The organism is Thalassospira sp. HJ (genome assembly GCF_000948415.1).
Classification (GTDB): domain Bacteria; phylum Pseudomonadota; class Alphaproteobacteria; order Rhodospirillales; family Thalassospiraceae; genus Thalassospira.
The window spans coordinates 57,672-115,342 of record NZ_JYII01000002.1 but is presented as its reverse complement, the minus strand read 5'-3'; the positions used below and the strand labels follow the sequence as shown (position 1 = coordinate 115,342).

The window sequence follows — 57,671 nt, the reverse complement described above, 5'->3', positions numbered from 1 at the left end:
GCTGCTTTGCAGGCGCCCTCCGCAGTCACATTATCGAACGCCCCAAGGTCATGGCATGGATGGGTAAGGGTTTTGCCGTCGCCTTTATTGCGATGGGTGCCAAACTTGTGTTCTCAAGCCGCTAGAACAACATTGTGCCCCAACCACTGCCTTATGGTATTCTACCCATGACTGAAGGAAGCCTTACCATGCAAACGCCCGATACCATAAAGCCCATCAAGACCGAAGCTGACTATGACGCAGCAATGGAACAGCTCAAAAACCTTTGGGATGTCAAACCCGGCACGCCAGAGGCTGATCAGTTGGAAGTGCTTGGTATACTGATTGACCAGTACGAAGCGCAACAATTCCCGATTGCCGCCCTCGACGCCGTTTAGGCCGCCCTGTTTTACAGGGAGCAAAACGGAAAAGCTTGGAATATTCTAGCGGATATCTTGATTCAGCAGGCTCGACAAAGCGCGTAAGACAGAAAATAAATCTGTCCGTGTCCCCTTTTCCGGTCCATGGGGTTGATTTCAATGTGACTTTTTCCAATATTTTTTTGCCAAACCTCTCCTATCCGCAAAGGCAACTTCACACCAAAAATCATTTGTAGCAAATGTCGTGCTGGTAATTGGCCGCAAAGCTTCGAATATATTTTCCGCGCGGGTTAAGAGATAAGATAATTGACCAAAATCTAGCCAAAAAACATTATGTAAATATGAGTGAAAGTCATACTTATCTTCACGAATTGGCGCCACTAATTTTAGCTTTTTATATAATTTATCTAGCTCTTTATTGAAGTCGTTCACAATATTTTTGTGATTCTTTAATTCATCAATCACTCCAAGCTTCATAGAAACTAGAGCGTTAACAATACCCGTAGTCATTATTCTACTTGTAACTGGACCAAATGACGTTGGATTCACCGCCAGTTTTATAATTTTATTTGGAAATTTTTTCTCATTATCTAGCCAACTTTCTAACCATCCCTCCCGAAGATGCAGTTCCCTGTCGGCCAACTGACCAAGCATTTTGATGTAGGTTTGCCCATAATCCTGATAGAATTTTATCATTTCCAAAGATTTTGCCTTCGAGGTCAACACCTTTGATTTTACTTCTGAAACGAAAACAAAATCATCGACCTTTCCTATGACATCTATGTCATAGGGAGTTTTTCCGACAGAATATCTAACCCCTCGCTCAATACGGGTAACGCCTTTACTAATTAATTGCTCAACCGCTCTTTCATAGATATCAGCTATTAAACGGCTAGAATCTTCGAACATGCTTCTAATTTTTGAAACGATCAACGGACACAACGCTGCGCAACTTATCGTTGTTGGCATGCAGATCAATCTACCCTTTTGCCCCGCATCGAATAGAGGACTTCTTAATTCCCAACCTACCGTGTCTGTTGGCAAACCACGATAGTCCTTTGTTCCAGATGCCTTTAGAATACACATATCTGAAATTATAGGGAAACGTCGCCTAACATCTGTTTCCAAGCAAACAGATACACTTTCCGGATTCAGAGTGTTCGCAAAATCCAATATTTCCTGCAATAGCTGCTCAAGATTAGATGCAATCCTATCTTTTTGAGGAATGATATACTTGATTGCGTCAATTAAATTATCCACAGCAGCTTTCGGGACCTGAGATACACTAAAAGTTGTATCCCACAACATAGATCGCATCATCACGTCGGGTACACTAAACGGGTCAATTTGAATTTGTTCAAATGTGCTGTAGCGCTCACAATCCAAGTGCGCAGCATAATCTGTAGATAATTGAACTAATTGTCTCCAAACAACATCAGGTTTCCTTAACATTACTCCTTTACTCGAATTCCTAACTGCCATCCCAAGCAGCCAACCAAAGGGCAAAGTAGGCTCCTTACTAGGCCAGACCTGTTGTACAAAGTTTCCAAACAACCATATCTGGTCGTGGTAGCGATTAGCATGTCGCATTTCAGAAAAAACTTTTGAAACAACCGCTTCGGTGCCTAACAGGCATAGTAGTGACCTGATCTTGGATATTACTGCAGAACTTGACGAAGGCTGTAATCTTGGTCCAAGCGTTAGGAATTCAAACTTATAGCCGCAATTTCTTAACCGCAAACAGGCCATAGCCACTTGAAAGTTACGCCAGTTAGTCGACTTCTCCTCGCAATGTTTTTCACTCTCCAGCACAGTATGAATCGCTTCAAGCCAAGCCTCTTTATCATCAAACCCCACACACTTTTTGCTATGTAGCTCGCGCGATATCTGTCTAACGACCCCCACTGGGTCTAGGGGAATGTCATGAAAGTGACAATATATCTCTAGCGAGTCAGCTAAACGCCAAAGATCTCCGCCATAGAAATCCTCGCCATGGAGAGTTTCTGCTAAGTCTAAGGGTTCTTTTCGACTTTGGTATTCAGATGCTTGGCCGTATAATTCAAGGAACGTTGCCAGATCGTCATATTTTAACATCCTTTACTCCGCCGCATCACTTCCCAACCGGTTCAGTGCACGCGTCATCAGCGCGCGCAGCTTGGCCGGGCGGAGCGGTTTGTTGAGTAGCGAGTAGCCTTGGGCGGCGATCAGGTCGGCGGTCTCGGACGCGCGGTCGGCGGTGATGATGACGCCGGGCACGTTAACGCCGTGAACATCGCGAAGCCGGATCAAGACATCAAGGCCCGTCTGGCCGGAATCCAAGTGGTAATCGGCAAGGATGATGTCCGGGGAGAACGGCTTTTTGCCATCAACTTCCTGGGTCAGCAGGTTTTCGGCAGCCGTGCCCGATTGGGCAGTCACCACGACGCAATCCCAGTTTTCCAGCATGGCGCGCATACCATCAAGGATATTGGGTTCGTTATCAAGGCACAGCACACGCAAGCCACCCAGCTCGCCCGCCATGCGGCGTTTGGGTTTTGGTGTGACGGTTGTGTCGGCAACACCAAGCGGCACTTCTACCGAGAAGACCGTGCCGCGACCGGGGCGCGAGCGCACCGAAACCGGATGGCCAAGCGACTTGCCAAGGCGATCGACGATGGCAAGGCCAAGGCCAAGCCCCTTCACGTCGGTGGTTTCCGGACCTTCAAGGCGATGGAATTCGCGGAAGATGATTTTCAGTTTGTCTTCGGGGATGCCCGGCCCGCTATCCCAGACTTCGAGTTTCAGCTTATCCCCACGTACACGGCAGCCGACCACCGCCCCGCCGGTGCGGGTATAGCGCATGGCGTTGGAAATGAAGTTCTGCAAGATACGCCTAAGCAAACGACTGTCACTGCGCACCCAAAGATCGCGTTTATGAACCTTGAAGCTAAGCCCCGCATTTTCGGCAATCGGCCCAAATTCGGTTTCAAGCGCGCCCAGCACATCATTGATGGCAAAGTCCCGCACGGTGGGCTGCATCGCGCCAGCATCAAGCTTGCAGATATCAAGGAGTTCATTCAGCAACTCCTCAACGCCCTTAAGCGACAGGTCGACCTTGCCGACCAGATCCAGCACGTCTTCGGCCAGCCCCTGCTTGCCGCCCAGTGCCACGGTAAACAGTCGCGCGGCATTAAGCGGTTGCAGAAGGTCGTGGCTGGCTGCGGCAAAGAAGCGGGTTTTGGTATCGTTGGCGGTTTCGGCCTGTTCCTTGGCGTCCGAGAGTTCGGAGTTCAGGACCTCCAACGCGTGCGTTCGCTCGGTCACGCGGGCTTCAAGGCCCTCGTTGGCTTCCTTGAGGGCCTGTTCAGCGGTCTTGCGTTCGGTAATGTCGTGATAGATGCAGAAATAGCCCAGCACTTCGCCGGTTTCATCAAAGTGCGGGATATAGGTGCCCTCGGCATAGCGGCCTTCGCGCACGCCAAGGGTGGCGCGTTCGTCATTGCGGTTGCGCGTGATGGCGGGGAATTCGATCTCGAAACTTTGGCGATATCCCTGCAGCACAAGCTCGATCATGGGGGCGAGATGGACATAGCGTTCCTCGCCCACGGCTTCACGGACCGACATGCCGTGGGCCTCAACCCGACGCAGGCCAAACATCCGCTCATAGGGCCGGTTGGTAAAGCGCAGGCGCTGATTTTTATCGGCATAGGCAATCATGACCGGAATGTTGTCGGTATAGATCCGGATGTTGCGTTCGCTATCGCGCAGGGCTTCTTCGGTGCGCACGCGGGCGGTGATATCGGCGATGGTAGCAACAAAGCCGCCATCGGGCATCGGGTTGGTGCGGACTTCAAGCACCATGCCGTCCGCGCGCTTACGCTCATAGGTGTGCGGTAAACGGCGCATCTGCGGGGCGGCGTTCCGGCCAAGTAGGATATCAATGTCGACCGCCCGGTTACCGTTATCGCGGCAGATATGAACAAGTTCGGACAGCGGCAGTGTTACCTGAATATCACTGGTCGAAATGCCCAGCAGATCAATGAAACGGTGGTTCCATGTCGCAAGGCGCAAGTTCTGGTCAAACACCCCTACCCCTTGCGAGATGTTTTCAAGCGTGTTGAGCAGAAGATCGCGGTTGAACTTGATGGCCTCGGACGCTTCATCAAGCAGCTCCATCGCATCACGGCGCGAAACGGCCTTATCAGGCAGCAACAACGCCATCACCACGCGCGAGGATGCAGCCCCGACCGCGCCCGACAGCAGATGTTCGGTATAGTTCGCGGCATCGACATCGGCAATGTCGGACCGCTTGGTTTCGCCGTCGCGCGCTTGCAGATAATTGCGAAAGGCACGCTGTGCCCAATGCTTACCCAGGAAGCGCGCAGCCAAGTCTTCGAGATCGCCCAGCGTCACCCGGCCCGGCCAGGTATCATTGCGTGCCCGGGTATCCTTGCGCCAGACATCGACAAAGACCTGTGCCTGACGGCGTTGGGTGACACCCTGCACACCAACAGCAGAGCCGACAAACATCAGAACGAAGTTGACCCCAAGCGACCAGACAACCCCGTGGGTCAGATGGTCTTCAATCCCGACCCCCAGAAGCGCTTGCGGATGCAGGATACCAATACCAAACGGCCCGTCGGTCAGGATCGAGGATGGCAGCAAGCCACCCTGCACAAAGGCCGGCATTAAAAGCGTATAGGCCCAAAGCCCGAAGCCCGACAGAAGCCCCAGCCACACCCCGGTCCGGTTGATGTTTTTAAGATAGATCGCGGCCAGAACCGCCGGGCCGAACTGCGCCATGGCGGCAAAGGACAGGATGCCGATATCGGCCAGTGCGTAGTTTTCCGCCAGGAACCGATAGAAACCATAGGCCAGAAACAGGATGACAATGATGGCCGCACGCCGGATTTTCAGAAGCACCTGACTGACATCGCCAGACATGCGTTTCTGAAGACGTTCGGAACGCAGCAAAAGCGGCATAACCAGATCGTTACAGACCATGGTCGACACCGCGACACAGGACACAATCACCATGCCGGTACTGGCCGAAAGCCCACCGATAAAGGCAAACACCGCCAGCCAGTTCTGCCCGCCCAGCAACGGTAAGGTCAGAACAAAGGTATCGGGATTGACCGCCGGGTTATGGCCAAACATGAACAGACCCGCAATCGCAATCGGCACAACAAAGATGTTGATCGCAATCAGATAGGCCGGAAACAGCCAGCGCGCGCTGGTCAGGTTGCGGCTGTCATCATTTTCAACAAAGGTGACGTGGAACTGGCGCGGCAGACAGAAAATGGCAAAGCCCGCCAGCATGGTGGCGATAAAGAAGTTCGATGTCAGCCAGGTATCGGGCAGGAAGAGTTGCCGTACCGTTGGATCGGCCAACGCCCGTTTATTGATATCGGCAAAGCCATCAAACATCCCGTAGACAACAAAGAAGCCGACCATCAAAAGGGCGGCCAGCTTGATCAGGCTTTCAAACGCCACTGCCAGAATAAGCCCGTCATGATGTTCTGATGCATGGATATAGCGCACGCCAAACAGGATCGCGAAGACCGCCATCAGGATGGTGACATAAAACGCGGTGTCCTTGGAAAAATGGCCTTCGGAATGGCGGACGACCTGTTCGCCCAGATCGCCGATCAGCACATCAAAGGACATCGAAACGGCTTTGAGCTGCAGCGAAATATAGGCAAGCACACCCACAACCGCGATGAGTGCTACAAGGGCGGCCAGGCTCTGGCTTTTGCCATAGCGCGAACCCAGAAAATCGGCGATGGAGGTGATGTTTTGTTTATGACAGACGCGGGCGATCTTGGTCATGATGCCAAAGCCGACAATCATCACCACAATCGGGCCGATATAGATCGGCAAGAACGCCCAACCGTCTGTCGCAGCCGAGCCCACCGACCCAAAAAACGTCCAGCTTGTGCAATAGACCGCCATTGAGAGGGCATAGATCGATGGTTTGAGTTTGGATGAGCGCCACTTATCGGCGTATTTGTCACCATAATGGGCAATGGCAAACAACAACCCGATATAGGTCATGGCAACAATAAAGATCAGTCCGCCCTGGATCATCCGCGCGTAGCCCTGTGTGTCATTCTGTAACCGGCTTCTATTCCGGCCGCCAATTCAGGCGGTTAGGATAAACTCTGATCGGGGACTATACCACGGGGGTGTTATTGTCTAAAACGGCGCAAATCGATTTGAGACCAAAGATCAAGGAAAGCGTGGTTCAGATGGCTTCTGATTATGGCTTTTACGCCGGTATCCTGCGGTTCGTTGCCAAGAAAACCGAAACCGATGACGCCGAAATTCGCATCATGATGGGTCATCTGGCCGGGATTTCCGATGCGATTGAACAGACCGGCCGCTTCATGATGGAGCGCAACAATTGCGAAAGTGCCGCACGCGCCTTTGCCGGTGTCGCCAAATTCCTGCAGGAACGCATTCTGCCAGAGGCGCTTAATGCCGGGAATGAAGGCGCTGTCGAACAGCTAAAATGGGCGATTGAAACATCGCTGGTGCTGGCCGCTGAATTGGTCAAACGTGCGGCCAATGAGGAGCTTAAGGATCAGGACAGGTTCACGTTCGATTTGCCCGCCACCCCGAACGCACCCACCGTGCACTAAGCACAGACGAACGCCGATTTTGACGACTTCAGATCAGGGTGCCTTGGCACCCTTTTCTTTTATCTGCGTTCAGGATGAGGCGGCTTCTTCGGCCACCACGCGCAGATAGGCATCTTGAAGTTCTTCAAGGACTGATTTGGCCGGTTTGGGCGCACCAAGATGGATATGGCGCAGCTCATCCATGAAACACTGCCACATGATTGGTCCGCCCTCTTCGAGCAATTGGGCACGGATCGACAGTTCTTTTGACACCGGCGTATGCCGCCTTCCCCACGCCCCCATTTGAACCAAAAGCGGGACAAGCTCGATTGCCGGTTCACTCAGGCTATAGATCGATTTTTGCGCGTGGCTTGGATCAGGAGATTTGAACAACAAACCTTCTGCGACCAGTCGTTTCAAACGGGTCGAAAGGATGTTTGAGGCAATGCCTTCTTCAGACTGGCCAAGCAGTTCGCGGAAATGGCGGCGATTGCCAAACATCACGTCGCGAATGACGATCAGGCTCCAGCGATCACCAAGAACTTCCAATGTCAGATTAATAGGGCATCCCGAACGGTGCTGATCCATTCCCAAAGCATCCTTTTTCACACTGATTGCAAAATAGGATCGGTTTTGTTAAAAGGCAACTGATTGCATTATGCAATCAGATTTCATCATAACGGGAGGCCACCATGCCCATTACATTCTATGGCCATCACTTTTCTGCCTATTGCCAAAAGGCCTTGATCGCGTTTCACGAACACAGCGTTGACCACGACCTGCGTAAGATTGACTTCGAAGACCCTGAAATCATGGCGGAGTTTGAGGAAATCTGGCGTCTCAAACGCATGCCGGTCATCATCGATAGCGGCCATACCATCATGGAAAGCAGCATCATCATCGAACATATCGACCTGCATCATAACAGCGGGCATGACCTTGTGCCGCGCGATCGGGCCCTGGCGCTTGAAGCACGCTTTATGGATCGGTTCTTTGACAATTACATCTCAACCCCGCAAATGACTGTCGTATTCGACGTTCTGCGTGATGCAAAGGACCGGGATGCTTATGGGGTTAACAAGGCGATTGACCTGCTTGAAACATCCTATGGCTGGCTTAATGACAGGGTGGCTGATCGCACTTGGGCTGCGGGTGAGGATTTCAGTCTTGCCGATTGTGCGGCGGGACCCGCCCTGTTTTATGCGCACTGGACCCATCCGATTGATCGCAAATATCGCCATGTCCACGCGCTGCGTGACCGGCTGATGGAACGCCCATCCTTTGCCCGGTGCATCGCGGATGCCAAGCCCTATCGCCATCTGTTCCCGCTTGAGGTCGAACATATGGACTAGGCCCGCCCAAAATAAAAGGCCGGCATCATGTGACGCCGGCCTTTTTCTTTCAAAACCTGATGGCTTAGTAAGTGCCGTTGGCAAAAACATTGGCGCGCTGGTTAAGCGCGGTTGCCTCGAATTCCTTGCCGTATGGCGCGGCTTTCTTGGCGAAATCCATCACGGACGCATAAATGCGACCGGTGAGTTCATTCTTCGCAGCAATTTCTTCAAGCGCCTCTTTGGAGGCCTTGGCAAAGGCATTGATCAGATCGTCATTGAAGTGACGGATCTCGGTGCCTTTTTCAAGGATCGCCTGATAGGACTGAACGTTGTTAAACGTGAAGTCCGACAGGGTCTGTTCGACATTGGCCTGTGCCGCAACAGCAACGATTTCCTGCAGGTCTTCAGGCAGTTCAGCGAACTTGTCCTTGTTGATGAAGACTTCGATGCCCGAACCCGGTTCGGCGAATGCCGGGGTGTAGTAGTATTTGGCAACCGATGCGAGGCCAAAGGCATAATCGTTCCACGGACCAACCCACTCGGCCGCGTCAATTGCACCTGACTGCAAGCTCGGCAGGATGTCTGCAGCCGGAAGCAGCGACGGGGTCGCACCCAGACGGCGCATGGCTTCGCCACCGATACCGGCATAACGGACTTTAAGGCCCTGCAGGTCTTCGACCGAGTTGATTTCCTTGTTGAACCAGCCACCGGCCTGAAGGCCCGTGTTACCAGCGAGGAACGGCTTGACGTTGAACTGGGCATAAAGCTCGTCCCAAAGCGCCTGACCACCGCCAAAACGCAGCCAACCGGAAAGTTCCCACGCCATCAGACCGAACGGAATGGTGGTGAAGAACGAAACAGCCGGGTCCTTGCCAAACCAGTAATACGGGGTGGCATGTGCCAGATCGGCAACGCCCTGCTCGACCGCATCCATGCATTCAAGCGCCGGAACCAGTTCGCCCGCACCATAAACGGTGATGTTCAGGCGACCACCCGACATCTTGTTAACACGCTCGGCAAACAGTTCGCCATTGGCACCCAGACCCGGGGTCCCTTTCGGCCAAGGCATAACCATACGCCAGTTGATGGTGTCATTGGCTTTGACGATCGATGGTGCGGCGGCAGTGGCGGCAAATGCGCCTGCGGCAACGCCAGCGCCGCCCAGAAACGCGCGACGTTTCATTGTGGGGCTCCCAATATTGGTAAAATTTTGCGCAAAAAGTTCATGAAGCTAATTTCGTAACCTTGTTTGCGGCCAAAGTTACGGTTTTTGGCGCAGGCAACAATTAACGATTGCGGGATGCTGCATCGCACTGAGCGCATGACATCGACATTTCATCGATAAATCTTCAACCATGGAGACAAACAAAAAGGGACTGCCAAGCTGGCAGTCCCTGATCGGGGATCGAACCGCGAGGTTCGACAAAGATTTAAAATCGGGTCTTAGTAGCCCCAGACCTTTGCGCGGTGCAGAAGTCCGGTCGCTTCGAACTCCTTGCCATAGCGTGCAGCCTTCTTGGTGAAATCGAGGTAGCTGGTTGCAATACGGCCCGACAGATCGTTCTGAGCGGCGATTTCATCAACAGCAGCCTTGGAATGTTCGGCCAGCGTCATGATGACTTCATCAGGGAACTGACGCACTTCAACACCCTTGTCGATCAGCGGCTGATAGGACTGGATGTTGTTGAAGGTGAAGTCGGCAAAGGTGTTTTCGGCAATCGCCTGTGCGGCAAAGCGAATGATCGCCTGCAGATCAGCGCCAAGTTCGTTGAACTTGTCCTTGCCAACGAAGATCTCAAGACCCGGGCCAGGCTCATGGAAGGCCGGGGTGTAGTAGTATTTGGCAACCTGATACAGGCCAAAGGCCATATCGTTCCACGGGCCAACCCACTCGGCCGCGTCAATTGCGCCAGACTGCATGGCCGGCAGGATTTCACCCGGCGGGATCATGGTGGCGTTGGCACCGGCACGGCGCATTGCTTCGCCGCCAAGACCGGCATAACGCATCTTCAGGCCCTGCAGGTCATCAAGGGAATTGATTTCCTTGTTGAACCAGCCACCGGCCTGCATGCCGGAGTTGCCGGCATAGAACGGAACGACATTGAATTCGTTGTAAGCTTCTTCCCAAAGCTTCTGGCCATCGCCAAAGCGGATCCAGCTTGAAAGCTCCCACGCGGTCAGACCGAACGGAATGGTCGAGAAGAAGTTGAGAGCCGGGTTTTTGCCCTGCCAGTAATAAGGGGTACCGTGCGCCATTTCGACCACGCCCTGTTCGACCGCATCCATGCATTCGAACGGCGGCACCAGTTCGCCAGCACCATAGATGGTGATGTTCAGGCGACCACCCGACATCTCCTTGACTATGGCGGCAAATTTTTCAGCATTGGTGCCAAGCCCCGGCGTGCCTTTCGGCCATGGCATAACCATGCGCCAATTCAGCGTTTCCTGCGCGGATACGACAGCCGGTGCTGCAACAGAAGCAGCAACCGCACCTGCACCCAATCCCGCCCCTTTAAGGAACTGACGACGTTTCATTTCGATCCCCCTAGATTCTTGTGTTTTGGTGGTTTTTTGCGCAACCACCGGCCTGCGGAGGGGGATTTTGGCTAAAATGGTCTCCGTTTTCCACTATTTTTGCGGAAAATGGGAAATATTTTTCCGTGACGCTACGGAAATAAGGCTTCCGGACCGTCTTGGTACTTTTACGACCCAAGGTAGCGATTGTAATCGGCGACAAACTGTTCAACCGTCCCGGCGCCTTGGGGGGTGTTGTAGTACTGCTTCCAATAGGCAGCCAGCCCGTTGACGTCATTCGGATCGGTCGGCATCGCGGTCGGTGCGCGGTAATAACGAATGCGGCACAGGGCGGTCGCGTAGGCCAGATTGGTCGCCAATTGTGCGTCCTTGTCCGGTGTGCCGTCCGACTGTGCCGGTTGGGCTGCAAGAAAACCATCGACCTTGGCTTTCAGATCAGCACGGTAATCAAGGTAATTTTCATAGCAATCATGAAGGGTTGCCGGCTCCATCTGAAAAATGCCGAGTGCGGGACCACCGCCGACCTGTTCGATGTAATCGCCCAGATGGCTCTCATGGGCGGCCGTCCCCATGATCAGGTTTTCCGCGACATCAGGTGCAGGCAATCCAAGGGCGGCCAGAACCGGTTTGACGACAAGGGTACGCAGCTGCGTGGCATTGATAGGCATGGGGGCCTCCATTCAACCAAAGGTATACACACCCCTATGACGTCGCAGCGTTGGAAATGAGAAATTTTTTCAATATTTTCGCGCTATCCGTGAAAATTTATCGAAAAAACCGCATCCAACCCCCCTTAAAAACACAAAAACATAACCTTATGTATAGTTACACTATTCATCTTTAGACCAACCTAAAGTTAGATCGCCCCGTTTGAAGTGTTCCAAGTTATTCGCCGTTTGTGGGGGACCAAAAGTGATGCATCCAGAGCTAAGACGCCGTCTTGACTTCATTGGACTGGACGAACCGAAGATCAAGCAGCTCATTCGAGCCTGGCCGGTGATCGAGAAAAACCTGCCCGCCATGCTTGATGAGTTCTATCGAAAAGTGATGGGTAATGCCGAACTCGCAAAAATCGTTGGCGACCCGTCCAATATCGACGGCCTCAAGAATGCTCAGCGCAAGCACTGGGCAAAACTCTTTGACGGCACTTTTGACGAGGAGTTCTATGAAGAGGTCCGCCGCATCGGCAAGGCCCATGAACGCATCGGATTGACGCCGGAATCCTATGTATCGGCCTATAATTTCATGCTGGGCGAAATCACACTCGTCCTGTGCAAAAACTTCCACCGCGATGCCCAACTCCCCACGATGGTCATCGCTTGCACCAATGCCCTGTTGGTCGATGTTGAAATGGCCATCACGGTCTATTACGAAGAGACCGAAAAAACCTATTACAAGAAGCTGCAGGAAATGTCCGATGAGTTTGAAAAAACCATCGGCACTGTCGTGTCTGCTGTTTCCAGCTCGGCCTCGGATATGTCACAGGCATCTGAAACCCTGATGACCAGCATGCAGGAAACCCAGGGCGAGGTAGAAAAGGCCCGCGGTGCGGCTGAGATATCAGCCGACAATGCGACCACGGTTGCCGGCGCAGCCGAGGAACTTGATAGCTCCATTCGTGAAATCTCAAGCCAGGTCTCGCGCGCATCAACCATTTCCAGTGATGTCGAAGATTCTGTACGCCAGACATCGGATACGATTGAGGCCCTTAATACCGCCGCAGAGCAAATCGGAACGGTCGTCGATCTGATCGACAAGATCGCAAGCCAGACCAACCTGCTTGCCCTTAACGCAACAATCGAAGCCGCACGCGCCGGCGAAGCCGGCAAAGGCTTTGCCGTTGTCGCAAGCGAGGTCAAAAACCTTGCCAATCAGACAGCCAAGGCCACCGGCGACATTACCGAGCAAATCAACAATGTGCAGCAAAGCACGGTGGCGGCAGTTAATGCCATTCACGGGGTTGCCGGTCAGATCAGCAGTATTGTTGATTCTGTTACCGCCATCTCGGCCGCCGTCGAACAACAGGCCGCGGCAACCACGGAAATCAGTGGCAACATCAACGCGGTATCGTCAGCCAACCGCGAGGTCAACAGCAGCCTTGAGACCGTCAATGGCACGGCAACCCGGACCAGTTCGGTCGCCTTGAACGTTTCAGAAGTATCACAGACACTAAAACAGAATTCCGAGCAACTGCGCAAAGATGTCGATGCCTTCATTACCAAACTGACATCTTAAACCACCCCTGTTCCGAGGTTCCGCGACCCTAGCGGTCGCGCGCCTCGGACGGCGTAATGCCAAACACCCGCTTGAAAGCGGTCGCGAAATTGGCCGGGCTTTTATAGCCCGCAGCCCAGGCGGCCTGCGCAATCGTCAGGCCGTCTTTTTCCATCGCATCGCGGGCCGCGACCAAGCGGCTTTCACGGATGAAATCCTTTACCGTCATGCCGTAGGCATCCTTGAAGATGCGCTGCATGCTGGCCACACTGATCCCGATAGCCGCTGCAATGGCAGACAGGGTTTGCTGTTCCGGATCACTTGCCAGAATGTAGTCGCGGATTTCCTGTGCGCGGTGATGACGGTCCAGTGCGTCTGGTTCTGCGCCTTGGGCGCGTTTGGCAACACTCCCCGCTTCCCCCTGAATGGCAGACAGTGCCTCGGCCAGGATTTCCAATCCCCGACTTTCTTTATAAAGCTCGCGCACGATCGGGTCGGTCGCGTGTGGATAGATCAGCTGATCGGCAAGGGCAAGAACCCGGCGCGACGGTTTCCAGCTGCGCACGGAGATACCGTTTTTGAAGAACTCGGTGATGTCCTGATACCGTTCCGGGGATTTGCCAAGCAGTTGCTGGACAACCCAGTCATACTGGGCCGAAATCATTACCTTGCTCAGTTCACTTCCCTTGTGAATGAAACGCCGGACCGAGGATGGCTTGGGCACCGCCCAGATAAAGCCCACCGGATGATCGCGCGCATCAAGGTCAATCGGCACCCCGTCAAATTCGGCCTGTAGACGACCTTTGAGGATCACCGCGACCTTGACGGCTGCCTTCACGTCATACTTGGCGATGGCATCCTTCATATCGACCGTATCGGACGTATGGATATTCAGAAAGGACGGCGAGTTACTAAAAGACATGCGCCCGCTCATCAAGGAGCCGCTGTCAGGTGTTGAACCCTCTGTCGCCTTGATACGCGTACCCAATTCTTCCAGTTGGCGGCTGGTAATAGAGTCACGCCGCGTTATCTGCCGGTGCGATGTTACCCCCACAAACCTCTCCTACATTCGGAATTCACAAAGCGTCTTTGAGCATATGCAAACGGCGCTGAACGGCCTTTGCGCAAACATGCTGACGATTTCGCAAACATGTCCGGCGATTTGGCAAACACCATTCCTGTTGCGCTCCCGCCTGCGAAAATAATATTCACAATCATTCGCATTTGCAAATCTATTTCTCAGGGAATGAACATGCCACAGTCACCCTCGTCAATCTCCTCACCCCGGATCAGTGCCCTTTTGCGCACGACCATTCTTGCCGGTGTTGCGCTTACGGTTTTGCCCTCCATCGGTTTCGCCCAAGAGGCAACCAAAGATGAAACCGAAACCGTGACCCAGCCGCTTGAAGTCACAGCATCCGCCAAATCGGCACAGGGACTTCCCGGTGGTGTTTCGATTGGTCAGGAAGAACTGGATCGCAAAAACCCGCAAAGCATGAAGGATGTCTTTTCCTCGGATGCCTCGGTCGAGGTTGGCGGCCCCACCGCCATTGTCCAGAAGGTCTATGTACAGGGCATCGAAAACACCAAGCTTAACGTGCAGATCGATGGCGCACGGCAGGTGGATTCAAGTTTCCACCATATCGGAACCGCTATCATTGATCCGGCAATGCTGAAATCGGTGGATGTTGAATCCGGTGTTGCGCCGGCTGATGCCGGGCCGCATGCCCTTGGCGGGTCGATGTCCTATGAAACCCGCGATGCCCGTGATGTTCTTGATGCGAATGAGACATTCGGTGGCTGGGGCAAGCTTCAGTATAATTCAAACACCAAGGGCTTTGCCGAATGGCTTACCGTGGCTGGCCAGTCTGGTGGCTTTGAAGCGCTGGCCTATCTGAAAAACAGCAACCAGGGCAATTACAAGGACGGCGACGGCGATGAAGCCATTGGCACCGCCGACGGCAGCGAAAGCGGACTGGGCAAGTTTGCCTTTACCGGCAATGATGGTGGCCGTTTCGAAGCATTCGCAAGCCATCTTGAAGATGAAGGTGTGCGCCCGTCCCGACCGAACTATGCGGTTCTGGCAAACGGCGCTTCGCCGCAATGGCTGTCTTATCGTGACACGTCGGTCGGTGTCAGTTATGTTGATGAAATGCCTTCTGGCCAGCTTGCCCCGGAGCTCAGCCTTGCCTATAGCCGCACGGTTCTGAACATTCCGGCCCTTCAGGGCGGACCGAGCTTCTATCACGTCAAATCCGACATCCAGTCGATCAACGGCAAGGCCGCCAACAATTTCGAAGTCGATAACGGCGTCATCACTGCCGGTATTGATTTCTATCGCGACGAAGCCACCGGCTATCACAACCGGTCTCCGCGCAATGGCAGCTATTCGGAAACCTCAACCGATATTGGCGCCTTTTCACAAGCCCGCCTGTCGCTGACAGATCGCTGGCGCGTATCATTCGGCGGCCGTGCTGATCAGCAATGGTTTGAAGCACTGACCGGCGAGGATTTCTCTGAATTCGGACTAAGCGGCAATGCCAATACAGAATATGACCTGACGGAACAGGTCATGGTTTATGGTGGTGCCGGAACGAGTTTTGGTGGCTTGCCGCTTGGTGAATCGGCAATTTATGAATTCAGCGACAACTGGAACTACAATGGCTTTGCGCCGTCACGCTCCTATAACGCCAAGATCGGTTCGCGCTTTGCGCTTGATGACTGGACACTCGATGGGAACCTTTTCTACAACCTGATTGATGAATCCCACGATCTTTCGAGCGCGACGCGTCAATCCACCGTCGATCTTGATACCCGTGGCGTCAATCTGTCCGCCAAGTACAGCTATGGCCCGGGCTTCGCCCGCCTGACCTATTCGCATACCAATGTCAAAACCGATGGCGGGGTCCCCCTCAGCACCGAGGCTTCATTTCAGGGCGTGATCATGGGTGACATGTTCAACTTTGATGCCGGTCACAGTTTTGATGACTATGGTCTGCGTGTTGGTGGCAATGCCGAATTCGCCCCTTCCGATGACAGCCCGGAAGAACGCGGCAATGAAAAACTCGACACCTACTTTGTTGCCAACCTTTATGCCGAATGGGTGCCCGCAGTCCTGAATGATGCCGTCACCCTGCGTGTCGATGCGCTTAACATTCTTGATCGCGACTATGTTGACCGCGCGACAACCGGCTATGACAGCACACGCATCAGCGAAACGTTCCACGAACCGGGTCGCACCTTCCTGATCTCGGCAAAAGTCGATTTCTAGGACGATAAAAAACAAGGACACGAGACCGAAATGGGGAGCACATAACGTGCTGCCCGTTTTGGCGTTTAAACGCCCCACACGATAACCTCTCAGGATAACCTGATATGAAAATGCGCAATTTAGTCTACCTTGCCGCCGCAACATTGATCTGGGGTACGCATGCCTCTGCCGGTGAAACGGTGACGCTGACCGATGTTTCCGGACGCGAAGTGACCGTGGAAGTCCCGGTCAAACACATGATCCTGGGCGAAGGGCGCTTTCTGCCGTCGATTGGCATTCTTGATCCGGAAAACCCAGTGCGCTGGATCGCCGGGATGATGGGTGAATTCAAATCGCTAGATCCGGCATCCTTCGCGCAATACCAGAACAAATTCCCCGAGATTGACGACATCCCGCTGATTGGGCGGCGCAACGAGGAAACCTTTTCTGTCGAAAAGGCCGTCACGGTTGAACCCGATGTTGCGATTTTCGGCATGTCGGGCGGACATGGCCCCGGCTCCACCAGCCACGAGGTCCTGTCTGTGATGGGGGCTGCGCATATTCCAGTGGTGATGATCGATTTTCGCGCCAAGCCGTTTGAAAACACGCCCAAAAGCATCCGCCTTCTCGGCAAACTGATGGGCAAGGAAGAACAGGCAGAAGCGTTCGTGAAGTTCTATGAAGAGAACCTGTCAAAGGTGACCTCGCGCGCCTCCGAGATCACTGAGAAACCCAGTGTCTTCCTTGAAAGCCGGGTCGGCCTTGCCGAGAATTGCTGCGAAGCCATGGGCAATGAAATGATTGGCAAGTTCGTAACCCTTGCAGGTGGCGACAATATCTTTGGTGATACCATCCCCGGTGTGATCAGCCAGGTCTCCGTTGAACAGGTCATCGTCACTGACCCCGACGTCTATATCACCACCGCCATCGGATCGGCCGGGCTGGATTCGGAAACAAATGCACGACGTATTGTGCTGGGGGCGAACACCAGTGCCGATCAGGCGCGGGCATCCCTGGCGCATAGCATGGAACGGACTGGCTTGCCGCTTCTAAGTGCTGTCAGAAGCAAGCAGGTCTATTCGGTCTGGCATCACATCTACAACAACCCGATCAATGTCTTTGCCCTGCAGGCCAAGGCAAAATGGTTGCATCCCGACATCTATGCCGACCTTGATCCCGACGCCGAACTGGCAGCATTTTTCGAACGTTTTCAGGCGGTCGATCTTGATGGTGTCTATTGGGTGGGCCTGAACGACGCACCATCGCAATAAGCCCTGCAAAGAACGCCAAAACCACCAACCAAGAGAGATCGCCAGATGTTCACCACCAAGGGATCGGTCAAAACCGAAAAGGCCGCCAAATACCTTGTCCAGCTGTGCAAGCATTTCGCCCATAAGGTCGAGGTTGATCTGGGGGAGACACAAGCCAATGTCGCCTTCCCGATGGGGCCATGCATTATCACCGCCGATGACGACCGCCTGACCTTTGACGGACAGTCACACAAGCCCGAGGGGATCGAGAGCATGAAGGGTGTGATCATCTCCCACCTCGATAAATTCGCCTGGCGCGAAGTGCCGCTGGACTATCATTGGGAAGACGGCGAAACGCCGGACTAGAAAGCCATTCACACAAACAAAAACGCCAGCCCCGAAAGGCTGGCGTTTTTTATTTCTAATGCAGCTGATAGGCCACCGGCACGGTCCAGGTGACCTGTTGCTCGGTCATTTCATCGGGGAATGGCGGGAATTTCCGCACCCGTTCGATCAGCCGTTCGGTTTCGCGATCAAGGATGCTCGATCCGCTCGATGTCACCATGGTTGCTTCAAGCACCGTGCCGTCACGTGCAATGACAAGACGAATGCGGTTCTCGCCCTCGATCCGGCGGCGCATGGCGCGTTCGGGATATTCGCGGAAGCGCGCCAGTGTCTCCAGAACCGATGACTGGTAATCGACCATCATCGCCTGACTTGCGGCACCGCCACCGCTGCCCTTAGAGGAACTTGCTGACTGACTTTCCGATGTCTCGCCAACCGTCCCCTCAGACTTGACCGAGTTCGTCAGCCCAGAGGGCTGCGGCGTTGGCTGAGCGGCCTGTTCGACAGGTTCGGGAAGCTTGGGGGCTTCTGGCTGTTCCACGGGCGGTTTCGGCTTCATCCGCACCGGCAGGACTTCGGCCAGCTCCTGTTCGACAACCGGCTCGGGCTCCGGTTCCGGTTCGACGACCTCTTTGACAACCGGTTCGGGTTCCGGGATCGGCTCGGGCTGTTCTTCGACGATTTCGGGTTCCGGCTCAGGTTCCGGGATCACTTCGGGCTCTGGTTCCGGTTCAGGCTCGGGCTCGACCACTTCTTCCGGGACCGGCTCGGGTTCAGTCTCTTGCTCGGGATCGGGCTCGACTATTTCCTCGGGAACCTCGGCAGCGGTGCTGTCGACCGCCTCGGCACTTTCGGCATCGGTTTGGGCCTCGCCCGTTTCGGACTGCCCGGCACCAAGCGAAATGCTGATGCTTTGCACGGCCCCTGCCCCGCCCCAGCCAGATGGCTGCGCGTCTGGTATGGCAAGCACAATCCCGCCGGTCAACACAAGGCCGGTCAGAACGGTTGCAATCAAAAGGTCAACGCGTTTGGACATTCTATTCCTGACCCGGCTGCATTGCAGTCATCAACTGGACCTTATCGATGCCAAGTTCCTGCAGACGTGCCAGAAGGGTCACGACCTTGGCCCCTTCAACTTCACGGTCGGCACGGATTTCAACCGGACGGCCGATATAATCAGCGGGCAACATCGACGACAGGCGATCAAGTCCGCCCGTCAGATCATCAATCCCGATTTCGCCATTGCTGCCGAACCACAAAACAATCGTGTCTTCGGGTTGGCCCTCGGCGGTCTGGCTGGCTGGCGGATCGACTTCAAAGGGGCCAAGCTTTTGCAGGCTGCCGGCAATCATGAAAAAGATCAAAAGCAGAAAGACGATGTTGATCAAAGGCAACATCGGTTCCTGAACCGGTCCGTCCTCGGCAATCTGGATGCGGCGCTTCATTCGATGAACTCCACATCCGTCACACCGCCACGCCCCAGTGTATCCATGACTTCGACCAGTCGCTGCAGATTGGCACCATTGACCGGGCGCAGACGCACCGGTGCGCCGTCATGATCGCGCAGCAGTGTTGGCGCCAGGTTGGATAGCGCAATCGCATTGCCATTGATCGACAGGCCGCCATTCACATCGACCTCGACCGTGACCGGGCGGGTATCGCTTTGGCTGGTGGATCTGCCATCGGTGATGCTGACCGACATCTCGAAGCCCTTCCAGTCAAGGAAGCTTGAGGCCAGCATGAAAAAGATCAGCAGGATAAAGACAACATCAATCAGCGGGGTCAGACCGATCATCGGTGATGAACCGCTGTTGCGTTCGCGCAGCTGCATGGGGCGACTTCCGGAAACGGGGGTTATTCGGCGGCGTGGCGCAATTCGGAAACGTTGGAAACGCGGTGCAGCGCCTTCTGGGCCAGTTCACCACGGTTTACCACCAGCGTGCAGACATCTTCCATGGTGGCCGCAGCACGGCTAATCACGCCTTGCATCCACATATGAAACGCGGTTGCCGGGATCGCGACGACAAGGCCAATGGCCGTTGTCAGAAGCGCTAGCCAGATACCACCAGACAGCACAGACGGATCAATGCGGCTGCCTGCCCCTTCCATGCGCTGGAAGGCCTCGATCATGCCCATAACCGTGCCCAGAAGGCCCAGAAGCGGGCTGAGCACCGCAATCGCAGACATAATGCGCAGTCCACCATTCAGCCCATCGATTTCCTTGCGCGCACGGGCGGCAATCAAATCAGATGCCGCTTCACGGTCATCAGCAGAACTTACCGGCAGCGTCATGCCCGAAAGACCGATACGGGCCGCTGGGTGGCGACGACGCGCCAAAACCTCGGCCGCCTGTTCTTCGTCGCCTGAGCTCAGGTGACGTTCGACATCCTTTACAAAGCCATCGGCAAAAACACCGCGCCGCAGGAAACCCACCAGCTTGTAAAAGAAAACCACCAGGCCGATGAGCGCCATCGCAGCCAGCACCCAGCCAACCACACCGGCCCGGTCGACCTGTTCGATCACCGGCAGGCCGACAAAGCCGTCAAGCATGCCGTTTGACTGGGTCGTTGCGCTTGCATCAACGGCAAGCCCGGTATTCGGGTCCACCATGACAGAGCCGTCCGCATTCAGGTTTCCGGTCGCAGTGTCAGCGCCCACCGGGGCCAGTGCGCCATCGGAAGAAAGCGGGGTTTGCGCATCCGTGGACGCGGCTGATGAATTTACAGGGTCAGACATGTAACTTTCCCGATCACAAAATTGATCATCACCAGAAGTCCTGCTCTGGTGCATTTGAAACTGATTTGCATTCTTTACAGGAAACGGCATTGCGATGCAATCGCAACCAACAAGCCCAACAAGATTTTCATGATATCGCCCCCTGCCCCAAACGGGTCGTGCAGGGACGTACCACACAAGGCGGCGCTGGCGTTTTCGGATCGGGAAACAGGGTGGCAAAAGCCGGATATGCAAAACCCCCGGAACTTCTGGGTTCCAAGGGTTTTGAATTGGTGAGCCCGACAGGATTCGAACCTGTGGCCAACTGATTAAAAGTCAGTTGCTCTACCAACTGAGCTACGGGCCCTCAACGTTGGTGAGCGGCGTTTTAATGGGCTGGGCGGCATCGGTCAACCCCCCTTTTTATGCGAAGATGCACATCAGCCATGAAAAGATAGAAAATGCCGAAAAATCACCCTCAAAAATCATTCCGGAATGTCTTCGCAAGGATCGGGATTGCATCCCTTGCAAACCATCGCCGGGCAATCAGGATCGGGAAATTCAGAAGGGAAATTTTGAACAAATAAAAAGCCCCCGAAACCGGTTAGGTTTCAGGGGCTTATTGGTGAGCCCGACAGGATTCGAACCTGTGGCCAACTGATTAAAAGTCAGTTGCTCTACCAACTGAGCTACGGGCCCTCAAGGTTGGTGAAGCGCGTTTTAATGGCACAGGCGGCATCGGTCAACACCTGTTTTCCATATTTTGGCTCTTTTTGCGCATTCAACCCCAAAAACGCGAAAGCCGCCCCACAAAGGGACGGCTTTCGGTTGCAATGATTTGATATCTGCGATTATTGCGCGTCAGCAGCAACCTGCATTTTGACGATCTGATCCGGGTCGGCAACGCTGCCATTGGCCCAGGGCGCACCCTTTTTGATCATGTCGACATATTCCATGCCCTCGGTTACTTCGCCCCAGATGGTGTACTGGCCATCAAGGTGCGGCGCATCGGCAAAGACGATGAAGAACTGGGAATCCGCACTGTTCGGATTGGCCGAGCGCGCCATGGAAACCGTGCCACGCACGTGACGTTCGTTGGAGAACTCGGCATCGAGTTTCTGCCCGGAACCGCCGGTGCCATTGCCCTTGGGATCGCCGGTCTGGGCCATGAAGCCTTCGATCACGCGATGGAATTTCAGACCATCGTAAAAGCCTTCACGGGTGAGTTCCTTGATCCGGGCAACATGGTTCGGTGCCAGATCCGGGCGAAGCTGGATCACAACGCGGCCATCTTTCAGGTCAAGATAAAGCGTGTTCTCCAGATCCTGTGCGACAGCGTCGTTTCCAGTGGACATGGTGATAAATCCTAGTACGAGTGCGATAATTGAAAATAGACGAAAAAGACGCATGGCCTGCGTTATTCCTTTTCTTCTGCCAGCTTTTCGTGCAGGCGTTTCAGCACGTTGGCGGGCACAAATTCAGTGACATCCCCACCCAGACGGGCGATTTCCTTCACAAAGCGCGAAGAGACAAACTGCTGTTTGTCCGATGCCATCAAAAACACGGTTTCGACTTCCGGCGACAGTCGGGCGTTCATCCCGGCCATCTGGAATTCATATTCAAAGTCCGACACGGCGCGTAGACCACGGATAATGGTGCTCGATCCGTTTTCCTGCGCAAACTGCATCAGAAGCGAAGAAAATGGCTTTACTGAGGTACGGGCGGCAACTTCACCGCCCGCAGCCTTGAGTGCACCTTCAACCAGTGCACAGCGTTCCTCGACCCCGAACATCGGGCCTTTGCCGGCATTGATCGCAACACCGACAATCAGCTGATCGACGATCCGGGTCGCCCGACGAATAATGTCCATATGCCCCTGGGTTACCGGGTCAAAGGTGCCCGGATAAATCCCGATACGCGATACGGTAGAAGACGTTTCAGTCATCAGACTTTCCGTTATTCGTCGCGGTCCGCTTCATCAGATGCCGTTGCCTCAGCGACATCTTCATCAGATGCCTCTGCTGCCGGGTCGGCGCTTTCAACGGCACCTTCGGCACCCTCGATCACACCTTCCTCGCCATCGATGATCTCATCATCTTCATCGCCAAGGTTTGACAGACGTTCGACTGCGACGACCTGTTCGTCCTCGGCCGTACGGAACAGCGTCACACCCTGCGTCTTGCGCCCGGCAATACGGATGTCATGGGTCGGCATACGGATGACCTTGCCACCATTGGTGACCATCATCAGCTCGTCGCCTTCTTCGATCACAAACGAAGCGGCAACCTGACCGTTGCGTTCAGACATCTCGATATTGGCAAAGCCCTGACCGCCACGGCCCGTCACACGGTATTCATAGGCAGACGTACGTTTGCCATAACCGTTTTCGGTAACCGAGAGGATCAGCTGATCGCCATCATAGATTTCCTGATAACGATCGGCTGTCAGAATTTCGAGCGGCAGGCTGTCTTCGGTGACTTCCTCGCGGCGCAGCTTGCCCGCGATCGAGAGGTATTCGTCACGCTCTTCCATGGTGACATGGTTGCCAAACAGAACCGACATCGCGATGACATCGTCCTTATCGGCCAGACGAATGCCACGCACACCGACCGAGTTACGGCCGGTAAAGACGCGCACGTCACCGACACGGAAACGAATGCACTTGCCCTGACGGGTTGTCAGAAGGATGTCGTCATCATCAGTACAGGTCTGAACCGCAATCAGCTTGTCGCCACGTTCTTCTTCAAGCTTCATGGCGATCTTGCCGTTTGATTTCACATTCACGAAATCAGCAAGGCTGTTACGACGCACGTTACCGGTCGAGGTGGCAAACATCACATGCAGGTTCGGCCATTCTTCTTCATCCGGAAGCGGCAGAACGGTTGTGATATATTCGCCTTCTGACAGCGGCAACAGGTTCACAAGCGCTTTGCCGCGTGATTGCGGCGTACCCATCGGCAGGCGCCAGACCTTCATCTTATAGACCATGCCCTCGGAGCTGAAGAACAGAACCGGGGTGTGGGTGTTGGCAACGAACAGCTTGGAAACGAAATCTTCCTCGCGGGTTGCCATGCCCGAACGGCCTTTGCCACCGCGACGCTGTGCACGATAGGTCGACAACGGAACACGTTGGATATAGCCGCTATGGGACACGGTCACGACCATGTCTTCGCGGGCAATCAGGTCTTCGATGTCATGTTCGAATTCTGCTTCCTGAATTTCGCTGCGACGCGGGTCGGCGAATTCATTGCGCATTTCGGTCAGTTCGTCCTTGAGAATCGTAAGCTTGCGCTCTCGCGAGGCAAGGATATCAAGGAAGTCTTTGATCTTCTCACCCAACTCGGTCAATTCGGCCGCGATCTTGTCACGTTCGAGACCGGTCAGGCGATGCAGGCGGAGTTCAAGGATCGCACGCGCCTGCGCTTCGGACAGGCGATACATGCCATCGGATGATCCAACCTGGTTCGGATCGGCAATCAGTTCGATCAGCGGAACGATATCGCCCGCCGCCCAATCGCGTTCCATCAGCTGTTCACGTGCAACGGTCGGATCGGCCGCATTGCGGATCAGCTTGATGACTTCGTCGATGTTGGAAACCGCAATACCCAGACCAACCACGACATGGGCACGATCACGTGCCTTTTTCAGAAGATGGATGGTACGGCGGGTAATGACTTCTTCGCGGAACTCGACAAAGGCCTGAATGATGTCTTTGAGGTTCATCAGTTCCGGCTTGCCGCGGTTAAGGGCCAGCATATTCACACCAAACGAGGTCTGAAGCGCTGTGAAACGGAACAGCTGGTTCAGGACAACGTCGGAATTGGCATCACGCTTGAGCTCGATCACCATGCGGACACCCGAACGGTCGGACTCGTCACGCAGATCGGAAATGCCTTCAAGCTTCTTGTCGCGGACCAGTTCAGCAATCTTTTCCATCAGGGTGGCCTTGTTCACCTGATAGGGAACTTCGGTCACGATGATGGCTTCGCGGTTGGCACGGATTTCCTCGACATGGGTACGTGCCCGCATGACGACAGAACCGCGACCGGTCTTGAAGGCCGAATGAATGCCGGAACGGCCAAGAATAAGCGCACCGGTCGGGAAGTCCGGACCGTGAACGTATTCCATCAGGCCTTCGACGGAAATATTGGGATCATCGACATATGCCATGCAGCCATCAATGACTTCGCCAAGGTTATGCGGCGGAATGTTGGTCGCCATACCGACCGCAATACCACCGGCACCATTGACCAGCATGTTCGGGAAACGCGCCGGGATAACAGACGGTTCCTTGGTGGTCTCGTCATAGTTATCGCGAAAATCAATCGTGTCTTTGTCGATATCATCAAGCAGGTAGTGCGCGGATTTCGCCATGCGTGCTTCGGTGTAACGCATGGCGGCGGCTTTATCGCCATCCATGGACCCGAAGTTCCCCTGCCCGTCAATCAGCGGCAGGCGCATGGAGAAATTCTGGGCCATACGGACCATTGCGTCGTAAATCGCGCTGTCGCCGTGCGGGTGATATTTACCCATCACATCCCCGACCACACGGGCCGATTTGCGGAACGGTTTGTTATATTCAAACCCGTTCTCGTGCATGGCATACAGGATACGACGATGTACCGGTTTCAAGCCGTCTCGGACGTCAGGCAGTGCGCGGCTCACGATCACGCTCATCGCGTAATCAAGGTAGCTCCGACGCATTTCTTGTTCGATGGAAACCGGGAAGATATCGCGGTTCTCAGGATTGGTCTCTTCGGTAGACAAAGGCCGTAACCTCTTAAACGCTTGATCAGAAATGATTCAATCGGCGTGACATGCCCCTGTTTTCAGGCGCATGCCGGACCAGAAAGCGGGAAAGTATCAGGTTTGTCGCGCACAAACAATATTGACAAATCCTATCCTTCACGGTTGGGCGAGAAAGTTCGAAATTTATCGCGAATTCAGGGATTTCCGAGCCCCTAAAACCGTCATTTTTCCGCTGAATTTTTGCTCTTGGAAACTTCCATAACCGGCGTCATTGGATCAGCCTTTGTCGCTGCTGCCTCGGTGCTGGCCGATTTGCGCCCGAAACGCATCTGCGACGCGGCAATCCCACCCAGAATAATCGCAAGGGCCAGCAACGCATTTGGCTGCGGCACCTCGCCCAGGACAAAGAAGCTGATCAAAACGCCGACGGCTGGCACCAGATAGTTGTTAAACACAAGGAAGCTGGCCCCTGCCATCGCGATAATTTGCAGGATCAGGAACATGGCAATGCCGGTCGGAAACATGCCGAGATACATGATCGAAAGCGCACCTTCCAGATCCCAGTCCATCGTCCATGGCTGATCAATGATCAGAGTAAAGGGCATCAGCATCAATGTTGCGAATGTCAAGATGACGGCGGTCGATCCTATGCGCGGCTGATCACGCAGGTTGCGCGCAACAAGGGATGAGATCGCATAGCCAATGGCAGCAACCAGAATGGCCAACTGGAACAGGAATTCGCCCCCCAGCCCCGAAAGCGTTTCCGGCCCGACCAGAACAACAACCCCGATCGTACCCAAAACAATCCCGATAACCTTGCCAGTCGAAAGCTTTTCATCATGGGTAAAGAAGTGTGCAAGCACGACAGTGGTGAGCGGCACGGTCGACATCAGGATTGCAGCCAGACCGGCATCGACCTTGGTCTCGCCAAAGCTGATCAAGAAGAACGGAATGGCATTGCCGATCAGAGCGATCATAAAGGTCGAGATCCAGGCGCGCTTTCCCTTGGGCAATTCGGATTTGCGGATCGCCGCAAGGCCCCAAAGTACAAGGGCAGCAAAGGCCAAACGCCCGCTTGCAACCACCAGCGGCGAATAGGCATGCACACCGATCTTGATGAAGGTGAACGAACTCCCCCACATCAATGCCAGCAGCACAAGCAGGACATATTCGCATATTCCCGGACGTTTCATTTTGTCAGCCTATTTTTGCCATACTTGTTGGGCCTGATCGCCTGTACGAAAAGACCAGTTCTCTGCGTTAAAACCCACAGGGTTTTTATGCAAGCAAATAGAGTTTACGCCGTTTTACCCGGACACCCCGAACGGAAATTACCATGTACCGCAGTTTGCGAAAATCTCGCACAAATGCCCCTGCCTTAAGGCAGATCAAAGCGTTACAGGGTGGAAAATGAAAAAAGTCACCATCGACATAGAATAGTTGTTGCGAATGAATGTCAATTGCATTATATTGCACACAACAAAAAAACCGGGATATGAGATGATGAGTTATGTTGATCAGGAATTGACGGTCGAAGACATGCTTGCCGACCCGATCGTTCAGACATTAATGCGCTATGACGGCGTTTCTGCCAGTGACGTCCGTCACACCATCGACCAGGTAAATCAGAATCGCCCGGAAAATGCGATTGATGATCTGGCAAGCAATGTCTGGGCAACCGGCCCTGACGCGGCAAAACCGACCGCACAGGTCGCGTCTCACCCCCGCCTGCACGACACAGCTGCCTGAACGCACCGCCTGCCTGTGCAGGTGTTACCGCGCGTTCAGCGCCCAGTCATACTCATAATCGGCTATATCAAGTTCCGTGGTATCGTCCAGAATGGCCATCAATTCCGGCCCGGCAAACGCCATCAGATGCGCGATAAAATCCGCATCACTTTTCCCGAAATCACCCCGATACCAGTCATACAGGCTTGAAAGCACAAGCCCGCCATCTGCGCCCACGCGCACCGCACGCGAATGGTTGATGAAGCCTTTTGCTGCCTGATCAAGCTGGTCATCAAGCTTGCTTGCTTCATACGCCTCGGGCGCCAGCGCCGGACAGCCGATCGACGCACAATTCACCGCATAATGAATGCGTGCATCACGCCAGATCGGGCGCAGGATGCGGTGTTCGATATCATTAAGGCTAAGTGTCCTGCCCTCGACCGTGATCAGCTTTTTGCCCCATGGACCAGATGAAAACAGCCCGGGCGAGATATCAATATCTCGGATGCTATCCACCGGATAATGATCCAGAACCACTTTGACGGTCAGCGCATTATAAAGGTTCACCCAATAGGCAAATTGCTGATCACGGTTAAGCTGATCGACCGCGACCTTGGTCATGGCCATAACATACGCGTCCACCATGGCAGTCCCACCGTCCTGACTGGCCGCTGCATAATCAAAGCTGGTCACACCGGGTTCTTGCACCGTCACGTAACGGTCGAGCACCACTTGCCATGCACCATGATCAACCTCAAGCGTGCTTTGCGGGTCATAGGCCTGCCAGTCCGGCCACAAATCGGCATCCGGCGCCGCCAGTGCCGGTTGCCGCGGCACAACCAGCCACACAACCATCAGGAAAAGGGACAAAACAACAATTGGCGCACGCATGATCAACAAACCATCTGAAACATTTGCGCCCACCTTACCCGCCACGCGCCAAACCACCGCATCAAACCGGCGTGATCAGGGCTGTGAACGCCCCTTCATCCCCTTGATCTGCTTATGTACATTTAACCCTGAGTTGGGCTATAATGACCGTCATGATACAGGCAGGTGCAATACAGGTTATCCCCGGAAGTGGTGGGCAACTTGGCCAGATTATAGCCACACGCGCCCTGCCCGGCTCCGGGAGCCAACCGCCGACCAACGGGTCGGGCGGAATGGCTGTGTCTGCGCCGCAAACATTGCCAGCCGCCGTGGCGCTGGTCCCGCTTTCAAGCACGCTTTCCGCTCAACAAGCCCCCGCAAACCCGCCCAGTTCGCGCAGTGAGCCTGCGACGTCACCGCAAACGGCGGGCAACACAGGTTCGGGAGAACAAGCCCCGCCACCGCCACCACAACCAGCACAAACCGCACCGGTCAATAGTGCGGCATCTGTGGTCACCATCATCCAGCAGCTTGATCCGCGCGACATTAACGGCGGCGCGCCGGAAGAACCGGACACCCAAAGCCCGACACAGCGTCAGCAGCAAGAACGCGAAGCCACCCCTGAAAGCGCGCGTCAGCCGACATCCAACCCGGCCCTTCTGACCGCGACCGAACGTGAAATCGTGCAGGAACTGCGCGCGCGTGACGCCACTGTCCGGACAGAGGAAGAAAGCCATCAGGCACTTGCCGGTGCCAATGCCGGCATGATCAGCTATAGCTACACCGCCGGCCCCGACGGTCGGCTTTACGCCACCGGCGGCAAGGTCAGCATCCGGCCCATTCAGGGCCTTGATGGTGTGGCGGCCATCGCCAATCAGGCCGCCATTTCCCGCGCGGCCTCCGTGCCCGGAAGTTCGGCTGCTGATTATAACGTCGCCAAGGGCGCATCGATGAATATCTCGGCGATGATTTCAGCACAGGCCTATGCGGCAGCTGAAAGCTATCGCATGACGCTGGGTCTGAATGCCGCGCCGGGCACTGTCGATCTGAGCGGCTAGGCAGAACAACCTGCCCCGTCATTCCCGCGCAGGCGGGAATCCATTATCGGCCACGGCATAAAGCTTCCGGCCCGACACTCTGCGCCGTCCGGAATGACGAACACCCGACAAAAAAGCGGCCCCGATGGAGCCGCTTTTACTTTGTCTTCGGAGATCCGCTTAGGCGTAATGCCAGAACACGTCAAAGCCCGGATTAAATACGGTCACCGGACCTTCGCCGGTTTCGATTTTATCCGCGAACTTGGCCGGCTCGCTGCGTTTTTCCAGCGTGATCTGATCACCATTAAGCGGCAGGCCGTAATATTGCGGCCCATGCAGCGAGGCAAAGCCTTCAAGCTTGTCCAGCGCCCCTTCTTCCTCAAACACGTGGGCCAGAAGCTGCACAGTGTTATTGGCGGTAAAGATACCGGCACAACCGCACGGGCTTTCCTTGCGCTCATCAGTATGCGGTGCTGAATCGGTGCCAAGGAAGAACCGTGCATCGCCGGACGTTGCGGCGGCACGCAGGGCCAAACGATGCTTTTCACGCTTGGCAACCGGCAGGCAATACATATGCGGATGAATGCCGCCAACCAGAATGGCGTTGCGGTTAATGATCAGGTGATGCGTCGTGATCGTCGCACCCAAATTCTTGTCATTGGCTTTGACATACTCAACGCCGTCTTCGGTGGTGATATGCTCGAGAATCACGCGCAGCTCCGGCAGACGCTTGCGCAGCGGCTCAAGAACCAGGTCGATAAACACCGCTTCACGGTCAAAGATATCGATTTCCGGATCGGTGACTTCCCCATGAATACAGAGCGGAATGCCAAGCTCCGCCATCCGCTCAAGCGCAGGCATCGCGTTATCGAAATTGCGTACACCACTATCCGAGTTGGTGGTCGCACCCGCCGGATAAAGTTTGAGTGCCGTGATCACCCCGGCCTTGTAGCCTTCCTCGATATCATCGGGATTGCTGCCCTCGGTCAGATACAGCGTCATCAGCGGCGTAAAGTCATGCCCCGACGGGATGGCCGCCGTAATGCGGTCGCGATAGGCCACGGCATCGGCGGTCTTGACCACTGGCGGCACCAGATTGGGCATGATGATCGCACGGGCAAAATGCTCGGACGTCTCGCCAATCACACCTTTGAGCATCTCGCCATCACGCAGATGCAAATGCCAGTCATCAGGACGGCGAAGAGTAATGCGGTTGGTCGACATGCGGAGATCTCCTGGCAAGCAATGAACCCGTTTGGGAAATATGGAGCGTTACCTAGCAGATTGGTACAGAATTGGGAATGTTAAAGCAGGCACTCATAGCAAACAAAACGCGCAAAAAATCTTAAGCCAATTAGGTTAGCTAGTGCTTTCTACATTCGTTGACTTAGTACACTCATTGATTGAAGGTTGATGCAAACGTATGCCTGAGGAGAAGGAATGGAGCAAATTCGCGAACTGCTAAGTGGTCTTCCACTTTTGGGCATCGTACTCATTGCCTTCTTGGTTGGAGCATTGTACGGCAGCAACTTTGACGGTGAGGATTGGGAAACATTGACGGCTGGCACGCTTGGGCTACTTGCTGGCGCTTTCGCATTACTTGCCGCAAAAGCTCAAATTTCCGCACAAAAAGAGCAGTCGGAGGAGAATAGGCGAATAGAAGCCAAACTCGCCAACACTCGTTACTACCTTCTTGGTAGAGAGGTTGGGGATTTATGTATGCAATTTGCAAACGCAACATCTGAGCGGCTTGAAACAGCTGCGATAGGTAAACGAGAATTTTCGACAATCTATGACGCGTTAATCGCAACGGAAATTCCAGACGCGCCGCTCACCTGCCCCGAAGAGGTTACTTCTGCCTCGATTAATCTCAGATTTCTGCGCTCTCGCTTACTCATATTCTTTTCAACTATTGTCCGAGAAATGGACAACACTCCAGAGGATCACGGAGCGAGAATCATTCCTGACGAAAACCCGAACGGCATACACCAATCACTGACTGACATGGCTGTCATGGGGAAGTATTTTCGTGACTGCTGCGAGACCGAATTAGACAAAGTTACTATCGACTAGCATTGCCAGCTCAACTACCCGAAGAACTAAGTAACAATTGTCAATGATTTGGCCTCTTGGAGAAAAGTCGACATTTCTGCCTTATTCTACGCCTCCCCCCCCCTTTTTACATGCACTTTACCGCTGCCATCAGGCCAGTGAACGTACCGGCCCCTCAAGCAGATCCATCAAATCCCCAAAATATCCGCCTGATCGTGCCGGCGACATCGGATCAGAGGTGATGGCCACCGCCAGGTCCTTTTCTGGATGGGCCGCAATGATCTGGCCGCCATAGCCGCGCGCGATGATAAAGCCGCTGCTGCTCAGGAACCAGCCATAGCCATAGGCAAGGCCGGAATAAGGGGAGCGGGTGTGGGCCTTGGTTGATTGATCTATCCAATCGGCCTGAATGATCTGGTCGCCGTCGAACCGGCCCTGATCGCGCATCAGCGCCCCGATGCGCAACATCCCGCGCGGTGTCAGCGCCATCTCGTTGCCGCCGAAATAATAGCCTTGCGGATCCTGTGTCCAAGCCGGGATTTGAATACCGAGCGGCTGGCCAAGGGCAGCGCGCGCCTGTTCCAGCAGGCTTTTTCCAGTCGCAACTGCAAGCACCGCACCGAGGATATGCGTCGTACCGGTGGAATAGATCATGCGCCCGCCGGGGGTTGCGACCATCGGGCGACGCAGCGCAAAGGAAACCCAGTTGTCGGAATTGACCCAAGCGCCGTAGTTGCGCCCGGATGTGCCCTCAAGCCCGGCCCTGAGCGTTACCAGATCTTCGATGGTCAGATCTTCCACACCGGGGGTGGCGTTCGAGGGAATGATAGATGGCGCGATCTCGCCGATGGTGGCTTTGACCGAGGGGATCGCGCCTTCTGCAATCGCGTTGCCCGTCAGCAGTCCAATGATGCTTTTCGAGCAGGACTTGATGTTCGCAACCCGATCCAGACCCGGCCCGCGCGGTGCTTCGGCAACGATGACCTCTTCACCGCGCTGAACCATGATCGCATGAAGCTGGGACATGCCCGCAATTCGCGACCGGATGCCGCTTGGTGTTTGCGCGAAGGCCCGACCCACAAAGGGAACGGCCGCAGCCCCCAAAAGGGTCGCTGAAAAGGCACGACGGGTCAGCATCGGAAGGGGGCGGTCGCTGGGCATATCCATCAGTCCTTGCAGTTTGGGATCATGTGCGTATTCAACCCGTTCGCAGTCCAAATGCCCGCGGTCGGCAACGAACAGTCTTCCGGCCCATCGCGCCGGAAGATAAATCCTTTATCTGGAAGTAATTCGTCAGGAATGTGACATCAGATCACAATAGCCCCTGCCCCTAAACACTCACCGCAATATCCGAAAGTGCTTCACCTGCCAGTCTTTGAGCAAAAGCACGCTCGAGCCCCTGCTCAAACCCGCGTGTATAGCCCTCCGTATCAAAGAGCGGCTTGGTCTCACGGTTCGCGGCAAGTTTGGTGCGAAGATCTGCCAGCATGTCCGGGTTTTGCGCCAGTTTGAGGATGAGCTCCTCATAGGCCTCCGGCGTTTCGGTGATCAGCTCCGGCAGGCCGATGGCCGAAAGCAGGCTGGCGGCAACGCGGGCGGCAAACTGTTTGCCCGCCAGTGTCACCACCGGCAATCCGGCCCACAGCGCGTCGCTTGCGGTCGTATGCGCGTTGACATTAAAGGTATCGATAAACAGATCGGCCTGGCGCAGGCGCGCGAGATGTTCCGATTGCGGCATGTAACCGGCAAAGATCAGGCGGTCGCCCGAAATACCATGCTTTTCCGCCGCAGCCCGCAGGTTGGCCTTGGCGATATCATGGTTGCACCAAAGCCAGAGCACACTGCCTTCGACCTTTGCCATCACGCGCATCCAGATCGCAAATTCCTGCGGCATGATTTTGTAATTGTTGTTGAGACAACAGAAAACAAAACCGTCTTCGGGCAGATCAAGCTCGGCCCGCGTCAACGGCTTGGCCGAGATTTCGCGTGTGTTGTCATTGGGCTGATAGCAACCGGGAAGATAAATGATCTTCTCATGATAACCGCCGCGCTGTTCGGGCGGAACAACCACCGGGTCGGCAACGATATAATCGATGAAATCTGCACCCAGTGTGCCGGGATAGCCAAGGTAGCTGATCTGAAGCGGCGCCATGCGCCCGGTAAACGGCTCCAGCCGGGCATCGCGGGTATAGCCCTTGAGATCAATCGCGATATCAAGGTTTTGCTCGCGGGCAAGCTTAGTCAACTCGCCATCAGGCATGTCCTGCACATCAAAGAACCGATCAACATTTTCAAGCACCTGATCGCGGTTCGCATCGGCTTTGCTTTTGCCATAACTGAACACGAAGATTTCGAATTTTGACCGGTCATGATGGCGCAAAATGCCCGCCATCAGGAACATGGTCGCATGATCATGAAAATCGGCCGAGAAATAGCCAAGCCGGATTTTTCGCCCGTCGGCAGGCGCCGGCTCAATCGTCGAAATCGGCGCGGCTGGCGAGAAATGGCTTTGCGCCCAATTGCGCGCGCGGGCCAGTTGGTGCGCCGGATTATCTTCAAACGGCAACAGCGGAAATGGCACGGCCGCCTCGCCCCTCACACCAAGCTGATCAGCGTATTGATCAAACAGGCCACATGCCCGCCAGTCGCATAGTTGGCTTTGTTGACGCAGTTGCTCGACAATCGCCGGGACGTAGCCGGGCTTTACCGCCAAGGCCCGCTGATAGGCCTCAATCGCTTCGGGCGCGGATTTAAGTGCGGCCATGGTTTGGCCAAGCCCGTACCATGCCTCCGCCAGTTTTGGCTGCAGCTTGAGCGTCTTGAAATATTGCTGTTTGGCGTCCTCAAGCAGTTCACGTTCGCGCAGCGTATTGGCAAGGTTATAGTGCGCATCGACATAGTCAGCCTTACGCGCAATCGCATTCAGATAGCAGCCTTGGGCTTCTTCAAGCTTGCCTGCACCCTTAAGGAGATTGCCAAGGTTATTATGCGCCTCAGGGAATTCCGGCGAGGCCGCAATCACCGCGCGATAGCATTCCTCTGCCTCTGAAAGCTTGCCCAGACGTTCAAGAATGACCCCAAGGTTGCTTTTGGCGGCAACCATATTGGGCTGCAGACGAACGACCTGACGCAAGGCCTGCTCGGCATCGTCAAGCAGGTTGAGGTTGCTGCTGACCGCTGCACGGAAATTCCACAGCTTGGCCGAATTGCCATATTGGCCCAAAAGCTGCCCGGTCATGGCATAGACGTCTTGCAGACGCCTAGCCTGATAGGCTTGCGAAAGCTTGGCAAACACCTCGGCTGGCGGCTCGCCAGCGGCACCAGAACCAGCCTTCGCCGCCGCCCCCGGTTTGACAGGGCCGCTGAGCTCGGCTAGGGCCGTTTTGACGCGTTCATTCTTGGGGTAATCGGCAAGGATGGCTTGGTAAAGTGCACGCGCCTCGGCCATTTCGCCTTTGCGCATATGCGCCTTCGCGCGCTTCATTGCCTGATCAACTTTAAGCTTCGCCATACGACCCCGAACCTTGATATTTTTGGGCAGTCTAGATGATAAACCGCCAAAGGCAACCGGGGCGCGGTAAAAAGCACCGCGAAAAGACAAAAGGCCAGGCATTTCTGCCTGACCTTTTCACATGGGGCGAGTGATGGGACTTGAACCCACGGCCCCCAGTGCCACAAACTGGTGCTCTAACCACCTGAGCTACACCCGCCATCGTGTGGCGCGGTTTATATGGCCCGAGGCCGTCAACGTCAAGCGCATAATTTCACTTTTTTCCCACCAAAAACGGCAAGTCGTTCAAAGCACCGAATTTTGCGGGCTTTGGCATTCTGGACCTGTTTCTAACGCGCAATTCATAACACAAATCACCCCACCTACCCGTCAGGGCATCTTGCATGTGAAGGCAAATGCCTTAATTACTTCAATTCAATAACAGGCCCGGATAGCAGAAAGCCGCCCCCTGCCACCCCATATGAACATTACGGGTTGGATGAAACAGGCAAGACTTACCGCGATCAACGGGCCGTATAAGACCAACAGACGGAGTATCGGAATGAAGTGGGGCGTCCTTAGCACCGCCAAGATCGGCACGGAAAAGGTCATTCCGGCCATGCAGGAAAGCGATGCGCTTGAAATTCTGGCAATCGCCGGTCGCGATCATGAAAAGACGCGTGAGGTCGCAGAAAACATGCGCATCCCGCGTGCATATGGCTCCTACGAGGAACTGCTGGCAGATCCGTCGATTGAGGCGATCTACAATCCCCTGCCCAACCATTTGCATGTCGAGTGGACGATCAAGGCGCTTGAGGCCGGCAAACATGTGCTATGCGAAAAGCCGATCGGCCTTCATACCGAAGATGCCAAACGACTGATCGAGGCGCGCGACAAAAGCGGCAAGCAGGTGCTTGAGGCCTTTATGGTCCGCCACCATCCGCAATGGCTTGAAGCCCGAAAGATTGTTGAAAGCGGTCAGATCGGCCAGCTTACGACCGTGCAAAGCATCTTTACCTATTTCAATGCCGACCCGAACAATGTTCGCAATAAAAAGGACATTGGCGGCGGCGGGTTGCTTGATATCGGTTGTTACTGCGTCGTTGGCCCGCGCTTTATCACGGGCAAGGAACCCGTGCGCGTGGTGTCGCTGATGGACAAGGACCCGAAATTCGGCACTGACCGCCTGGTATCGGGCATGCTTGATTTCGGATCGGGCCTGCAGGCAAGCTTTACCTGCGGCACGCAATCAGCCGCCGTGCAGCGCGTTCATATTCTCGGCACTGAGGGTCGTATTGAAATCCTGATGCCGTTCAATGCCGTGCCGGAAAACGAAGCGATCATTCGCGTGGCCGGCCAGAAACAACCGGGCTTTGATGAAGCCCGTGAAATCAAATTCCCGGTCTGCAACCAATACACCCTGCAAGGTGAAGTCGCGACTGCGATCTTCAAGGGCGACAGCCCGGTCGATTACCCGATTGAAGACGCCATTGCCAACATGCAAATCCTGGATGCCCTGACCCGCTCCGCCAAGACCGGCAGCTGGGAAATGGTCAAATCCTGATCGGGGCCTAAAACGGAAACAATAAAAAGGGGCGCCAATCACATGCTGGCGCCCCTTTTTCATTTTGATCGCTGATTGGCGCCCAAATTACCTGGCAAACGCCTTTTTCATCCGCGCAATCGCTTCATCCATCTTGGCTTCGTCCTTACAGAAGCAGAAGCGGACAAAATGGCGCACGCCGCCATCTTCGCCCTGATAGAAGGCCGAAACCGGAATGGCGACCACGCCGGCTTCTTTGATCATGATCTGACAAAATTCGACATCATCACAATCATAACCGAGCGGGCGGAAATCACAGGTGATGAAGTAGGTACCCTGGGAATCCAGCACATCAAACCCGACTTCCTTCAAGCCCTTCATCAGATAGTCGCGCTTGGCTTCCATCTCTGCGGTGAAGTTCTCGAAATAGGCGTCATCCTTGTTCAGCCCGAACGCCACACCATGCTGAAGCGCGGGTGAAACGGTAAAGACAAGGAACTGGTGGGCCTTCTTGATCGGCTCCATCAGTTTCGCACAGGCCGTGATATAGCCGATCTTCCAGCCCGTCAGCGAAAAGGTCTTGCCCGCCGACCCGATCCGCACGGTGCGTTCATGCATACCTGGGAACGTCATCAGCGGCGTGTGCTTGCGCCCATCAAAGACCAGATGCTCATAAACCTCGTCACACAGCGCGATCACATCATGCTTGATGCAAAGATCGGCGATGAATTGCAGCTCGTCCTCGCGGTAAACCTTCGAGCACGGATTTTGCGGCGAGTTCAGCAGGATCAGCTTGGTTTTTTCCGAAAAGGCGGCTTCAAGCTCTTCACGCGGCAATTCCCACTCCGGCGGGGTGACGCGCACCAGCTTGGGAATGCCACCGGCCAGCTTCACCATCGGAAGGTAGCTGTCATAAAGTGGCTCGATCAGGATGACTTCATCACCCGGCGCAACCAGCCCAAGAATAACGTCCGCCAGACCTTCCGTCGCACCGACAGACACCAGCACTTCTTTTTTCGGATCGACCTCGATGCCATAGAACCGCTTGTTATGATCGGCAACGGCCTGAAGCAATTCGGGCACGCCGGCCAGCGGCGGGTACTGGTTGGACAGATCGGTCAGTGATTTGGCCGCGGCCTCGCGAATATCGGCCGGACCATCTTCATCCGGCGCACCCTGCCCCAGATTGATGGCCTTGTGCTTGATGGCCAGTTCGTTCATCACTTCAAAGATCGTGATCCCGCCCGAAGCGAAAAGCGGATTGCCGACAAATTCGGTCATGAGGCGTCCTTTATATAATGGTCAATCACCGGATGGTGGCCTCCGGTCGAGTCCCGTTCATCGTGCATATTTTCACGCCTGATAGAACCCTTGCATAGCAAATCCTGTCGCATGAAGACCCTCGAATGGCAAGTCCGGAACGGTTTGAAGCGGCGTGCCCGGCTTCTAAACAGTGCGTTTGCATAATTTTTGAACATCTTGCCTAAAACGCAGTCAGCAACAAGTCGGAAAATCGTAAAAAACTCATGGGTTTTGCTGGGTTTTCGCAACGAGAATCCTTAGAATGCCGTGGCCGGTGAAAACTGGCATGGTCCGTGCAATAGTCAGCGGGCGAAGCATTACGCTTTATAGAGTTCAACGCAACTCTCGCCAAAAAGCAGAGGGCGCTAATGAAAAAAATTGAAGCCATCATCAAGCCGTTCAAGCTTGACGAGGTAAAAGAGGCCCTTCAAGAGATCGGTCTCAAAGGGATTACCGTCACCGAAGCCAAAGGTTTCGGACGTCAGAAAGGTCATACGGAGCTGTATCGCGGCGCCGAGTACGTTGTGGACTTTCTGCCGAAGGTAAAGCTGGAAATCGTCGTCGAGGACACGCTTGTCGAGCGTGCGATTGAGGCAATCCAGCAAGCCGCTCATACCGGGCGTATCGGCGACGGTAAAATTTTCGTTTCCTCACTCGAGGACGCGATCCGTATTCGTACTGGTGAACGGGGCAACGACGCGATCTGATCGGTCACGCTTTCGAAAGAACACCGTACGGTAACTGTTTATGAGTTTTAAAGGGTTGCATCATGTCTGACGCTGCTTCTGTACTTAATCTGATCAAAGAAAAAGGCATCCAGTTTGTCGATCTGCGCTTTACCGATACCAAAGGTAAATGGCAGCACACCGCGCAGGATATCTGCACGATCGACGAAGACGTCTTTGTTGACGGCATCATGTTCGACGGTTCGTCGATCTCCGGTTGGAAAGAAATCAACGAATCTGACATGATTCTGATGCCGGATCCGTCGACCGCTGTCGTTGATCCGTTCTCGGCACAGCCGACCCTCATCATTGTTTGCGACGTTATCGAACCGGCTACCGGCCAGGGTTACGAGCGTTGCCCGCGTTCGACCGCGAAACGCGCGCTTGCTTACATGAAATCTGCCGGCATCGGCGACACCGCATATTTCGGCGCAGAACCGGAATTCTTCCTGTTCGACGACGTTCGTTGGAGCACCTCGCAGGAAAGCATGGCTTACGCGCTTGACTCCGAAGAAGGTCCGTACAACACCGGCACCGAATTCGAAGGCGGCAACCGCGGCCACCGTCCGGGTCCGAAGGGTGGTTACTTCCCGGTACCGCCGGTTGACTCGGCAAACGACATCCGTGCTGAAATGGTCAACTACATCAACGAAATGGGCGTGCGTTGCGAAAAGCACCACCACGAAGTTGCTCCGTCGCAGCACGAACTGGGTATCGCATTTGGCACCCTGATCGAACATGCTGACGCCGTTCAGACCTACAAGTACTGCATCCACATGGTTGCACACCAGTATGGCAAAACCGCGACCTTCATGCCGAAGCCGATCTTCGGTGACAACGGCTCGGGCATGCACGTGCACCAGTCGATCTGGCACGAAGGCAAGCCGCTGTTCGCAGGTAACGGCTATGCGGACCTTTCTGACACCGCTCTGTACTACATCGGCGGTATCATCAAGCACGCGAAAGCCCTGAACGCTTTCACCAACCCGACGACCAACTCTTACAAGCGTCTGGTCCCGGGCTTCGAAGCACCGGTTCTGCTGGCATACTCTGCTCGTAACCGTTCTGCTTCCTGCCGTATCCCGTACACCGCGTCTCCGAAAGGCAAACGCGTCGAGATCCGCTTCCCGGATCCGCTTGCCAACCCGTATCTCGCATTCACCGCAATGTTGATGGCTGGCCTTGACGGTATCGAGAACAAGATCCATCCGGGTGAAGCAATGGACAAAAACCTCTATGACCTTCCGCCGGAAGAGCTCAAAGAAGTTCCGACCGTTTGCCGTTCGCTGCACGAAGCTCTCGACAGCCTCGATGCAGACCGCGACTTCCTGAAAAAAGGCGATGTTATGACCGACGATCTGATCGACGCATACATCTCCCTGAAAATGGAAGAAGTCATTCGCTTCGAACAGTCGCCGCATCCGGTCGAATTCGACATGTACTACAGCGGCTAATCTTCCATCCGGAAGACCATGTTTACGGGAAACGCCCGGCCGATTGGCCGGGCGTTTTTCGTTTCCGCTTAAACCGTTTGATCACCCCTTGCCGATAGGGTTGACCCAGCCGTTCGTATCGGGATTTAATCAGCTTCATGAGCAAGGCAGCCGTACCGCCCAGTTTCGCGCAAAAGCGCAATCGTCAGAAGGCCGACAAACTGATCCGAAGCGCAGAAAACGCGCTGGCATCGGGCAAGGCTTCTGATGCGCAGGCACAGGCGCAACAGGCGCTCTCGCTTGCAGCTGACTATGGCCCGGCGCTTATGATGATGGCCACAATTCACCGCGCGACCGGCAATCTGAACGAGGCAGCAAAACTGTTGCAGACCGCCTGCAATCTGCCCGATACAAAGATCGACTATTTTCGCGAACTGGCCGGCTTGTTTGCCGGGGCTGGCAAGTATGATCTGGTGCAGCGAATCCTGTTTGCCGCCGTTCGCAAATTCCCGACAGACGGACAGACCTATAGCGACCTTGGTGTTTACCTTATTCAAGGCGAACACATTAACCAGGGCATCACCATCCTTGAAAAGGCCGTGCAATTCAGCCCCGATAACTGGCGTGCCTTGAACAACCTTGGCTCCGCCCTGCTCAAGGTCGGGCGCGAGGCAGAGGCCTTGGAATACCTCGCCCGCGCAGAGGAACTCGCTCCGGACGAACCGGAACGCAGGGTCAACAACCTGCTTCAGATCGGTGAAGCAAAACGTCATACAGGCGATCTTGAGAGTGCATCGGACTATTTCCGCAAGGCCATCGCCGAAAACCCGAAATCAGGTCGTGCATGGCATGACCTTGCCGATGTTACAAAGTTCACCGCCGACAGCCCCGACATTCCAACCATGGAAAGTATCCTGAGTAAGGATACTGGCAACCTGCCAAAGGTCGATCGGGAAATGATCGGCTTTGCCCTTGGCAAGGCCTATATCGACAGCAAGAATCCCAAGCAGGCGATATTTCACCTTGATGCCGCCAATGCCCTGCGCCGTCAGGACTTCGCCGAAGATACCCCGACACACAAGGCCTATGATTCAAAAACCGCCTGCGGGCGTGTGCGTGCGATTGCCGAATACTTTCCGGCCTCAATGTTTGAGAACCTACCGGAAAAAACCGTTGACGGCCCCGATCATGCTTTCATCGTCGGCATGCCACGGTGTGGCAGTACCCTGACCGAGCAAATTCTCGGCAGTCATCCTGATACGCTCGCGACCGGCGAATTACGCAGCTTCCCTAAATTCAAGGACCGACTGTTCGGTACTCTTTTCCCCAGTCAGCCCGAAGATCACGACAAGATCCAAAACCCGGCCTTGCTGACAGAACTTGCGAAATCCTATCGCGAGGAAGTCCTGGCGATGTATCCGCCGGAACCAGCGACCAAAGTTGTCATCGACAAGATGCTGGGGAACTTCTCTTGGGCTGGCCTCATTTTGCTTTCGGTCCCGGGCGCCAAGATCATTCATTGCCGCCGCAATCCGGTCGATACCTGCCTGTCATGCTACTCCAAGAGGTTCGCCAATCTGCAGGTCTATACCTGCAACCAGACGGAACTTGGCGAGTTCTATCGCGCCTATGAAGACTTGATGGAGCATTGGCGTGCGGTCCTGCCCAAGGACCGGTTTATCGAGATCAATTACGAAGACCTTGTTTCCGATATCGAACCCGAAGCCCGCCGCCTGATTGATTTCCTGGGCCTGTCTTGGGATGAGTCCGTGCTGGAGTTCCACAAGACGGAACGCTCCGTCCGCACCGCCAGCGCCGCACAAGTCCGCCAAGGCCTTTATCAGACCAGCGTCGAACGCTGGAAGCCCTACGCCCCCTACATCCAACCTCTTCTAAAGGCTCTGGACATCATCCCGGACCGATCAGAATAAAACCGACCGAAGCGCCAGTTTCTTATAGCTGATCCGTGTTTGCTCTAGACGGTTTCCCGTCGCACGAACTGCAAAAACCATCGAGCAAACAGGATCCCCGTTGATGATTGATGATCAGCTTGTCGGACCAGCCAAAACGCCTGCGACGAATGTCAAAACGAACGCCAGTTTCGTACCTGCCCAAACTCGTAAATTGAATGCTGGCCTGACTGAAATCCGCAAGCAATGGTCATCAGGACACCGCCGTACCGCCCGCAAGATATGCGATAAACTGATTGCGGAACATCCTGAAAACGGTGAATTGATGCAGCTGAATGGTTTGATTCTATACGAAACCGGCCAAACAGACAAAGCGATCAGAAGTCTTGAAAGCGCGTGCAATAGTGCCGAAACCAGACCAGCTTATTTTACCGATCTTGCGGCAATTCTGAGCAATTCGGGATATGGCGATCAGGCCCGTAACGTTTTGTTAGCAGCACAAAAGCGCTACCCGGTTGAGGCAAAAGTCCATCTGCAATTGGGTCTTCTTGAAGCACGCCTCGCAGGGGTCCATCGGGCGGTCCAGCACCTTAAGCACGCCATTTCCCTAGCCCCCAAGGACTGGAATACGTGGAATGCAATGGGGGCAGTTCTTTTATCACTCGACGACATTCAGGCTGCCATGCAGCACTTTGGCAATGCCTTCGCGCTGGCCCAGCAAAACGGTGAAACCAGGGCCCTGAACGATATCCAAATCAGCTTGGGCGAATGCCACAAGGAACTTGGCAATTTCGAGGAAGCGCAAAAAATATTCGAGAACGTTCTTAAAGCCGAACCGCGTAACATTCGCGCATGGCACTGTCTGAGCCTGATCTCGAAAATCCCGCAAAACCACCCGACCCAGTCTGCTATGCAGCAAGTTTATTCATCTGGTAGGCATCAGAACCTACCTGCTAAAGACCGCGAGATGTTCCTGTTTTCGATTGGCAAGACGGAAATGGATGGAAACAATTACGGGTCCGCGATGAAGGCGCTTGACGAGGCCAACCGTATCAAGCGCGAGAGCATCACTTATTCGCCCACAGCAATCGAGAACATGCTTGACGATATGCAATTGGCATTTCCGGCAGAGCGTTTTGCGCAATTGGCCCCTGTTGGCAACCAGGATGATGAACCGCAACATGTCTTCATTGTCGGTATGCCGCGTTCAGGAACGACGCTGATTGAGCAAATTCTGAGTTCGCACCCTGAGATTTTTGGCGCAGGCGAACTTGATGTTATGGCTCGTCACCACCACGGATTAATTGAACACAGGTCGAAATCCAGCACCAATCACGAAAGGCTCGAAAAGTACGACGACGAATTTGTTCACCTGATCGGCCAGGCATATCGCAAAGAGACACTAGCGCGCATTTCGCGCATTGCGGCAAACAACGCTAGCTCTGACAAAACACGCCGTATCATTGACAAGCTTCCCGCAAACTTTGTTCGGGCGGGTATGATCGCACTGATGTTACCGAACACCCGGATCATTCATTGCCGTCGCAACCCGGTCGCGACCTGCTTTTCAATTTATAACCGCCGTTTCGGTGGCATTCAGAACTTTGCCTATGACCAGAAAGAACTTGGCCATTATTACAATACTTATATGAAGTTCATGCATCATTGGCGTCAGGTACTACCAGCAGATCGCTTTATCGAAGTCGATTATGAAAATGTGATAGATGATCTGGGAACCGAAGCACGACGTTTGATCGATTTCGTCGGCCTTGAATGGGATGACGCCTGCATGGAATTCCATAAGACAAAACGGCAAATCCGCACCCACAGCGCAATGCAGGTGCGAAATCCGATCTATCGTGACGGCCTGAAAAACTGGGAGCCCTACGCAAACTATCTGCAGCCGCTGCTCGACACGCTCGGTCTGGATAAATCAGGACTGCCTTTAAACTCTTAGGCTCCGGACCCGGTACAAAAAACCAAAGGACTTATTATGCCTCGTCTTATGCCTCGTCCTGATGCAGATCCGGTTCCAGATCGGGGGTATAGAGGCAATATTGGGCTTTTCCGGCCGCCTTGGCTTCATACATTGCCTTGTCGGCACGGCGGAGCTGTTCGCTCATATCACAGCTACCGCCATCAAAGACTGCCAAACCGATCGAAGCTGAAATACCGCAATCCTGTCCTTCCCAGACAAAAGGCTGGCTCATTTCGGCAATAATCGCATCAGCTGCCTCGCTCATTTCCTTCTCACCGCCCTTGTTCAGGAACAGCAGCGTAAACTCGTCCCCGCCAAGTCGCGCGACTTCCTCTGCCCGGCGCGCGGCACGTTTCAAACGCTTACCGGTTTCAATCAGAACCCAATCGCCCGCGGCATGGCCCTGTGTATCGTTAAGCTTTTTAAACCCGTCCAGATCAAGGATAAAGATCGCTGCCGGCGTATCAGTACCGCGCAGGACGTTTTCACACTGATCTAGCTTCTGCATGAAGCGCGCCCGGTTGGCGAGCCCGGTCAGCTCGTCATTATTGGCCTTGTTTTGCAATTCACGCGCGGCGTGCTTTTGCTTGGTGATGTCACTCGTCCACCACAGCACGCTCTCTTCGCCCTGAAACGATAGCGGCTCGATCGAGGTTTTAAGCCAGCGTGCCTCGGACATTTCCGGGCGGCGCAGACGGATTTCGACATCCTGCAACTCACCCAGCTCATCCATATCCTTGAGCGATTGCTCGCGATACCGCTCGGAAAGCAGGATCGAGTCCGAAGGCTCCTTCTCGTCCGCAAGACCGAGCATTTTGGCAAATGTGCTGTTAAAGAACCGGAATACACCATTTTCGCGGCTGGAAATCCCGACCCCGATCGGTGCACTTTCCAATAGTCCTGTCAGGCGCTCGGAGGCCTCCGCGACTTCTGCCTGCGCTTGCTTGAGGCTGGTGACATCGATCAGCGAGCCAATGGTCCCGGCAATCGCACCGCTAGGCCCGCGAAGCGTGGAGGCTGCAAACAAGGTGGTGCATTCATGGTCAGTCAGGGCAAAACTAATTTCATCGCGCACCTGCCCGTCGCTTTCAAGCAAAGGAGCTTCGAGTTCCCCGATGGTTTTCGCCAGTGACTTTGGCATAAAATCTGCCATCTGCTTGCCGATCGCGGCTTCGGTATCAAGATCGAAGAGTTCGGCAAAAGCACCATTACAGCGCGTCAGAACCCCTTCGCGGTTTTTCAGATAAACCGGGGTTGGCAGAACGTCAATCAGGTGCTGTATAAAGGTTTTATGGTCTGCCAGTGCCTTGGCCAGTTCCAGTGCCCGACCAGCATCGCGCAATACAAGCGCAAGCGTGCCTGACGGACCAACATCGCAATGCCAAAGAAACGGAGTCTTGCCCAGACGAAAACCAGGAAGTTCGGCAAACTTGCCCGACGAAATCGATGCAAGAGCGGTACGCACCGCCGTTACGGCGTCGCCCTCGGTAAATTCACCATTCTTAGCAAGATAGGCGAGAAGCTGTTTGACCTCGGTACCCGGCCGCAAGACCGACTTGGCATCGCCAAGCTGTTTTTCCGCTGCCGCATTGACATACACGACCTTCAGGTCGTTCGGATCAAGAAAAACAAGACTGTCGCGTGACAACGCCGCAGTTGCCACAACATCCGCACTGATTGACAAGACACCTGGCGCGCTGCAAAGCAGCGCCCTCCCTTTTATTCATGTTTTATGTGATGTCCCAGATCAGACCTTTTAAGACGGCCCTGTATATTTATATGCGTAACCCATTGCATATACTGAAGGATAAGTCATTATTTTTCTTATGGCTGGGACCATCAAAGCACGGTGCTTGTCAGGATTGGGCTATTTTTTGACCGGAAGATCGATATAGCCGCGATCAATGCAATGTTCGAGTTCCTTGGCCACCGCCAGCATTTCCTGGAAGCTCTCGCGAAGGTGTTTGAGCTTTGCCAATTCCTCGGCCGTCGGGTGATCCTCGTTGCGATCATCGCAGAGATGGAAGGCAAATTTCAGATATTCAGCCCGCAGGCGCGCGACCGTAATCATCAGGGGAACAGCGTTTTCCACCGACATATCCGGGATGGCCGGGCTGATGACTTCGTGATTGATCTCACGCAGGACATGTTCCATGCCCATCATGAAACGGCTTTTGCTGCGCGTTGGGTCCTGTGTCATGGCCGTAACTCCTGCACCATAGGTATCTGAATAATCGCTTCAGTATCCGCCTGGAAAGTAAAAACTCCTATAACAACTTACCACTCATAGTCGCATTTCTCATCCTGCTTCACGCCAATGTCACCGATCTCACCTTGCAGCCCCGCCCAAGGCGGGCTAGAGGTTAGGGTAACAACTCTTCACAGATGGGAATGCGATTATGGAAGCGCGTGTAAAATGGCTTGAAAACCTGACCTTTACCGGCACCAGCGGCACTGGCCACGGTGTTGTCATGGATGGTGACAAGGATAACGGTTTTGGTCCGAGCCCGATGGAAATGCTTCTGCTTGGTATCGGTGGCTGTTCGTCGATTGACGTTGTTCATATCCTGAAAAAAGGCCGCGAAAACGTCCTTGATGTTGAAACCGACGTCAAAGCCGAGCGCGCGGAAACCGATCCCAAGGTCTTCACCAAAATCCACCTGCACTTCAAGGTAAAGGGTGAAAACCTTAATGAAACCAAGGTCGGTCGTGCGGTCGAACTTTCGGCAGAAAAATACTGCTCCGCCTCGATCATGCTGTCAAAGGCCGCAGAAGTCACCCATAGCTGGGAACTGATCGAGTAACGATTTTCACCAGTTCAAACAGCCCCAAAAAGCGATCTGTTCACAGGTCGCTTTTTTGTTGCTCGCACCATGCCACCGCGCGCGTTAACATCCGTGCCAACACATTCAAAAGAAACGACACATCAGCGAAACTGAACGGAGCAAACATCATGGGCACGCCCCGCATCTTCAGAACAGGTCTGGCATCGCTTGCCCTGTGCAGCCTGCTAGCAACCGGCGCCTGCGCAAAGAATGACGCGGCTCTTGAACCATCGGGTGCTCCTATTATGGTACCGGCTGCCGGAATGTCCTTTGATGATTATGTCCAATCCACGCGCCAACAATTGCGCGACGTGCTTTCAAAAACGCGCTTTTCCGAGGAAGAAAAGCCGTTCGGCGAACACACCCTTGATCAGGTTGTCGACATGCGCGCGCCCTACGCACTTGGGCCGCTTGGCGCGGCATGCAACAGCGATGATAGCAGCTTACAGGGCAATGGCGTTGGCTTCCTGGTGGTTCATGGCCTGACGGACAGTCCCTATTGGCTGAGCGACATTCGCGATGATTTGCGGGGTCGCTTCCCTTGCGCGGTGTTCCATGGCGTCCTTCTTCCGGGCCATGGCACTGTCCCGGGTGATTTGCTTGATGTGGACTATGAAGACTGGCTTGAAACAGTTCGCTTCGGCATGAACAGCTTTGGTGATGAGGTTCAACACATCATTCCGATGGGCTTCTCTACCGGTGCGGCCCTGATCGGTCGGGTTTATAGCGAACAGCATAATAAGGACCGAACCAGCGCGCTTATCATGCTTTCGCCGGGGTTAGCTGCCAAAAGCGAACAGGCTTGGCTGACCCCCTATGTCCGCTATGTCAAAGACTGGGTCGGTCAGGGTGAAAACAGTGATCCGGGAAAATATGGCTCCATGGCGATGAATGCCGCGGCGGAGTTTTATCTGCTGACCAAGCCTTACGGCGACGGCAGCCTGCCCGACTTTGATGTACCCGTCTTCGGCGTTGTCAGCTCGGACGATCAGACGATCAATCCTGAGCTGGTCGGTGACTTCTTCTGTCACAAGGTCACAAGCGTTCAAAAGCACCTGATCTGGTATCAGGGTGAGATGCCCGCCCCCAATGGCACCGCATCCTGCGACGACATTGATATCGTGCGCTCTGAAAATCGTGAGCTGCGCACACTCAACCACGCCCACACAGCGATTACCATGAGCCCCGAGGACCCGTTTTACGGGCTGGAGGGTGCCGTTCCCGATTGCGGGCATTATGACGCGGGCGATGCGCTAACCCGGTGCCAAACCGGTACGGATGTTCTTTATGGCGAGCGCAATCTTTTTGATACTGCCCCTGACGGCAGCTTGCGCCGTGGGACATTCAATCCGGATTTCGCGGGTATGATGGATAAAATGACGGCCTTCATCACAACCGCACTCGCAAACGAGTAATCAGGACCTGAAAGCCATCCGATGACCTTTGCGATCAACACCCTCACAACACCGGACGGCATCAGCCTGCGCTATGGCGTGCAGACACCAGATCATACGCGACAGCATATTCTTATCCTGCAAGGGCGTGGGGAGTATATCGAGCGCTATCAGGAAACCGCAGACGAGCTTTCTGAACGTGGCTTTGGCTGCGTCACCTTTGATTTTCGCGGCCATGGCGGCTCATCGCGTGAAACCAGCGATCCAGTGATGGGATATATCCATGACGTTGCGCACTATATCGCCGATACGCGCCACGTTATCGACCATGTCTGCGATAATCACGGGATCACCTGCCCGATTGTGCTGACCCACTCGACCGGCGGTCTGGTGGCCATGGTGATGATGCTTGATCAACCGAATTTGTGGGAAAGTGCCGTAATGGTCGCCCCGTTCTTTGGTCTGGGCGGCCATGACTGGTTGTCGCTCGCGGCACAGTTCGTTGCTGACAGCATGTGCCGTTACGGCTTTGACAAGCAATACCTGCCTGGCCAAAGCAAACTCAGCCCGCTGACCAAATTTGTGCCCGATAACATCCTGACTTCGGACGTCGCCCGCCATGCCCGAAATGTCGCGATCCTGCAAAAGCATCCGAACCTTGTGGTCGGCGGTGTTTCTGCTGGTTGGCTGGATGCCTGTTTCAAGGCACAGGCATCGGTTTCAGACCGCATAGAGCAGATGAAATCGGGCGCATGGTCCCTACCCCCCATCACCATGGTTCTGGCCGGCAATGATCAGGTTGTTTCCAACCAGACCACCGAAGATCTGTTTGGCAATGTGCCCTCCATCACCATCACGGAAATCCCCGAAGCCCGTCATGAGATACTTCAAGAACGCGATCTCTATCGCAACAAGTTCTGGCAGGCTTTTGATGCGCATATCGCGCGCTGCAAGTCCACTTGACGCTTAAAGCTTAGACAAAAGCTTTGCTTTGGTGTCTTCGTCAACAAAGGCGGCTTCGATGGCCGTGCGGGTCAGCCCTGTCAACTCTTCCGGGCTAAAACCAAACAACTCTTCAGCGCGCTGATATTCGTCCGCCAGAGAGGTAAAGAAAAACGGCGGATCATCCGATCCAAGGGTCACCTTGACCCCGGCCTCGTAGAACTTGCGCAATGGATGGGATGCATAATCCCGGAACACTGAAAGCGCGATATTTGACCCCGGACAGACTTCCAGCACGATCTCACGCTTGGCCAATGTTTCAACCAGTTTCTGATCTTCGATGGACCGCACCCCATGACCGATCCGGGTTACAGGAAGTTTTTCAATCGCATCCCAGACGCTTTGCGGTCCTTCAACTTCGCCAGCATGGGTCGTACAGCCAAGGCCTGCGTCCCGGGCGATCTTGAAGGCCGGATAGAAATCTTCCTGCGTGAACATGCTTTCATTGCCGCCCATACCAAACCCGACAATATATGGGTGCCCGCAGGCAACCGTTTCACGCGCAACCTTGACCGCAATATCCGGCCCGACATGGCGCACACAGGTCATGATGATCCGGCCAATGATCCCGGTTTCCTTTTCGGCGCGATCAATTCCCGCGACCACGGCTTCAAGGTGATCGTCAAAGGACAAGCCGCAATTGGCCGCATGAGTTGGAGAACAGAAAATCTCGACATAAAGGGTTCCGACCTTTGCCTGCTCGATCAGATAGGTGGACGTCAGGTCGGCATAGTCCTGCTTGGTACGGATCGCCGCACTGGCCTTGTCAAAGCTGTTGAGGAATTCCGGAAAGTCATCCCAGAGATAGCGATCCTGATCATCATAGATGTCATCAGGCAGGGTCAGGCCATTACGCTTGGCAAAACGGCGCACAAGTGCAGGCGTCATCGCACCTTCAAGATGTAAATGCAGTTCGGCCTTGGGAATGGTGCTGGTCATCGCGGTGCTCCGGATTTCTCGGTATCGTTTTCCTTCTGATACCTTCTAACCCGAAGCACGCCTGAAGGTCACGCGGCAACCGCACGCCGCGATGATTTGACCGCCGCCCGCCATTGACGAATTTCCGGATCGTCGGCCAGCGCTGCCAACGGCCCGATATAGGGCTCAAACCGCTGCCATTTCTGAACAGAATCCCGATTGATAGGACGGCGCACCTGGATCATGCTGGCCGTCGCAGCAGCCTTGCCCGCGCGATAGAACTCCAGACATTCCGGCCGCCAATCCAGTCCGCAATGAGCCAGATAATCGCGTGCTACCGCTTCGGGATCAGATACCAGATCTTCGTATGACAAATCATAAATCTGTCCGTTCTGATCGGTTTCAAAACAGGCATTCATCAGATCGACATAGCCGCGATAATATTGTGCGAACTCTCCCAGATCGTCGGAATAGCGCATCGGCATGGCAAATGGCGTTGTGTAAATCGACAGACATGTCGCCAAAGGATGACGGTGTGTATGAATAATCGGCGCATCCGGGAAGACACGCCGGATCATCTCAATGCGCAGGAAGTTCGCCGGTGTTTTGTTGGTAACAAATCGCTTGTCCGGCGCATAGGCCTTCATTGCTTCCAGATACTGCTTGCGAATTTTGTCAGCCGCCTTGGTATCGATGCGTGCTGTCTGTTCTGAAATCTGCCCCGGCCCAACGACATCAGTAACAGCCTTCGAAAGATCACCAATCTCACCAGCAGCATGCACATCCGGGTGCGCGCCAAGAATACGTTCGGTAAGCGTGGTCCCAGATCGCGGCATGCCGACAACAAAGATGGGCTTTGGTCCTGCGGGATCATCTGCATCGGCTGACACCATGGTCGATTGTCGCGGAGCACTCACCAGATCACGCAGTTTTTGCAGCTCACCAAGTTCACGCTTGATGTCAAAGGGACGCCCCGAACGATCAGCAACGTGCCCTTTCTGATAATATTCAAAGGCCGCCTGCATATTACCTTTAACTTCCTCAATCTTGGCCAACGCAAATGCCGCCTTGTAGCGTTCTCCACTGTCTGCCCCGGCATTATTCACGATGCCGTCAAGTACCGTCTTCGCCCCGTCCGGCATGGCCTGTGGGCGCATAAAGGAAATGATCAGGTAAGGCTGCGCACTATAGTCCGGTTTGTTTTTGATAATTGCGAGGCTGTTTGAAACCGCATCCTCATCCCTGCCTGCAATCGCATAAGACGACGCCAAAAGCATTCGGACTGAAATGTCCCCTGGGGCACGCGCGAGTAATTCTTCGAGCACACTGGATGCCAACTGATATTCTTCCTGGTGAAGATAAATGCGTGCCAGAAGCTTTTGACTGTCCTCGAACTTCGTACTTTTTTCGGGAATATTGCGCAAAATCTGAACGGCTTCCGCCAAACGAGGCGCATGGCACAGTCCGGGACTTGAAACGATTTCACGCCGAAAAATGACGTCGGCGAGCATCGCTGACAACATATCGTTGTGCGGCGCCGCACGAAGGCGTTTACGGATTGAAGACTCTAATGATCCGTAGTCATTAAATGCTTCTGCGTATTGCAGAAAATTCTTTGTAACAGCCGGGAAATAACTGTCGCCAAAGGGCAAGGAAGCAAACAGCTTCTTCAGTCTTCTTGCCCCATTATCTGGCAAACCAGCCTGTAGCTCGCTGACAGCTGTCATGATCTGGAGGTCGGTTCGTTTTGGGTGCAGACGCACGAGCTGGGCGCCGAATTTGGCGGCCTGCCTAAACTGCGCGGCTGACATTGCCTGCTTCATTTCGAGCGCAATGTCTTTTTTTGGCTGCGTCATTCATCTGTCCCTGGATGCGTAAACTGTTTACTACGCCCCCTCCCCAAGCACAGACCGACTATAAGTCATTTAAATATTGCCGCACAGCACAAATATTGCGGAAATTGCGTATAATCACGTAAATGTGACCGATATGTAACAGGGGCCGGTTTCGTGAACCTATTCCGCAGAAAGTGAACGCCCTCGCTTGCCAGACAAAAAATTCGCAGACGCCAGAACAGCACCACCGACAATCAGGATACAGCCAACAATGATTGCAGACGTTGCAAGCGCCTTTCCGAAGGCAATCAGCAAACAGGTACTGAGAAGCGGCGCGCCATAGGCGGCAACCCCGAGGATTTGAATGTCACCGTGTTTGGTCCCGTGATCCCAGACAAAGAAGGCTGCTCCAACAGGCCCGAGCCCAAGGCCGAGGATGGCCAGCCATTGTATCGCGTCTGGCATCACCCAAGTTTCGAGCAAACCGTGTGTGACAAAGCCGAGCAACGACGCGCCTGCGCAAAAGCCGCACACCGCCCCCACCGGAACGTTGCGATAGCGTCGGTTAAGCACAGAATAGCCCGACCAGAGCAAAGAACAGATAACAGCCGCACCATAGCCCAACGTAAATGCCGGATCGAACGACAGGCTTTTCCCCCTGCTGACCAGAAGGACTGCACCAAACAATCCCAAAGCAGCCCCCACGAGATGCTGCCATTTAAGGCGTTCACCGGGCAGAAGTGCCGAGAACAACACAATCAGAAGCGGCCAGAGATAGGCTATCAGGCTCGCCTCAACCGCGGGCGCGTTTGCCAGTGCTACGAAATAGAAGAAGTGATAGCCAAACAGTCCACCAACCCCGAGCACCCAAGCGCCAAGTGGCTGACGCAAAGCGTGCACGACACTGCCACCGCGCAAAGTGATCCAGAGTGCACTAAAAATACTGGCAACGGCAAAGCACAGGCTCACCAGTTGAAAAGGCGGAATGGATGCCAGTTCGGTGGTAAACAAGGCAAGCAAGGCCCAAAGGACCACAGCAATCACTCCGATCAGCGTTGCCTTGCGTTTTTCATCAACCGTTTTCATGGAGCTATCCGTTCTTGCCATTTTACAAGAACGGAAGATGCACCCGTTCGGGCATCAGGTCTTTGCCCAAACTCCAGAAGTTCTCGACATGAACGAAACGGTATGAGTTGCGCGTTTGGCTTTAAAGAACGGCCGCATCCGGACGTATCGTCCTTGGCGCACAGCCAAAGCGACGTGAAAAGGCACGGGAAAATGCGCTTTGGTCGGCGAAGCCGACGGCGTTTGACAGATCAGACATCGAAAGATAGACCTCGGGATCGCGCAAAAGCGCCATGGCCATCTGCAGGCGTTGCTCGGTTAGCCAGCGCATCGGGCTTGTCCCGACATGCTTTTGAAAGGCAGCAAACAGGCTGCTTTCCGATTGCGCGGCAATGGTTGCGAGCTCGGTGATTGTGATCTCCTCGCCCAATCTGGCCTCGGCCCAGGCCATGGTGCGGACAAGGCGCGATGGCAGATCCGTCTTGCCATACGCAAGACCGCCGCTTGTCTGACGACTGCGCAGAAGCAGCGTTTTCAAACCATCCAGCATCCCTGCCCCGGCACTACTTTCGTGCGGATCGGCGGTCGCCAGACCACCCAAAAGACCGATCAACCCGCGCTGATGACCAAGGCCGACTTCAAGATAGGTCGCAGAACTGCCATGGCGATGCCAGAGCGCCTCAAGACCGGTGCGATGGGCCAGATCCGCATTGACATCAAGGACAAGGAAGCGGTTAAGCCCCTCCGCCCGATAGGCATGGGTTTTACCCGCCTCGACAAAGGCCAGTTGCCGACCGCAAACCTCACCACCGCGTCCTTCGACCTCCATCTCGAGTTTGCCGAGCTCGGAGATGATGATCTGATGGAAATCGCTGTGACTGTGGCTTTGCGCTTCGGCGCGGTATTGCCGCATGCTGTACTGCATTTGGTCCTCTGAGGGGCAAGTGGATTGGCCCAGAATAGCAGCGCACCGCCCTTTGACCAATCGTTTCGCGCTCTTCGATGTGTGAGCGAATTGGCAAGCCACACCGTATCAGAGTGAACAGGGCCGCTATCGCCTTGAATGATAAAACTTCTAGGCTGGATTTTTTATCTCCGCGCGGCACATGCTAGGCTGACGACACAACAACAAAGCGATTGGCCAAAGCCAGCAGCGCGACGGTCGGAATGGAGATCTTGAGGTGACCTATTGTGAAAAATGTGATTCGGTTCCCGAAATCGCACCCGCCAACGGCACGCTCTATCTCTGGCCGCCGGTCGCCCACACCACCGGAAAGATCCTTGCTGGTGCAAAATCCATCGGTGTTGAGGTTGAAAAATCGGCCTCTGTCGCGACTCTTTCCGTTCATTACAAACGTCCCGGCCTGCGCGCCTTGATCGACACCATCACAGCCCATCTTCTTCCCGAAGAACTTGCCGATACCAAGGCCCTGATCATGCCCGGCGAAAAGCGCCCGGAAATTGATGATATCGCACAAATCACGAGCCTTGGCGCAATTCGGGCTGCCATCGGCGCGGAATGGCTGGGCGACTTGTTGCGTGACAACCGGCTGAATTCTGTCTTCCAGCCGATTTTTGCCGTCGACGACCTTGGCAAACCTTTTGCCCATGAATGCCTTGTGCGCGGGGAAAGCGTGTCTGGCGAAGTCATCAATCCCGGTCAGTTGTTTGACGCGGCCCAATCGGCAACCCTTCTGTTTCAGCTGGATCGGGCGGCACGCGCAGCCAATGTCCGAAACGCCCACAAGGCCGGGATCAATGGCAACCTGTTCATCAACTTCACGCCCAGTTCGATCTACGATCCGGATTCCTGCCTGCGTTCGACCATCGATGTGGTCGAGGAATGCAATCTGGATCGCAGCAATGTGGTGTTTGAGGTCATTGAGACCGAAAAGGTCCGCAGCACCGCCCATCTGAGCGCCATTCTGGAAAGCTATCGCGCATCAGGGTTCAGGGTGGCACTTGATGATGTCGGATCGGGTTATTCAACCCTGAACCTGTTGCCGGAATTGCGCCCTGACATCATCAAGATCGACCGCGAACTGGTCGATCATGTTGATCATGACAAGTTCAAACAAGCCATCGTCAGTAAGCTGATCGCGCTAGCCAAGCAACTTGATATCGAAGTCGTCGCCGAGGGGATCGAGCGCGAGGAAGAACTTGAGTTCCTGCGCAATCATGACGTTGATTACGTGCAGGGCTTCCTGCTGGCCCTTCCCGCCCCGACACCGTTTACCGCCAAAGCGGGCTAACCAAGCCTGATCAGCCTAAACCCGGGCCATCTCGGACAATTCGCGACCGACCATCCGCTTGTAGCTTGCGACGATCTCGCGCCCTTCACTGCGCGGAACAGCGATGGCAAGCCGCATGGTCGATTCCCCGGAATACATAATCAAAAGACAGCGTGCGGCGATGGTTTTGAAATCACCGTCATTGCCGCGCACGCGCAAGATCGCCTTGGCCAGAAGGCTGGCATTGGCCCGGCTGACCTCCATTTCCATATCGCGCAGGGTCTTGTCGGCCTGCGTACCGGTCCAGATATCGCAAATAACGGGCTCGGCCAGAAACAGCTCGTAATAGGTGTCAATCAGCTTATCAAACGCTGCCAGCAGGGCATCCGCTGAGTTTACCTCCGCCAATGCTTCCTCGATGCAATGGACTGATTCGGCATTATAGCGATCAGCAAGCGCATGAATGATCGACGCCTTGTCGGGGAAATACTGATAGAGAGACCCGATGGAGACTCCCGCCTTTTCGGCGACTTCACCCATCCGTATCGCGTCGCTGCCGTGCGCTGAAATCAGCTCGCACGCGACTTTTAGGATGGTGTCGACCCGTTCACGGCTTCTTTTTTGGGTCGGCGCGCGGCGCATTTTTTTCACGTTATCAGTCAACGCGTTAGATCCTTTTTCCTCGAAACAACCCGGCATTACGAGCCCGGTTTCACAGGCTTGTGATGGGTCACAACTCTTGACGATCAAAATATGAGGATTTATCACATTTGGCAAATGTGAGGATTCCTCACATTTTGAAAACCCTTGTCAGGAGCCAATATGATGTTGACCAATCCCCGCTTTCTTGTGCTTGGCGCAACGGCCAAAACCGGCCGTCGCGTTGCTGAAAAACTGATCTCTTTGGGGCATGATGTGCGTGCGGTATCGCGCAGCACCACCCCCGCCTTTGACTGGACCGCCCCCAAAACATGGGATGATGTTTTGCGCGATCGCGATGCGGTCTATGTCACCTTCCAGCCCGATCTCGCCGTTCCGGGATCGGATGAAATCATTGCGAGCTTTGCCAAGCTTGCCCTGATGCACGGCGTAAAACGCATTGCGATGCTATCTGGCCGCGGTGAAGAAGCCGCCCATCAGGCAGAACATGCCCTGCATCTTTCCGGTGCGGATGCGACGGTACTGCGAGCCAACTGGTTCTTCCAGAATTTCAACGAAGACCTTTTCCTACCTTACATCCAGCAGGGCACGCTGGCCCTGCCGGCCGGGGATACGCCAGAGCCGTTTGTTGATGCCGATGATATCGCCGAATGTGCGGTTGCCTGCCTGTTTGATGATCGTCATATCGGCAAGACCTACGAGCTTTCCGGGCCGAATGCCGTGACCTTTGCCGAAGTCACCAAGATCATCTCGGACGTCACTAACCACCCGGTCAATTTCGTGCCCATCACCCTTGATGAGCTTGATCACGGACTGGCCGCCGATGGCATGCCCGATGAGGTGCGCGGACTAATCCGCTATCTGTTTTCCGAAGTGCTCGATGGCCGCAACAGCCAACCGACCAATGACGTGCATGAAATTCTGGGCCGTCAGCCTAACAGCCTCCGCTGCTTTGCCGAAGAAGCGGCAAGAACCGGCGTCTGGGATATTGCCAAACGGGCGTAATCTGAAACGCAAACGGCGCGCAGCATTTATTGCAGCGCGCCGTTTGGTTTACTTTTTGACGCGGGTCCGTGCGAGGCACCTCCCGCCTGATGATCAGGAAAACAGGGTTTTGTTTTCTTCGATGATCTGCGGCAGACGTTCCATGGTACCCGAAAGGTGCTGCCGCATTTCAGCACTGGCGGCATTTCCGTCACCCGACTGGATGGCATCAATGATCGCCTTGTGGCCTTCAAGGACGGAAACCATCTTACCGGCGCGCGGCAGATCAAGGGTCCGTACACGCGCCAGATGGCCGCTGCGGGCCGTGATCTGAAGATGCAAGTTTGACTGGCTCACACCATTAAACAGGGCAGCGTGGAACGTTTCATCAAGCTGCTTGAAAAGGTCGATCTGTTCGATATCGCCGACCAGCGCTTCCTGCATTTTGACAATGCCCTTGGCTTTCACCACCGCGGCAGACTCTTCTGCCTCTGCCAATTGACGCACCACTTCGCATTCGGCGGCAACGCGGAGGAAATGTTCCTCGCGGATGCGGGCAACATCAATCTTGGTCACCACCGTGCGCGACTGCGGATAGGAAACCACCAAGCCATCCTGTTCAAGGCGCAGGATAGCTTCGCGCACCGGTGACTGACTGACATTGAAGCTGTCGGCAAGTTCGGCCCGCACAAGCGTTGTTTCAGGCAAAAGCGACAGCGAGATGATCCGGTTGCGGACTTCTTCATACACCAGTGCCGATGCCGGAACATGCGCACTGGTTTTTGCCGCCCCGTCATACATCGCAAGCAATCCGCCCGTCGAACTATTCATCTTCATCTGTCTCCCCGGCATTTTGCATATGCCTGTCTTCGTCTGAAACTGTCATTACATCAATGTATTGGGCAACAACAATGTCAAACTTGGCACCGCTGCCATCAGAATGAAAAACAGCACCATGGCAATAAAGAACGGAATGGATGCCTTGGTATAGGACCCGGTTTTGACATCGAGAATGCCGCAGACCGTAAACATGATCACACCCACCGGCGGCGTCAGACCGCCAAAGTTGATCAGGGTGACAATCAGAATGCCCATATGCACCGGATCGTAGCCGGCATTGACCAGAACCGGCATGACAATCGGGGTCACAAGCAGGATGTTCGCCGCCCCCTCAAGGAACATGCCGCTCACCACCAACACACCGACCACAAGAATCAGGATCGCTGTTTTGTTTTCCGTCAGGGTGGTGACAAATTCCGTGATCTGCTGCGGGGCACGCTCAATCGTCATGGCATAGCCAAGAACGGCGGCCATAATGATCAGCAACATAACCATGCCA

General features: G+C 54.6%; 50 protein-coding genes and 3 tRNA genes (2 of these 53 cut by a window edge). 21 read left to right on the top strand and 32 right to left on the bottom strand.

Annotated features, from left to right (window positions below; genetic code table 11):
- Together UF64_RS00635 and UF64_RS00630 are read left to right on the top strand one after the other, a co-directional pair.
- Positions 1–125, top strand: the 3' end of a protein-coding gene (locus UF64_RS00635; protein ID WP_152630569.1) for a LysE family translocator. Its footprint begins 490 nt before the window's first position; 125 of the gene's 615 nt are visible here — the last part of the coding sequence; its start codon lies beyond the left edge, outside the window; it ends in the stop codon at positions 123–125.
- Between the two features lie 42 nt (positions 126–167).
- Positions 168–377, top strand: coding sequence for a type II toxin-antitoxin system HigA family antitoxin (locus UF64_RS00630; protein WP_082049385.1), 210 nt, complete (start codon positions 168–170; stop codon positions 375–377).
- A 138-nt stretch (positions 378–515) separates the two neighbouring features.
- Here UF64_RS00630 and UF64_RS00625 read toward each other — a convergent pair whose 3' ends face one another.
- Positions 516–2,453 (bottom strand): hypothetical protein, encoded by a 1,938-nt coding sequence (locus tag UF64_RS00625; RefSeq protein WP_044826671.1) that lies wholly within the window; start codon positions 2,451–2,453, stop codon positions 516–518.
- A 3-nt stretch (positions 2,454–2,456) separates the two neighbouring features.
- The gene (locus tag UF64_RS00620) at positions 2,457–6,425 is read right to left on the bottom strand and encodes a NahK/ErcS family hybrid sensor histidine kinase/response regulator (protein ID WP_044826670.1); all 3,969 of its coding nucleotides are present in this window, start codon (positions 6,423–6,425) and stop codon (positions 2,457–2,459) included.
- 161 nt (positions 6,426–6,586) lie between these two features.
- Here UF64_RS00620 and UF64_RS00615 point away from each other — a divergent pair, with 161 nt between their 5' ends.
- Positions 6,587–6,979: a hypothetical protein gene (locus UF64_RS00615; protein ID WP_044826669.1), complete on the top strand. Its 393-nt coding sequence runs from the start codon at positions 6,587–6,589 to the stop codon at positions 6,977–6,979.
- Between the two features lie 69 nt (positions 6,980–7,048).
- On the opposite strand, the gene UF64_RS00610 is transcribed toward UF64_RS00615, so the two are convergent.
- Complete coding sequence (locus UF64_RS00610; protein WP_044826668.1) at positions 7,049–7,546, bottom strand: helix-turn-helix domain-containing protein; 498 nt, start codon at positions 7,544–7,546, stop codon at positions 7,049–7,051.
- Positions 7,547–7,650: 104 nt separating this feature from the next.
- Between UF64_RS00610 and UF64_RS00605 the strand changes: the two genes are divergently transcribed.
- Positions 7,651–8,310, top strand: a complete 660-nt coding sequence (locus UF64_RS00605; RefSeq protein ID WP_044826667.1) for a glutathione S-transferase family protein — start codon at positions 7,651–7,653, stop codon at positions 8,308–8,310.
- 64 nt (positions 8,311–8,374) lie between these two features.
- On the opposite strand, the gene UF64_RS00600 is transcribed toward UF64_RS00605, so the two are convergent.
- The 3 genes from UF64_RS00600 to UF64_RS00590 all read right to left on the bottom strand — a co-directional run bounded on the left by UF64_RS00600 (position 8,375) and on the right by UF64_RS00590 (position 11,495).
- Positions 8,375–9,475 (bottom strand): TRAP transporter substrate-binding protein, encoded by a 1,101-nt coding sequence (locus tag UF64_RS00600; protein ID WP_044826666.1) that lies wholly within the window; start codon positions 9,473–9,475, stop codon positions 8,375–8,377.
- A 260-nt stretch (positions 9,476–9,735) separates the two neighbouring features.
- Positions 9,736–10,827: a TRAP transporter substrate-binding protein gene (locus UF64_RS00595; RefSeq protein ID WP_044826665.1), complete on the bottom strand. Its 1,092-nt coding sequence runs from the start codon at positions 10,825–10,827 to the stop codon at positions 9,736–9,738.
- Between the two features lie 167 nt (positions 10,828–10,994).
- Positions 10,995–11,495 (bottom strand): hypothetical protein, encoded by a 501-nt coding sequence (locus UF64_RS00590; RefSeq protein WP_044826705.1) that lies wholly within the window; start codon positions 11,493–11,495, stop codon positions 10,995–10,997.
- 247 nt (positions 11,496–11,742) lie between these two features.
- On the opposite strand from UF64_RS00590, the gene UF64_RS00585 reads away from it, so the two are divergent.
- Complete coding sequence (locus UF64_RS00585; protein WP_044826664.1) at positions 11,743–13,062, top strand: globin-coupled sensor protein; 1,320 nt, start codon at positions 11,743–11,745, stop codon at positions 13,060–13,062.
- Positions 13,063–13,090: 28 nt separating this feature from the next.
- Here UF64_RS00585 and UF64_RS00580 read toward each other — a convergent pair whose 3' ends face one another.
- The gene (locus UF64_RS00580) at positions 13,091–13,963 is read right to left on the bottom strand and encodes an AraC family transcriptional regulator (protein ID WP_235284916.1); all 873 of its coding nucleotides are present in this window, start codon (positions 13,961–13,963) and stop codon (positions 13,091–13,093) included.
- A 330-nt stretch (positions 13,964–14,293) separates the two neighbouring features.
- Between UF64_RS00580 and UF64_RS00575 the strand changes: the two genes are divergently transcribed.
- From UF64_RS00575 to UF64_RS00565, 3 genes are all read left to right on the top strand, one after another.
- A complete protein-coding gene (locus UF64_RS00575) occupies positions 14,294–16,312 on the top strand; it encodes a TonB-dependent siderophore receptor (RefSeq protein WP_044826703.1) in 2,019 nt (672 codons plus the stop codon).
- Between the two features lie 110 nt (positions 16,313–16,422).
- A complete protein-coding gene (locus UF64_RS00570) occupies positions 16,423–17,562 on the top strand; it encodes an ABC transporter substrate-binding protein (RefSeq protein ID WP_235284915.1) in 1,140 nt (379 codons plus the stop codon).
- Between the two features lie 45 nt (positions 17,563–17,607).
- Positions 17,608–17,907 carry a DUF2218 domain-containing protein gene (locus tag UF64_RS00565; RefSeq protein WP_044826662.1) on the top strand — a complete coding sequence of 100 codons (300 nt, stop codon included), beginning with the start codon at positions 17,608–17,610 and terminating at the stop codon, positions 17,905–17,907.
- A 55-nt stretch (positions 17,908–17,962) separates the two neighbouring features.
- Here the strand turns inward: UF64_RS00565 and UF64_RS00560 are convergent, their stop codons facing one another.
- From UF64_RS00560 to UF64_RS00515, 10 genes are all read right to left on the bottom strand, one after another.
- Complete coding sequence (locus UF64_RS00560) at positions 17,963–18,922, bottom strand: energy transducer TonB (RefSeq protein ID WP_044826661.1); 960 nt, start codon at positions 18,920–18,922, stop codon at positions 17,963–17,965.
- Between the two features lies 1 nt (position 18,923).
- Positions 18,924–19,331 (bottom strand): biopolymer transporter ExbD, encoded by a 408-nt coding sequence (locus UF64_RS00555; protein ID WP_044826660.1) that lies wholly within the window; start codon positions 19,329–19,331, stop codon positions 18,924–18,926.
- Positions 19,328–19,717, bottom strand: a complete 390-nt coding sequence (locus tag UF64_RS00550; protein WP_044826659.1) for a biopolymer transporter ExbD — start codon at positions 19,715–19,717, stop codon at positions 19,328–19,330. The genes UF64_RS00555 and UF64_RS00550 overlap by 4 nt, the downstream gene beginning before the upstream one ends.
- 23 nt (positions 19,718–19,740) lie before the next feature.
- The gene (locus tag UF64_RS00545; protein ID WP_044826658.1) at positions 19,741–20,622 is read right to left on the bottom strand and encodes a MotA/TolQ/ExbB proton channel family protein; all 882 of its coding nucleotides are present in this window, start codon (positions 20,620–20,622) and stop codon (positions 19,741–19,743) included.
- Between the two features lie 270 nt (positions 20,623–20,892).
- A tRNA-Lys gene (locus tag UF64_RS00540) sits at positions 20,893–20,968 on the bottom strand.
- Positions 20,969–21,224: 256 nt separating this feature from the next.
- A tRNA-Lys gene (locus UF64_RS00535) sits at positions 21,225–21,300 on the bottom strand.
- Between the two features lie 152 nt (positions 21,301–21,452).
- Positions 21,453–21,956, bottom strand: coding sequence for a peptidylprolyl isomerase (locus UF64_RS00530; protein ID WP_044826657.1), 504 nt, complete (start codon positions 21,954–21,956; stop codon positions 21,453–21,455).
- Between the two features lie 62 nt (positions 21,957–22,018).
- Complete coding sequence (gene coaD, locus UF64_RS00525) at positions 22,019–22,546, bottom strand: pantetheine-phosphate adenylyltransferase (protein WP_044826656.1); 528 nt, start codon at positions 22,544–22,546, stop codon at positions 22,019–22,021.
- 11 nt (positions 22,547–22,557) lie between these two features.
- Positions 22,558–25,368 (bottom strand): DNA gyrase subunit A, encoded by a 2,811-nt coding sequence (gyrA, locus tag UF64_RS00520; RefSeq protein WP_044826655.1) that lies wholly within the window; start codon positions 25,366–25,368, stop codon positions 22,558–22,560.
- Positions 25,369–25,571: 203 nt separating this feature from the next.
- Complete coding sequence (locus UF64_RS00515) at positions 25,572–26,543, bottom strand: DMT family transporter (protein WP_044826654.1); 972 nt, start codon at positions 26,541–26,543, stop codon at positions 25,572–25,574.
- A 310-nt stretch (positions 26,544–26,853) separates the two neighbouring features.
- On the opposite strand from UF64_RS00515, the gene UF64_RS00510 reads away from it, so the two are divergent.
- Entirely contained in the window at positions 26,854–27,099 is a 246-nt protein-coding gene (locus UF64_RS00510) for a hypothetical protein (protein ID WP_044826653.1), read from the top strand.
- 24 nt (positions 27,100–27,123) lie between these two features.
- Here UF64_RS00510 and UF64_RS00505 read toward each other — a convergent pair whose 3' ends face one another.
- The gene (locus UF64_RS00505) at positions 27,124–27,969 is read right to left on the bottom strand and encodes a DUF547 domain-containing protein (protein WP_200892621.1); all 846 of its coding nucleotides are present in this window, start codon (positions 27,967–27,969) and stop codon (positions 27,124–27,126) included.
- Between the two features lie 272 nt (positions 27,970–28,241).
- Between UF64_RS00505 and UF64_RS00500 the strand changes: the two genes are divergently transcribed.
- Complete coding sequence (locus UF64_RS00500) at positions 28,242–29,006, top strand: putative metalloprotease CJM1_0395 family protein (protein WP_235284914.1); 765 nt, start codon at positions 28,242–28,244, stop codon at positions 29,004–29,006.
- 159 nt (positions 29,007–29,165) lie between these two features.
- Here the strand turns inward: UF64_RS00500 and pyrC are convergent, their stop codons facing one another.
- Entirely contained in the window at positions 29,166–30,209 is a 1,044-nt protein-coding gene (gene pyrC, locus UF64_RS00495) for a dihydroorotase (protein ID WP_044826652.1), read from the bottom strand.
- Between the two features lie 216 nt (positions 30,210–30,425).
- Here pyrC and UF64_RS00490 point away from each other — a divergent pair, with 216 nt between their 5' ends.
- Positions 30,426–31,058: a hypothetical protein gene (locus UF64_RS00490; RefSeq protein WP_044826651.1), complete on the top strand. Its 633-nt coding sequence runs from the start codon at positions 30,426–30,428 to the stop codon at positions 31,056–31,058.
- Positions 31,059–31,187: 129 nt separating this feature from the next.
- On the opposite strand, the gene UF64_RS00485 is transcribed toward UF64_RS00490, so the two are convergent.
- The 3 genes from UF64_RS00485 to UF64_RS00475 all read right to left on the bottom strand — a co-directional run bounded on the left by UF64_RS00485 (position 31,188) and on the right by UF64_RS00475 (position 34,747).
- Positions 31,188–32,198: a serine hydrolase gene (locus UF64_RS00485; RefSeq protein ID WP_082049396.1), complete on the bottom strand. Its 1,011-nt coding sequence runs from the start codon at positions 32,196–32,198 to the stop codon at positions 31,188–31,190.
- 169 nt (positions 32,199–32,367) lie between these two features.
- A complete protein-coding gene (locus UF64_RS00480) occupies positions 32,368–34,548 on the bottom strand; it encodes a tetratricopeptide repeat protein (protein WP_052657392.1) in 2,181 nt (726 codons plus the stop codon).
- Between the two features lie 122 nt (positions 34,549–34,670).
- A tRNA-His gene (locus UF64_RS00475) sits at positions 34,671–34,747 on the bottom strand.
- A 342-nt stretch (positions 34,748–35,089) separates the two neighbouring features.
- On the opposite strand from UF64_RS00475, the gene UF64_RS00470 reads away from it, so the two are divergent.
- A complete protein-coding gene (locus tag UF64_RS00470) occupies positions 35,090–36,091 on the top strand; it encodes a Gfo/Idh/MocA family protein (protein ID WP_044826650.1) in 1,002 nt (333 codons plus the stop codon).
- 87 nt (positions 36,092–36,178) lie between these two features.
- Here UF64_RS00470 and UF64_RS00465 read toward each other — a convergent pair whose 3' ends face one another.
- A complete protein-coding gene (locus UF64_RS00465) occupies positions 36,179–37,351 on the bottom strand; it encodes an aminotransferase (RefSeq protein WP_044826649.1) in 1,173 nt (390 codons plus the stop codon).
- A gap of 389 nt (positions 37,352–37,740) precedes the next feature.
- Between UF64_RS00465 and UF64_RS00460 the strand changes: the two genes are divergently transcribed.
- The 4 genes from UF64_RS00460 to UF64_RS19555 all read left to right on the top strand — a co-directional run bounded on the left by UF64_RS00460 (position 37,741) and on the right by UF64_RS19555 (position 43,397).
- On the top strand, positions 37,741–38,079 hold the full coding sequence (locus tag UF64_RS00460; protein WP_007091888.1) for a P-II family nitrogen regulator: 339 nt from the start codon (positions 37,741–37,743) through the stop codon (positions 38,077–38,079).
- 62 nt (positions 38,080–38,141) lie between these two features.
- Positions 38,142–39,551, top strand: a complete 1,410-nt coding sequence (gene glnA, locus UF64_RS00455; protein WP_044826648.1) for a type I glutamate--ammonia ligase — start codon at positions 38,142–38,144, stop codon at positions 39,549–39,551.
- Between the two features lie 137 nt (positions 39,552–39,688).
- Positions 39,689–41,461, top strand: a complete 1,773-nt coding sequence (locus UF64_RS00450) for a tetratricopeptide repeat-containing sulfotransferase family protein (protein ID WP_052657391.1) — start codon at positions 39,689–39,691, stop codon at positions 41,459–41,461.
- A gap of 103 nt (positions 41,462–41,564) precedes the next feature.
- Positions 41,565–43,397 carry a sulfotransferase family protein gene (locus tag UF64_RS19555; RefSeq protein WP_052657390.1) on the top strand — a complete coding sequence of 611 codons (1,833 nt, stop codon included), beginning with the start codon at positions 41,565–41,567 and terminating at the stop codon, positions 43,395–43,397.
- Between the two features lie 46 nt (positions 43,398–43,443).
- On the opposite strand, the gene UF64_RS00440 is transcribed toward UF64_RS19555, so the two are convergent.
- On the bottom strand, positions 43,444–45,102 hold the full coding sequence (locus UF64_RS00440) for a diguanylate cyclase domain-containing protein (protein WP_235284913.1): 1,659 nt from the start codon (positions 45,100–45,102) through the stop codon (positions 43,444–43,446).
- A 183-nt stretch (positions 45,103–45,285) separates the two neighbouring features.
- Positions 45,286–45,618, bottom strand: a complete 333-nt coding sequence (locus UF64_RS00435) for a hypothetical protein (protein WP_044826647.1) — start codon at positions 45,616–45,618, stop codon at positions 45,286–45,288.
- 199 nt (positions 45,619–45,817) lie between these two features.
- On the opposite strand from UF64_RS00435, the gene UF64_RS00430 reads away from it, so the two are divergent.
- The 3 genes from UF64_RS00430 (at position 45,818) to UF64_RS00420 (ending at position 48,600) form a co-directional block, all read left to right on the top strand.
- Positions 45,818–46,222, top strand: coding sequence for an OsmC family protein (locus UF64_RS00430; RefSeq protein ID WP_044826646.1), 405 nt, complete (start codon positions 45,818–45,820; stop codon positions 46,220–46,222).
- 149 nt (positions 46,223–46,371) lie between these two features.
- The gene (locus UF64_RS00425) at positions 46,372–47,658 is read left to right on the top strand and encodes a carboxylesterase (RefSeq protein WP_044826645.1); all 1,287 of its coding nucleotides are present in this window, start codon (positions 46,372–46,374) and stop codon (positions 47,656–47,658) included.
- A 21-nt stretch (positions 47,659–47,679) separates the two neighbouring features.
- Positions 47,680–48,600, top strand: a complete 921-nt coding sequence (locus tag UF64_RS00420; protein WP_044826644.1) for an alpha/beta fold hydrolase — start codon at positions 47,680–47,682, stop codon at positions 48,598–48,600.
- Between the two features lie 3 nt (positions 48,601–48,603).
- Here the strand turns inward: UF64_RS00420 and UF64_RS00415 are convergent, their stop codons facing one another.
- The 4 genes from UF64_RS00415 to UF64_RS00400 form a co-directional block, all read right to left on the bottom strand.
- Entirely contained in the window at positions 48,604–49,578 is a 975-nt protein-coding gene (locus UF64_RS00415) for an adenosine deaminase (protein WP_044826643.1), read from the bottom strand.
- 68 nt (positions 49,579–49,646) lie between these two features.
- Complete coding sequence (locus tag UF64_RS00410; RefSeq protein WP_235284912.1) at positions 49,647–51,068, bottom strand: sulfotransferase; 1,422 nt, start codon at positions 51,066–51,068, stop codon at positions 49,647–49,649.
- Positions 51,069–51,572: 504 nt separating this feature from the next.
- Positions 51,573–52,478 carry a DMT family transporter gene (locus tag UF64_RS00405; protein ID WP_044826641.1) on the bottom strand — a complete coding sequence of 302 codons (906 nt, stop codon included), beginning with the start codon at positions 52,476–52,478 and terminating at the stop codon, positions 51,573–51,575.
- A 121-nt stretch (positions 52,479–52,599) separates the two neighbouring features.
- On the bottom strand, positions 52,600–53,382 hold the full coding sequence (locus tag UF64_RS00400) for an AraC family transcriptional regulator (protein ID WP_082049377.1): 783 nt from the start codon (positions 53,380–53,382) through the stop codon (positions 52,600–52,602).
- A 256-nt stretch (positions 53,383–53,638) separates the two neighbouring features.
- Here UF64_RS00400 and UF64_RS00395 point away from each other — a divergent pair, with 256 nt between their 5' ends.
- The gene (locus UF64_RS00395; RefSeq protein ID WP_044826639.1) at positions 53,639–54,709 is read left to right on the top strand and encodes an EAL domain-containing protein; all 1,071 of its coding nucleotides are present in this window, start codon (positions 53,639–53,641) and stop codon (positions 54,707–54,709) included.
- A 15-nt stretch (positions 54,710–54,724) separates the two neighbouring features.
- Here UF64_RS00395 and UF64_RS00390 read toward each other — a convergent pair whose 3' ends face one another.
- On the bottom strand, positions 54,725–55,351 hold the full coding sequence (locus tag UF64_RS00390) for a TetR/AcrR family transcriptional regulator (protein WP_152630568.1): 627 nt from the start codon (positions 55,349–55,351) through the stop codon (positions 54,725–54,727).
- 162 nt (positions 55,352–55,513) lie between these two features.
- Between UF64_RS00390 and UF64_RS00385 the strand changes: the two genes are divergently transcribed.
- Positions 55,514–56,353, top strand: a complete 840-nt coding sequence (locus UF64_RS00385) for an NAD(P)H-binding protein (RefSeq protein WP_044826694.1) — start codon at positions 55,514–55,516, stop codon at positions 56,351–56,353.
- 93 nt (positions 56,354–56,446) lie between these two features.
- On the opposite strand, the gene UF64_RS00380 is transcribed toward UF64_RS00385, so the two are convergent.
- Positions 56,447–57,163, bottom strand: coding sequence for a GntR family transcriptional regulator (locus tag UF64_RS00380; RefSeq protein ID WP_044826693.1), 717 nt, complete (start codon positions 57,161–57,163; stop codon positions 56,447–56,449).
- A gap of 54 nt (positions 57,164–57,217) precedes the next feature.
- Positions 57,218–57,671, bottom strand: the final stretch of a protein-coding gene (locus UF64_RS00375; protein ID WP_082049372.1) for a TRAP transporter large permease. Its footprint extends 827 nt past the window's final position; only the last 454 of its 1,281 coding nucleotides appear in the window; its start codon lies off the right edge, out of view; the stop codon is at positions 57,218–57,220.

Excerpts from the sequence above, each read along its gene's own strand:
- pyrC (WP_044826652.1), bottom strand. The coding sequence starts at position 30,209 with ATGTCGACCAACCGCATTACTCTTCGCCGTCCTGATGACTGGCATTTG.
- UF64_RS00460 (WP_007091888.1), top strand. The coding sequence starts at position 37,741 with ATGAAAAAAATTGAAGCCATCATCAAGCCGTTCAAGCTTGACGAGGTA.
- UF64_RS00575 (WP_044826703.1), top strand. The coding sequence starts at position 14,294 with ATGCCACAGTCACCCTCGTCAATCTCCTCACCCCGGATCAGTGCCCTT.
- UF64_RS00480 (WP_052657392.1), bottom strand. The coding sequence starts at position 34,548 with ATGGCGAAGCTTAAAGTTGATCAGGCAATGAAGCGCGCGAAGGCGCAT.
- UF64_RS00470 (WP_044826650.1), top strand. The coding sequence starts at position 35,090 with ATGAAGTGGGGCGTCCTTAGCACCGCCAAGATCGGCACGGAAAAGGTC.
- UF64_RS00530 (WP_044826657.1), bottom strand. The coding sequence starts at position 21,956 with ATGTCCACTGGAAACGACGCTGTCGCACAGGATCTGGAGAACACGCTT.
- UF64_RS00485 (WP_082049396.1), bottom strand. The coding sequence starts at position 32,198 with ATGCCCAGCGACCGCCCCCTTCCGATGCTGACCCGTCGTGCCTTTTCA.
- UF64_RS00510 (WP_044826653.1), top strand. The coding sequence starts at position 26,854 with ATGAGTTATGTTGATCAGGAATTGACGGTCGAAGACATGCTTGCCGAC.
- UF64_RS00625 (WP_044826671.1), bottom strand. The coding sequence starts at position 2,453 with ATGTTAAAATATGACGATCTGGCAACGTTCCTTGAATTATACGGCCAA.
- UF64_RS00410 (WP_235284912.1), bottom strand. The coding sequence starts at position 51,068 with ATGCTCGCCGACGTCATTTTTCGGCGTGAAATCGTTTCAAGTCCCGGA.
- UF64_RS00465 (WP_044826649.1), bottom strand. The coding sequence starts at position 37,351 with ATGACCGAATTTGTCGGCAATCCGCTTTTCGCTTCGGGCGGGATCACG.
- UF64_RS00570 (WP_235284915.1), top strand. The coding sequence starts at position 16,423 with ATGCGCAATTTAGTCTACCTTGCCGCCGCAACATTGATCTGGGGTACG.
- UF64_RS00590 (WP_044826705.1), bottom strand. The coding sequence starts at position 11,495 with ATGCCTATCAATGCCACGCAGCTGCGTACCCTTGTCGTCAAACCGGTT.
- UF64_RS00515 (WP_044826654.1), bottom strand. The coding sequence starts at position 26,543 with ATGAAACGTCCGGGAATATGCGAATATGTCCTGCTTGTGCTGCTGGCA.
- UF64_RS00555 (WP_044826660.1), bottom strand. The coding sequence starts at position 19,331 with ATGAAGCGCCGCATCCAGATTGCCGAGGACGGACCGGTTCAGGAACCG.
- UF64_RS00385 (WP_044826694.1), top strand. The coding sequence starts at position 55,514 with ATGTTGACCAATCCCCGCTTTCTTGTGCTTGGCGCAACGGCCAAAACC.
- UF64_RS00550 (WP_044826659.1), bottom strand. The coding sequence starts at position 19,717 with ATGCAGCTGCGCGAACGCAACAGCGGTTCATCACCGATGATCGGTCTG.
- UF64_RS00405 (WP_044826641.1), bottom strand. The coding sequence starts at position 52,478 with ATGAAAACGGTTGATGAAAAACGCAAGGCAACGCTGATCGGAGTGATT.
- coaD (WP_044826656.1), bottom strand. The coding sequence starts at position 22,546 with ATGACTGAAACGTCTTCTACCGTATCGCGTATCGGGATTTATCCGGGC.
- UF64_RS00430 (WP_044826646.1), top strand. The coding sequence starts at position 45,818 with ATGGAAGCGCGTGTAAAATGGCTTGAAAACCTGACCTTTACCGGCACC.
- UF64_RS00505 (WP_200892621.1), bottom strand. The coding sequence starts at position 27,969 with ATGCGTGCGCCAATTGTTGTTTTGTCCCTTTTCCTGATGGTTGTGTGG.
- UF64_RS00595 (WP_044826665.1), bottom strand. The coding sequence starts at position 10,827 with ATGAAACGTCGTCAGTTCCTTAAAGGGGCGGGATTGGGTGCAGGTGCG.
- UF64_RS00490 (WP_044826651.1), top strand. The coding sequence starts at position 30,426 with ATGGAGCAAATTCGCGAACTGCTAAGTGGTCTTCCACTTTTGGGCATC.
- UF64_RS00400 (WP_082049377.1), bottom strand. The coding sequence starts at position 53,382 with ATGCAGTACAGCATGCGGCAATACCGCGCCGAAGCGCAAAGCCACAGT.
- UF64_RS00450 (WP_052657391.1), top strand. The coding sequence starts at position 39,689 with ATGAGCAAGGCAGCCGTACCGCCCAGTTTCGCGCAAAAGCGCAATCGT.
- UF64_RS00435 (WP_044826647.1), bottom strand. The coding sequence starts at position 45,618 with ATGACACAGGACCCAACGCGCAGCAAAAGCCGTTTCATGATGGGCATG.
- UF64_RS00420 (WP_044826644.1), top strand. The coding sequence starts at position 47,680 with ATGACCTTTGCGATCAACACCCTCACAACACCGGACGGCATCAGCCTG.
- UF64_RS00600 (WP_044826666.1), bottom strand. The coding sequence starts at position 9,475 with ATGAAACGTCGCGCGTTTCTGGGCGGCGCTGGCGTTGCCGCAGGCGCA.
- UF64_RS00580 (WP_235284916.1), bottom strand. The coding sequence starts at position 13,963 with ATGTCTTTTAGTAACTCGCCGTCCTTTCTGAATATCCATACGTCCGAT.
- UF64_RS00605 (WP_044826667.1), top strand. The coding sequence starts at position 7,651 with ATGCCCATTACATTCTATGGCCATCACTTTTCTGCCTATTGCCAAAAG.
- UF64_RS00545 (WP_044826658.1), bottom strand. The coding sequence starts at position 20,622 with ATGTCTGACCCTGTAAATTCATCAGCCGCGTCCACGGATGCGCAAACC.
- UF64_RS00560 (WP_044826661.1), bottom strand. The coding sequence starts at position 18,922 with ATGTCCAAACGCGTTGACCTTTTGATTGCAACCGTTCTGACCGGCCTT.
- UF64_RS00415 (WP_044826643.1), bottom strand. The coding sequence starts at position 49,578 with ATGACCAGCACCATTCCCAAGGCCGAACTGCATTTACATCTTGAAGGT.
- UF64_RS00615 (WP_044826669.1), top strand. The coding sequence starts at position 6,587 with ATGGCTTCTGATTATGGCTTTTACGCCGGTATCCTGCGGTTCGTTGCC.
- UF64_RS00380 (WP_044826693.1), bottom strand. The coding sequence starts at position 57,163 with ATGAATAGTTCGACGGGCGGATTGCTTGCGATGTATGACGGGGCGGCA.
- UF64_RS00620 (WP_044826670.1), bottom strand. The coding sequence starts at position 6,425 with ATGATCCAGGGCGGACTGATCTTTATTGTTGCCATGACCTATATCGGG.
- UF64_RS00565 (WP_044826662.1), top strand. The coding sequence starts at position 17,608 with ATGTTCACCACCAAGGGATCGGTCAAAACCGAAAAGGCCGCCAAATAC.
- UF64_RS00425 (WP_044826645.1), top strand. The coding sequence starts at position 46,372 with ATGGGCACGCCCCGCATCTTCAGAACAGGTCTGGCATCGCTTGCCCTG.
- UF64_RS00630 (WP_082049385.1), top strand. The coding sequence starts at position 168 with ATGACTGAAGGAAGCCTTACCATGCAAACGCCCGATACCATAAAGCCC.
- UF64_RS00500 (WP_235284914.1), top strand. The coding sequence starts at position 28,242 with ATGGCTGTGTCTGCGCCGCAAACATTGCCAGCCGCCGTGGCGCTGGTC.
- glnA (WP_044826648.1), top strand. The coding sequence starts at position 38,142 with ATGTCTGACGCTGCTTCTGTACTTAATCTGATCAAAGAAAAAGGCATC.
- UF64_RS00585 (WP_044826664.1), top strand. The coding sequence starts at position 11,743 with ATGCATCCAGAGCTAAGACGCCGTCTTGACTTCATTGGACTGGACGAA.
- UF64_RS19555 (WP_052657390.1), top strand. The coding sequence starts at position 41,565 with ATGATTGATGATCAGCTTGTCGGACCAGCCAAAACGCCTGCGACGAAT.
- UF64_RS00610 (WP_044826668.1), bottom strand. The coding sequence starts at position 7,546 with ATGGATCAGCACCGTTCGGGATGCCCTATTAATCTGACATTGGAAGTT.